The sequence below is a fragment of the Lysobacter sp. GX 14042 genome (assembly GCF_021390425.1).
GTDB lineage: Bacteria > Pseudomonadota > Gammaproteobacteria > Xanthomonadales > Xanthomonadaceae > Novilysobacter.
On sequence record NZ_JAJUWY010000012.1, the window covers coordinates 1 to 49,309 of the forward strand.

Here is a 49,309-nt window from a genome sequence, read left to right on the forward strand (position 1 = left end):
GACCAAGCTGCGCAGCTTGTCCAGGTCGACGACGTAGAAGATCCCGTGCAGGATCCGCAGGGCGACGAAGACCAGCGCCAGCAGGGCTGCCCGACCCGGATCGACCCCGGCCAGCTGTGCCATCAGCACCGATGCGGCGAAGGCCGGGAACGCCTCGAAGGCATTGAGCTGGGCGGCGTTGGCGCGGGCGGTACGCGGGTTGTCCTGGCGTTGCAGCCAGCCCCGCGGGTCCTTGTTGTCGAAACGCTTGCCGCTGCCCTTGGCAATGACCGTCCAGACGTAGGGCAGGACTGCGGCAGCCAGTACACACCAGTACGCGGTGGCGTAGTTCATCGATCAGCTCCTTACTGACGGGAAGGCCGAGCGTAGCCGAGCCCGGGTTCGCGCGACCGCGCGGGGCTTCTTCCCGGCGCGCGACCGGACCCCGGAAATGCCGGAGGCCGGACCCTTTGGGGCCCGGCCTCCGGTATGCCCCGGCGAAAGCCGGGAGTCGGTCTGGAAAGTCCGCGATCAGTCGGCGCGCGACTCCAACATGCGGTCACGGTTCGCGCGGAACGGGTTGCCTTCGCGCCAGTTCGGCCACTGGTCGCCGTCGGCCAGCACTTCGCCGACCTGGTACAGTGCCTGCAGGTCCTCGATGACCCCGGTCATGTCCCAGGACGGATCGAAGGTATCGGCCGGCTGGTGGTAGCGCACGTCGCGGTAGTCGCGCTGCGCCGCGGCACCCGCTTCCAGCCCACCCTCGCGCAGGTTGTCGCCGCCCTTGGCATACAGCGCGGGTACGCCGGCCTTGGCGAAGTTGAAGTGGTCGGAGCGGAAGAAGAAACCGTCCTGCGGGGTCGCCTCGGCACTGACGGTGCGGTCCTGGCCGCGAAGCACTTCTTCCAGTACGTCCTCGAGCTCGGAGTTGCCCAGGCCGACGACGGTCATGTCGCTGGACCGGCCGATGACCGGCATGGCGTCGAGGTTGATCACCGCCACGGTGTCCTCCAGCGCGACCGCCGGCTGGGCGACGTAGTACTTGGAGCCCAGCAGGCCCGATTCCTCCAGGGTGACGGCCAGGAACACCAGCGAGCGTTCGGGGCGCTGCCCGCGGGAGGCGAAGGCCTCGGCGATCTCCATGATCCCGGCGACGCCGGTCGCGTTGTCGATGGCGCCGTTGTAGATGTCGCCGTTGTCGTGGACGCCCAGGTGGTCCCAGTGGCCCATGTAGACGACCGCCTCATCGGCGCGGCTGGTGCCGGGAAGGCGGGCGATGACGTTGCGCGAACTGCCGCTGGTGCTGGTACTCGACAGGTCCAGGGACATGCTCGCGTCCAGCTCGATCGCCTTGAAGCCGGGCTGGTTGGCAGCCTGGTACAGCCCGTCGAGGTCATGGCCCAGCGTGCCCAGCACGTCGCGCGCGGCGTCCGCGCTCAGCCAGCCCTGCGCGGGGAGGCGCGGCTCGGGATCGTGATCGGCGGGCAGGTCGAACTGCGGGCCGGACCAGGAGTTCTTCACCACGTCCCAGCCATAGGACGCACCGGCGGTGTCATGGATGATCAATGCCGCGGCGGCGCCCTGCCTGGCGGCTTCTTCGAACTTGTAGGTCCAGCGGCCGTAGTAGGTCATCCGCTGGCCTTCGAACAGCGCCTCGTCGTCGACGTGGAAACCGGGGTCGTTGACGAACATCACCACCGTCTTGCCCTTCACGTCGACGCCTTCGTAGTCGTTCCAGCCCAGCTCGGGGGCGTTCACGCCGTAGCCGACGAACACCAGCTGGCTGTCGTCGATCTCCACCCGCGCCTCGCCGGTGCGGGTGCCGATGACCATGTCCTGGCCGAAGGCCATCCGGCGTTCCTCGCCATCCACGTCCAGGGTCATCTCCACCGAGGCCTCGTCGGCGGTGGTCTCGACCATCGGCACGTCCTGGAACCAGCTGTCACCGTTGCCTGGCTCCAGGCCCATGCGCTCGAATTCGGCCGCCAGCCATTCGACGGTCTTCTCCTCGCCGACCCCGCCGGGGGCGCGTCCCTGGAAGTCGTCGGAGGCCAGTACCTGCACCCGGTGGGCGAAGTCGGCTTCGGTGATCGCCGGGGCGTAGTCGTGCGCGCCCGGCATGGCGGTACCGGCCGCATCGGCGGTAGCGGCGCCAGGCGCGTCCGAGGCGGCGGGTGGCTCGGCTGCGCGGTCGCAGGCGGACAGGGCGAGGGCGGCGGCAAGCACCGGCACCGCCGACAGCAGGGTGATGCGGGACATCGGAAGTCTCCCCAGAGGACAACCCCCGATGCTACCAGCGTCGTCGGTGCCCGCCCGGGCGGACACCGGCGGCCGCTCAGTCCGTTCCGGGGGCGCGATCGCCGCTGTAGCGCTGCGCGGTGGCGCCGGTGACGGGGCCGATCGCCGCGGTCTCATGCACGTGGAGTTCCACCTCGTGCTCGAACACCAGCGCGCCGTCGACCCGGGCGCCGGGCCCGATGACCACGCGCGGCACGCGCCGCTTGCCGAACGAAAAGCCGGATTTCGGCTTGTGGTAGCGCACCGTCCCGTGGACGTGCGAGCCGACCCCGACGGTCAGGTCGGCGTGGACCATCTCGATGTCGCCGGTGACCTCGGTGGCGACCAGGCCGACCGCGCCGTTGACCGACTCCACGTCGCCGTCGACCCGGCTGCCGCGATCGATGAAGATGCCGCCGTTGACGGTTTCGACATCGCCTCCGATCCGCGCGCGCTCGCCGGTGCGGATCCGGCCGTTGACGGTTTCCAGCGAGCCGGCCTGGACATCGTGCCCCAGCTCGATCCGGCCGTTGACCGTTTCCATCGAGCCGGTGCGCGCGCCGTCGCCGGCCTCGATGCGGCCGTTCACGGTGGCGACATCGCCGGTGGCGGCGCCGGCGCCGATGCTGACGCGGCCGTTCACGGTGTCCAGTTCGCCGGCGGTCTGGTTGGCCTCGACCTCGATCGTGCCCATCACCTTGCTGACGTCCTGGGCGGAAACGGGAGCGGCGAGGAAGAGGGTGGCCGACAGTGCGGCGGTGAGCAGGTGGGGCCGGGTCTTCATGGTCGGTACTCCGGTTGGATGCAGGCGGGGGCTCCCGGGAAAGGCGGGAGCGTGGTGGCCGGCGCGGCGCGGACGGCCGCTCCGATACAATCCCCGGTGCCAGAATCACCGATGAGCGCCGTGTCCGCCAACCCCAACGAAAGCCATAGTCCCGCCCTCCGCCCGGTCGTGCTGATGATCCTCGACGGGTGGGGCCACCGCGAGGATCCGGTCGACAACGCCTTGGCCCAGGCGCATACCCCCCACTGGGATGCCCTGCTGGCCGGTGCCCCGCACACGCTGATCCACACCGAAGGCCGCCATGTCGGCCTGCCGGACGGGCAGATGGGCAATTCCGAGGTCGGCCACATGAACCTGGGGGCCGGGCGCATCGTCCATCAGGACCTGACCCGGATCGACGCGGCGATCGGGGACGGCAGCTTCTTCGCCAACCCGGAGCTGCGTGCGGCCTGCGCCGCGGCGCGCGCGACCGGCGGCACGCTGCACCTGATGGGCCTGCTGTCGCCCGGCGGCGTGCACAGCCATGAGGACCACCTGCTGGCGATGGTGGAGATGGCGCGCCGCGAAGGCGTGCCGCGGGTCGCCGTCCACGCCTTCCTGGATGGCCGCGACATGCCGCCACGTTCGGCCGGCCCGAGCCTGCAGCGCCTGCAGCAGGCCTGCGTGGCCGCCGGCAATGCCCGCATCGCCACGGTCACCGGACGCTACTACGCGATGGACCGCGACCACCGCTGGGAGCGGGTGCGCAAGGCCTGGGACGTGATCGTGGAGGGCAGCGGGGTGCACGTCGCCGACACCGCCGCCGCCGCCCTGGAGGCGGCCTACGCGCGTGGCGAGAACGACGAGTTCGTCGAAGCGACCGTGATCGGCGGTGGTGCGCCGGTGCGCGACGGCGACGCGGTCGTGTTCATGAATTTCCGCGCCGACCGTGCGCGCCAGCTCACCGCCGCCTTCACCGCCCCGGACTTCGACGGCTTCCAGGCACCCCGCCCGGCACTGTCGCACTTCGTCTGCCTGACCGAGTACGACGCGCGCCTTCCCGCGCCGGTGGCCTTCGGCCCGGACGACCTGCGCAACACCCTGGGCCAGGTGCTCGCCGACCGTGGTCTGCGCCAGCTGCGCATCGCCGAGACCGAGAAGTACGCCCACGTCACCTTCTTCTTCAGTGGCGGCCGCGAGGACGCGTATCCGGGCGAGACCCGGATCCTGGTGCCCAGCCCGAATGTCGCGACCTACGACCTGCAGCCGGAAATGAGCTGCCCGGAAGTCACCGCCAAGCTGGTGGCCGCGATCGACTCGGGCGGGTTCGACGTCTGTATCTGCAATATCGCCAACCCCGACATGGTCGGCCACAGCGGCAGCCTGGCGGCGGCGATCCAGGCCGTCGAGGCGGTCGACGTGGCGATCGGCGCGGTGGCCGATGCGGTGCGTCGCGCCGGCGGTGCGCTGCTGGTCACCGCCGACCACGGCAACGTGGAGTTGATGCGCGACCAGGCCACCGGCCAGCCGCACACCTCGCACACCGTGGGCCCGGTGCCGTTCGTCTACGCCGGGGTCCGTCCGGCGCGGCTGCGCGCGGGCGGATCCCTGCGCGACGTGGCCCCGACCATCCTCGACCTGCTCGGCGTGCAGCAGCCGGTGGAAATGACCGGGCACAGCCTGCTGGTGGACGGACCGGCCGCCTGATGCACCGTGCCCGCGCGAGTGCCGCCTGCCTGCTGGCGCTGGTGCTCGCCGGGACCGCGGCTGCGCCGGCAGCCGCACAGGATGCGGCGGGCACGCGCGAACGCTTGCAGCAGGTCCGCAAGGAGCTCAAGTCGGTGGCCGCCGAACGGCGCGAGGTCGAGGGGCGCCGCAGCGCCGAGGCGCGCGAGCTGCGCACGGCCGATGAGCGGGTGGCCCGGGCCGCCCGGCAATTGCGTGAGGTCCAGGCCGGCATCGCCGAAGCCGAGGCCGGGCTGCAGCGCCTGCAATCCGAGCGGACGGCACTGGCGGACTCGCTGGCCGACCGGCGCGGGGAGCTCGCCGGGCTGTTGCGCGCTGCCCAGGCACAGGGCGGGGCAGCCCCTCTGAAGCTGTTGCTGGCCCAGGACCGGGTCGCCGATGCCAACCGCCTGCTGGCCTACCACGGCTACCTGCAGCGTGACCGGGTCGAGCGCATCCGTGTCCTTGCCGGGGAGCTGGCCGAACTGGACCGGCTGGAGGCGGAGATCGCCCGGCGGCGGGACGCGCTGGAAGCCTCGCAAGCGGAACTGGATGCGCGGATCGTGGCGCTCGATGCCGAGCGCAGCGAACGCCAGGCGCTGGTCGCCGGGCTGGAGGCGCAGTTCAAGGACCGCCAGGCACGCGAGAAAGCCCTGGGGCGCGATGCCAAGGCACTGGAGGACCTGCTGGCGCGGTTGCGCGAGGCCGCGGCGAAGGCCGAGGCGGAGCGTCGCGCCGCCGCCGCCGCCGCCGCGCGGGAAGCCGAGCGCGCCGCCCGCGAAGCCGGGACGCCCGCGACCACTGCTCCGCGGCCCGCGCCGGCGGCCGGTCCCGAGGTCGGCGGCGCCGGCTGGCCGGTCGACGGCCGGCTGCTCGCCGGCTACGGCGCGACCATGCCCGACGGGCGCAAGAGCCAGGGCCTGCTGGTCGGCGCACCGGCGGGTTCCACGGTGCGCGCCGCCCGCGCCGGCATGGTGGTCTACGCCGAATGGATGAGCGGTTTCGGGCTGATCCTGATCATCGACCACGGCGACGGCAACATGAGCCTTTACGCGCACAACGAAGCCCTGCTGCGCGAGGCCGGAGAACGCGTCTCGGCCGGCGATGCGGTCGCCACCGTCGGCAGCTCCGGCGGCCACGGCCAGCCCGCGCTGTACTTCGAGCTGCGCCGCGGCGGCCAGCCGGTGGACCCGCGCGGCTGGCTGGGTCGCTGAACCCGGGCGGGCAGGGCGCTGTCCCCGCCGGGCCCCGGTCCGCATAATCAGGCCACCGCCGCCCCGCGGCGAGCCAGATCGAGGATCGCATGCGTCGACCGCTCTTCCCGCTGTACGCCTTGGCGTTCGCCACCGCCGCCGCCATGCCACTGGCCGCGGCCCAGGAGCCGGCGTCGGTGCAGGACCCGGATCCGGCGCACGAACAGGTGCCGGCGGACGACCCCGGGCAGGCCGATGACTCCACCGTGCCGGTGGATGAGATCCGCCGCTTCGTGGCCGTCTACAACGCGGTCAGGCAGGCCTACGTCGAGCCGGTCGACGACCGCGAGCTGATGCAATCGGCGGTGCGCGGGCTGCTGCTGGACCTGGACCCGCACAGTGCCTACCTCGCCGGCGATGCCGCCGACAGCTTCGACGAACAGACCCGGGGCAACTACGGCGGGCTCGGGGTGGAGATCCTGCGCCTGCCCGATGGCACCCTGCGGGTGATCGCGCCGTTCGACGACACCCCCGCGGCGCGTGCCGGGATACTGGCCGGCGACCTGATCGTCGCTGTCGATGGCGTCCCGCTGACTCCGACCAGCACCGAGGAAGCCGCGCCGCTGCGGGGGGCGCCGGGCACCACGGTGGAGCTGACGGTGCTGCGCGAAGGCGAGGACGAGCCGCTCGAGCTCACCCTGGAGCGCGAGGTGATCCGGATCGCCAGCGTGCGCAGCCGGATGCTCGAGCCCGGGTACGGCTATGTCCGCGTCAGCGCGTTCCAGACCGATACCGCGGCGGACTTCGAACGCCAGCTGCGCCGGTTGCAGGACGAGGCCGGCGGCAACCTGCGCGGGCTGGTGGTCGACGTCCGCAGCAATCCGGGTGGCCTGCTCACCTCGGCGGTGCAGATCGCCGATGCGCTGCTCGAGGACGGGGTGATCGTCACCACCCGTGGCCGCAGCCCGATCAGCGACGCCAGCTTCAGCGCGACCCCGGGCGACCAGCTCGACGGCGCCCCGGTGGTGGTCCTGGTGGACGCCGGCTCGGCCAGCGCCTCGGAGGTGCTGGCCGGCGCGCTGGCCGACAACGACCGGGCCACCGTGGTCGGCAGCCGCACCTTCGGCAAGGGGTCGGTACAGACCGTGCTGCCACTGGACAACGGCGATTCGGTCAAGCTCACTACCGCCCGTTACTACACGCCCGCCGGGACCTCGATCCAGGCCACCGGCATCGTGCCCCAGGTGGTCCTGCACCACGGCGATGCCGACGGGGACGCGCAGGAGCCCGGCTACCGGGTGACCAGCGAAGCGACGCTGCCGGGCCACCTGGCAGGACTGGAGGGAGAGGACGGCACGCCGGGCCAGGTGCTGCCCGGCGACGACTACATCGACCAGGCGCTGGCGGAACTCAAGGCGCGGGCCGGGGCTGGCTGACGCTCAGCGCGGCCTGGCCGGCAGCGGGAACGGGGTGACCACCTCGCCGCTGGCGGCGTCGCGGATCGCCGACTTGCCCTTCCGCTCGACCTCCTCGACACGCACGATGCTCTGCATCGGCAGGTGCAGTACCCGGGTGTTGCCGAACTCGTCGCGCAGGCGTTCCTCGGTAGGGTCGACCACCACGCCATCGTGGACGTCGAACACCAGGTCCGAGACCTCGGTGAAGCCCCACAGCGCGCCGGATACCACCTTGCGCGCGTACAGCTCGTAGACCTTGCCGGCGTTGAGGAAAGTAAGCTTGTAGAGCGTCTCGGCCATGGCCGCGATTGTAGCGCGGCCGGCCCTGCGGTCCTCAGAACCCGCGCTGGCGCCGCAACCGCCGGGCGATCCCGGCCCGCGCCGCCAGCGCAAACGCCCCGCCGAAGGCGAAGCCGGCCAGGTGCGCCGACCAGGCCACCGCGCCGAAGGCAGGGCCGATGAAGGTGAACACCACCTGCAGCAGTGCCCAGATGCCGATCAGCAGCGGCGCCGGCACCCGCACGAATTGCAGGAACAGGCCCAGCGGGACCACGACTCCGAGCCGCGCGCCCGGGAACAGCGCCAGGTAGGCCCCCATCAGGGACGACACCGCGCCACTGGCGCCGATGATCAGCCGGTCGGGGGTCGAGATCGCCAGTACCGCCGCGAGGTTGGCCACCGCGCCGCCCAGCCCGAACAGCAGCAGCAGGCGCCACGGGCCCATGCTGCGCTCGGCCGGCAGCCCGAAGATCAGCAGGAACACCAGGTTGCCCAGCAGGTGCGCCCAGTCGGCATGCAGGCCCAGCGCGGAGAGCAACCGCAGCAGCGAGCCATCGGTGAGCGATTGCCGCCAGGCGTCCGGGCTGGTCAGCCCGCCCGACAGCGCACCCCACTCCAGCAGCCACTGGCGCTGCTGCTGCTCGCTGGCCAGCAGCATCCAGGTGAAGCTCCCCCACAGCAGGGCGAACAGCAGCGGGGTCGCCCAGCGCGAGGGAGGCGGGCGGCGAGCAGGGAGGGTGACGAACATGGTCAGGAAGGGGTGCGGAATGTGGCTCACGTGCCGCGGCGGGGCTGTAAAACCTCCGTTAATTGCTATAGTCGCGGACGGCACCGTATGGCGGAGAACTGCCCGGTGCGCGGCTCGCTCGGCCGGATGGCTGGACAACCACAGGACTCCTTGGAGATTACACCCATGCAACATGCAAACCAGATCACCCGGCTGACGGCGCTCGCGGTGGGCATCGCCGGCGTGCTGGCGTTCGGCCAGGCGCACGGTGCCGCCTTCCAGCTCAAGGAAAACAGCGCCAAGGGGCTGGGCAAGGCCTTTGCCGGTTCGATCAGCGCCCCCGGGGATGCCTCGGTGGTCGCCACCAATCCGGCGGCAATGCGCCAGCTGGACGGCCGCCAGTTCCAGTTCGACCTCAGCGCGATCAGCTTCTCGGCCGATTTCGAGGGCAGCGGTCGCCACGTCGGCCCGACCGGCCCCGGCAGCGGGACCCCGATCAGTGGCGGCAACGGCGGCGACGCCGGCATGATCGCCCCGGTGCCCGCCGCCTATCTCCACCTGCCGATGGGCGAGCAGGCTCACGTGGGTGTGTCGCTGACCGCGCCGTTCGGCTTCAAGACCGAGTACGACAATGACTGGGTCGGTCGCTACCACGGCATCAAGACCGACCTGAAGGCGATCGACCTGGGCCTGTCGGCGTCCTACGACGTCAACCCGTACCTGTCGTTCGGCGCCTCGGTATTCGTCGAGCACCTGACCATCGAACTGAGCAACGCGATCGACTTCGGCACCATGCTCTACGGCTCCGGCGTCCCGGGTTTCGCACCGGGTAACGCGGACGGCCTGGTCAACATCAAGGGTGACAACAACGAAGTGGGCTTCACCGTCGGCGGCCTCTTCAGCGTTTCCGAGGACACCCACATCGGCCTGAGCTACCGCTCCAAGGTCAAGCACGACATCACCGGCGGCGAGGCACGGTTCGATGTGCCCCCGAACGCCGCGGCCGTGTTGGCGGTGGCTCGACCGGGCTGGTTCACCGATACCCAGGGTCGCGCCAGCCTGACCCTACCGGCGTCGGCGACCCTGAGCTTCACCCATAACCTCAGCGACCAGTGGACGGTGATGGGGGACGTTTCCCGTACCGCTTGGAAGCCCTCGTTCGACCAGGTGACGATCGAGTTCGACTCGCCGCAGGCGGACAACGCGCTGGAGTTCGGCTATCGCGACACGACCTTCGCCTCGTTGGGCGCGGAGTACCGGATGAGCGAAACCGTTACCCTGCGTGGCGGCCTGGCCTACGACGAAACCCCGACAACCGCTGCGCACCGCGACGTGCGGGTTCCGGACGTAACGCGCAAGTGGCTCTCGCTTGGCGTTGGCTGGACCCCTTCACCGAACATCGAATACAACATCGGCTACACGCACCTGTTCACCAGTGATCCGACCATCGACCTGGTCCAGAAGGACACCATGAGCAGCCTCGCGGGCAGCTACGACGTGGGCGGCGACATCCTGGCGGCTTCGATCAACTACAAGTTCTGACCGGAACAGCCCGCGCAAGAAAAGAACCCCGCCTCCCGGCGGGGTTCTTTTTTGCGGTTCCGCCCTGCAGCGGAGCCAAGCCGTGTTGGCGCGGCGCCCGGTCAGTCCTCCAGCGTCAGCAGCGAGGCGTTGCCGCCAGTGGCGGTGGTGTTGATGGTGATGGTCTTCTCGGTGACGAAGCGCAGCAGGTAGTGGGGTCCGCCGGCCTTCGGTCCGGTGCCTGACAGCCCCTGGCCGCCGAACGGCTGGACGCCGACCACCGCGCCGATCTGGTTGCGGTTGACGTAGCAGTTGCCGACCTTGGCCTTGGCCGCGATCTTCGCGGCGGTGGCATCGATCCGGGTATGCACGCCCAGGGTCAGGCCGTAGCCGGTGGAGTTCACCGCGTCGATCACCTTGTCCAGCTCGCCGGACTTCCAGCGCACGATGTGCAGCACCGGGCCGAACACTTCCTTGCCGAGCACGTCGATCGAGCCGATCTCGTAGGCGCGCGGGGCGAAGAAGGTGCCGTGGCCGGTGAACTCCGGGTCCATGTCCGCCTTCGCCACCAGCGTGGCCTCGCGGTCCATGCGCGCGGCGTGTTCCTCGAGCATCTCCAGCGCGTCCCGGTCGATCACCGGGCCGACGTCGGTCGACACCAGGCCGGGGTCGCCGACCTTCAGCTCGGCCATCGCCCCGGCCAGCATGCGCAGCACGTGGTCGGCCACGTCGTCCTGCAGGAACAGGATGCGCGCGGCCGAGCAGCGCTGGCCGGCCGAGGTGAATGCCGAACCCAGCACGTCGCGCACCAGCTGCTCGGGCAGGGCGGAGGAGTCGGCGATCAGCGCGTTCTGCCCACCGGTCTCGGCGATCAGGGTGCCGATCGCGCCCTCGCGCGCTGCGAGCGCACGGTTGATGGCATTGGCGGTGTCGTTGGAGCCGGTGAAGGCCACCCCGGCCACGCGCCGGTCCGAGGTCAGCGCGGCGCCGACCACCGCGCCATCGCCGGGCACGAACTGCAGCACGTCCTCGGGCACGCCGGCCTCGTGCATCAGGCGGGTGGCGTAGTAGCCGACGATGTTGGTCTGCTCGGCCGGCTTGGCGATGACGCTGTTGCCGGCCGCCAGGGCCGCGGCCACCTGGCCGATGTAGATCGCCAGCGGGAAGTTCCACGGGCTGATGCACACGAACACGCCGCGGCCGGCCAGCTGCAGCACGTTGCTCTCGCCGGTCGGGCCGGGCAGCGGCTCGGGGTTGAACATGCTACGCGCCTGGCAGGCGTAGTAGCGCAGGAAGTCGACCGCCTCGCGGACCTCGCCGACGCCGTCGATGATGGTCTTGCCGGCGTCGCGGGTGCACATGGCGATGAACTCGGCCATGCGCGACTCCAGCAGGTCCGCGGCGTGCTCCAGGATCGCCGCGCGGCTGGCCGCCGGGGTGCTGTCCCAGGCCGGCTGTGCCCGGACCGCGTTGTCCAGCGCCTTCTCGACGGTGGCCTTGTCGGCGGGCAGCCAGTAGCCGACCACCTGTCGCAGGTCGGCCGGATCGGTCACCGGCAGCTTCTCGCCGGCGGGATTGGCGCCGGGAACCAACGGATGCGCATACCAGTCGTTGCGCAGCGCCGCGTTGACCTGTGTGGCCAGGGTCCGCAGCTGCCCGTCGTTGGCGAGGTTGACGCCCATTGAGTTGCTCCTGTCGCAGTTGCCCAGCGAATCGGCGTGGCTGCGGTACAGGTCGACCGGCAGCGGGATCCGCGGGTGGGGGATGGAATCGAAGGATTCGACGACCTGCACCGGATCGCGGACCAGGTCCTCGATCGCGATCGACTCGTCGCTGATGCGGTTGACGAAGCTGGAGTTGGCGCCGTTCTCCAGCAGCCGGCGCACCAGGTAGGGCAGCAGGTCCTCGTGGCTGCCCACCGGGGCATACACGCGGCAGGGCACGCCGAGCCGGTCGGCGGGGATCACCTCGCCGTACAGGTCATCGCCCATGCCGTGCAGCTTCTGGAACTCGAAGTCGACCTTGCGCCCGCCCAGCTTCGACATGTGGTGGACGGCGGCGATGGTGTGCGCGTTGTGGGTGGCGAACTGCGGGTAGAGCGCATCGTCCAGCTCCAGCATGAGGCGGGCGCAGGCCAGGTAGGACACGTCGGTATTGGGCTTGCGGGTGAACACCGGGAAGCCCGCATGGCCGTCGACCTGCGCGCGCTTGATCTCGGTGTCCCAGTACGCGCCCTTGACCAGCCGGACCGGGATCCTTCGCCCGCCTTCGCGGGCCAGGGCGGCGATGTACTCGATCACCTCCGGCGCGCGCTTCTGGTAGGCCTGGATCACCAGGCCGCACCCCTCCCAGCCCTCGAGCGAGGCGTCGCGGTAGACCGCGGCGAAGACGTCCAGCGAGATCTCCAGCCGGTCGGCCTCCTCGGCATCGATGGTGAAGCCGATTCCGTTTGCCTTCGCCAGCCGGGCGAGTTCCAGCACCCGTGGAGCGAGCTCGGCCATCACCCGGGCGCGCTTGGCGTGCTCGTAGCGCGGGTGCAGCGCCGAAAGCTTCACCGAGATCGAGGGTGCGGTGAAGATGTCGGCGGCCTTCTCGCCCTGCGCGCCGATGGCGAGGATCGCGTCGCGGTAGGCCTGCAGGTAACGCGCGGCGTCCGCGGCGGTGAAGGCGGCCTCGCCGAGCATGTCGTAGGAATAGCGGTAGCGGGCGTTGATGCCCTTGCGTCCGCGTGCCAGCGCCTCGCCGATCGTCCGGCCCATCACGAACTGGTGGCCCATGATCTTCATGGCCTGGCGCACCGCCAGGCGGATCACCGGCTCGCCCACCCGGCCGACCAGGCGCTTGAATGCGCCGTGCACGTCACGCTTGGTTCCGTCGGCCAGGTCGACCAGCTCGCCGGTCAGCATCAGGCCCCAGGTCGAGGCATTGACCAGCAGCGAATGCGACTGGCCCATGTGGCGCTTCCAGTCGGCCTCGCCCAGCTTGTCGCGGATGAGCTGGTCGGTGGTTTCGGCGTCGGGGATGCGCAGCAGCGCCTCGGCCACGCACATCAGCAGCACGCCCTCCTCGCTGCCCAGGTCGTACTGGCGCATGAAGGCCTCGATGGCGCCCTGGCTGGCGACATGCCCGCGGACCCGGCTCACCAGGTCGGCGGCCACCGCCTGGATCGCGGCGCGGTCCGCCTCCGGCAGGCGCGCGCGTTCCAGCAGCGTACGTACGTGGGCGGCCTCGTCGCGTACCCAGCCGGCGGTGATCGCGGCGCGGGGCGCGGACGGGGCCGGGGGCAGTTCAGGGCTGATCAGCGCGCGGTCACCCGGCGCGGTGGACGTGGGGGTATGGAGGTTCATTGCGGCCTGCGTACAAGGACGGCCGACGTTGCGTCGACCGAGTCCAGAAAATATAGGCACAAAAGGGTACGCGCGCGCGCGTTAACCGCGGGTACCTACGGCCCTTCCGCCGCCGCCGGGTTTATGCGCAAGAGCGCGGGAGCGCGCCGTGCAGGGCGTGTCGGCGGCCGCGCGGATAGCCGAATGAAGATGAATGGACGCTTGCTGTGCGTTGCGCGCTGGGGCTACCATCCAAACGCTTTGTTGTCGCCATGACGGTTGCAACGACCCCCGCAGGGGACGGCGGTCGACATCGACGCTGCCGACCCCGGCACGCCGTGCGGCGGCCGGGTGGCCAGCCGTTTGCAACGTCGCAGAACAATTTGAATTCGGGGCCCTGACTGATGAAAGCCGGTTGTTTGAAGCAGTGGATCGCGGGACTCGCCGCCTTGGCGATGCCGGTCGCGGCCCTGGCGCAGAGCGCGGATCCGCACCGCTGGCAGCTCAACATGGGGCGCGGCGTGACCCACCTGTCGAACAATGCCTACGAGGCCCACATGCTCGCGCTGTGGATCTGCGTGGCGATCGGCGTGGCGGTGTTCGCCGGCATGGGCGTGGCGATCTTCAGGTTCCGCAAGTCCAGGGGCGCCGTGCCCGACACCGGCTTCGTCCACAACACCCGGCTGGAGATCCTCTGGACCGTGGTGCCGGTGGTCCTGCTGGTGATCATGGCCGTCCCCGCCACCAGCAAGCTGGTCGCGATGTATGACACCCGCGATTCCGGGCTCACCGTCAAGGTCACCGGCTACCAGTGGATGTGGGGCTACGAGTACCTGGGCCAGGACGTGCAGTTCGTCAGCCGCATGGACCGCCGCAGCGACGAGATCCGCCAGTCCGGCACGCGCCCGGACCCGGCGACCGACCCGCACTACCTGCTCGAAGTCGACAACCCGCTGGTGGTGCCGGTCGACACCAAGATCCGCTTCGTGATCACCGCCGACGACGTCATCCATTCCTGGTGGGTGCCGGCGCTGGGCTGGAAGCAGGACGCGGTCCCGGGGATCGTCAACGAGGCCTGGGCGGACATCTCCACCCCGGGCATCTACCGTGGGCAGTGCGCCGAGCTGTGCGGCAAGGACCACGGCTTCATGCCGATCGTCGTGCATGCGGTGTCCAGGGACGAGTTCGACCGCTGGCTGGCCCGCCGCCGGGCCGGCAACAACGATCCGTCACCGCTGGCCGTCACCACCGCCGTTCCGGCACCTCCGGCAGGCTGAGCACGCGCTCGCCGTCCGACCACAGAACACGAAAGCAGAGGTAGGCAATGGCTGCCACGACCCCCGTCGCTGACCACCACGACGTCCACGGCCACAAGCAGGGCTTCATCGAGCGCTGGCTGTTCTCCACCAACCACAAGGACATCGGCACCCTGTACCTGGGGTTCGCGTTCCTGATGGCGATCATCGGGGCGGCGTTCTCGGTCGTGCTGCGCACCGAGCTGGCGGTCCCGGGCCTGCAGGCGGTCACTCCGCACTTCTTCAACCAGATGACCGCGATGCACGCGCTGGTGATGATCTTCGGCGCGATCATGCCGGCCTTCGTCGGCCTGGCCAACTGGATGATCCCGCTGCAGATCGGCGCCCCGGACATGGCGCTGCCGCGGATGAACAACTGGTCGTTCTGGATCCTGCCGTTCGCCTTCGCGATGCTGCTGATGACCCTGTTCCTGCCGGGCGGGGCGCCGGCGGCGGGCTGGACCATGTACCCGCCGCTGTCGCTGCAGGGCGGCGCCAACGTCGCCTTCAGCATCTTCGCCATCCACATGATGGGCATCAGCTCGATCATGGGCGCGATCAACGTCATCGCCACCGTGCTCAACATGCGCGCGCCGGGCATGGACCTGCTGAAGATGCCGATCTTCGCCTGGACCTGGCTGATCACCGCGTTCCTGCTGATCGCGGTGATGCCGGTGCTGGCCGGCGCGGTCACCATGCTGCTGACCGACAAGTTCTTCGCCACCAGCTTCTTCAACGCCGCCGGCGGCGGTGACCCGGTGATGTACCAGCACATCTTCTGGTTCTTCGGGCACCCCGAGGTCTACATCATGATCCTGCCGGCGTTCGGCATCGTCAGCGAGATCATCCCGACCTTCAGCCGCAAGCCGCTGTTCGGCTACCAGGCGATGGTCTACGCCACCGCGGCGATCGCCTTCCTGAGCTTCATCGTCTGGGCGCACCACATGTTCACCGCCGGCATGCCACTGGGCGGCGAGATCTACTTCATGTACGCCACGATGCTGATCTCGATCCCCACGGGGGTGAAGATCTTCAACTGGATCACCACCATGTGGCGCGGCTCGCTGACCTTCGAGACGCCGATGCTGTGGGCGCTCGCGTTCGTGCTGCTGTTCACCATCGGTGGCTTCTCGGGCCTGATGCTGGCCATCGTCCCGGCCGACTTCCAGTACCACGACACCTACTTCGTGGTGGCCCACTTCCACTACGTGCTGGTGACCGGTGCGCTGTTCGCGATCATCGCCGCCATCTACTACTGGTGGCCGAAGTGGACCGGGCGGATGTACAACGAGACGCTGGGCAAGATCCATTTCTGGTGGACGATCGTGTTCGTCAACCTGGTGTTCTTCCCGCAGCACTTCCTGGGCCTGGCCGGAATGCCGCGCCGGATCCCGGACTACAACGTGGTGTTCGCCGACTGGAACCTGGTCAGCTCGATCGGCGCCTTCGGCATGTTCATCACCCCGTTCCTGATGGCCTTCATCCTGCTGCGCTCGAAGAAGACCGGCGCGCTGGCCGGCGACCGGGTGTGGGAGGGCGCGCGCGGCCTGGAGTGGACCGTGCCCAGCCCGGCACCGCACCACACCTTCACCACCCCGCCGGTGATCCGCGACGGCGACCTGGCCCATGGCGACGTGACCCACTGACCCCATGGCCCCCGTCCACGACCCGCGCGACCAGGAACTCTCCGCCCGCCGCAAGGCGGCGCGACGGACCGCGCTGTGGGTCGCCGCGCTGGCGGTGCTGATCTACGTCGGCTTCATCATGAGCGGGGTGGTCGGGCGATGAGCGCGCAGGCTCCGGGTCCCGACAGGCCGGAAGGCGGCCCGCCGCCGCGCCCGGCGCCCGGGCGGACCGCCGGCCTGGCCAAGATGCTGGTCGCCGCCGGGCTGGCGTTCGCCTTCACCTTCTCGCTGGTGCCGCTGTACCGCATCGCCTGCGAGAAGGTCCTGGGCATCCGCGTCGACAATACCGCCGCCTCCGCCGGCACCGCCGCGCCAGCGGAGGACCGCTGGATCACGGTGGAGTTCGATGGCGGGGTGAACTCCAAGCTGCCCTGGCAGTTCCGCCCCAACGAGGCCTCGATGAAGGTGCGTCCCGGCGAGCAGTACGAGACCACCTACTTCGCCCACAACAACAGCGGACGCACCATCGTCGGCAGTGCCGTGCCCTCGGTGGCGCCGGCACGCGCGTCGGGTTACTTCAGCAAGACCGAATGCTTCTGCTTCACCGCCCAGACCCTGCATGCCGGCGAAAGCCGCGACATGCCGGTGCGCTTCATCGTCGATCCGGCGCTGCCGGAGGGCGTGAAGACCCTGACCCTGTCGTATACCTTCTTCAAGAACGACGCGCTCACCGAGCAGCAGCAACTGGCTGCCCACTGAGCCCCAACACGCAACGGAAGTCGCCATGGCCACCACGCATTCGCCAGACGCCAGCCTCTACTACGTGCCGCCGAGCAGCCGCTGGCCGTTCTTCGGTTCCATCGCGCTGTTCACCGCCGCCGTCGGCGCCGGTGGCTGGCTCAACGACACGCCGTGGGGGCGCGTGGTCTGCCTGTTCGGCCTGGCGCTGATGGTCGGCGTGCTGTTCGGCTGGTTCGGCGACGTGATCCGCGAGTCGGTGCGCGGCCGCTACAACCGCCAGGTCGACGTCTCGTTCCGGATGGGGATGATCTGGTTCATCTTCTCCGAGGTGATGTTCTTCGGCGCGTTCTTCGGCGCGCTGTTCTATGCCCGCCAGCTATCGCTGCCGTGGCTGGGGGGCACCGGCGACGGCATGATGACCAACGCCCTGCTGTGGGACGCGTTCACCTCGGCCTGGCCGAGCAACGGCCCGGGCGCGGTCGGCGGCGCGTACCAGACGATTCCGGCCTGGGGCCTGCCGCTGGTCAACACCCTGATCCTGCTGACCTCGGGCGTGACCATCACCCTGGCGCACCACGCGCTGAAGGCCGCCAACCGCCGCGGGTTGCTGGTGTGGCTGGGCGCCACGGTGCTGTTGGGCTGCTTGTTCCTGTTCTTCCAGGCCGAGGAGTACATCCACGCGTACTCCGAGCTCAACCTGACCATGCGCTCGGGCATCTACGGCTCGACCTTCTACATGCTGACCGGCTTCCACGGCCTGCATGTCACGCTGGGCACGATCATGCTGGCGGTGATCTGGCTGCGCTCCTACCGCGGTCACTTCAACAGCGACGACCACTTCGGCTTCGAGGCGGTCGCCTGGTACTGGCACTTCGTGGACGTGGTCTGGCTGATCCTGTTCCTGTTCGTCTACGTGCTCTGAGGGCACGCCGGCCACGGAACCCCGGGCCGGCCCGGGGCCCGGGTGGCAACGGCGGGGCCGGTCAGCCGCCCACGCCGTGGAATTCCAGCCAGCCCATCGAGGCGGCGATGACCACGCCCAGGATGAGGGCGATCGAGATGGCGATGCGCCGGGTGAGGGCATTGACCGTACGCTTGCTGCCGCCCTTGTCGACCAGCATGTAGTACAGGCCGGCGCCAAGGTTCCAGAGAATCACCAGCAGGACGGCGACGATCAACAGGGTCTTCATCAGGTTTCTCCAGCTCTCCGGTGGCCGGGACGGCATGTCCGGCGGGATCGGGCGATTATGGCAAGCCACGGTGCCGTCGTGAGCCGGAAATCGGGACTCGCCGCCGGATGGGTGCTGGCGCTGCTGGTCGCCGCGGGTTTTGCCAGGCTGGGCCTGTGGCAGTCCGAGCGCGCGGTGGAGAAGCAGGCGCTGCTCGAGGCCGCCGATCACGTGCTCACCTCGCGCCAGGCACGGCCGCTCGCGATGGCCGACGCGCCGGACCGCCGGCAGGAGCTGGACTGGGTCGCGGGCCAGGGGCGTTTCGTCGAGGCCCCGGCGGTGCTGTTGGACAACCAGATGCGCGAGGGTCGGCCCGGCGTGCGGGCCTATCGCCTGCTCGACACCGGCCAGGCGTCGTGGCTGCTGGTGGAACTGGGATGGCTCCCGCTGCCACCCGACCGCCGCCTGCCGGCGGTTGCGCGCCCGGGCGGCGAGGTCGACGTCGCCGGCCTGTTGGCGCCACCCCGCTCGGCCGGACTGCGGCTGGGCGAACCACTGGGTTCGCGCGGGGACACGCTGCTGATGGTCCGGATGGACCTGCAGGCAGTGCAGGACGCGGTCGGCCATCCGGTCGCATCGCGGGTACTGCGGCTGGATCCGGCCCTGCCGCTTGGCTTTGAGCGGGACCTGGACCTGCTGCCCAACACGCTGCCCCCCGAAAAGCACCGTGGGTACGCGCTGCAGTGGTTCGGGCTGGCCGCCGCCGTGCTCGTCACGGCCCTGCTGCTGACGGTGCGCGCGCTTCGCCGCACCCGGAGAACCGAGCCATGAACCCGACTCCGCCACCGGTGGACGAGCGTAGCCGCAACCGCAACCGCAACCGCAACCGGATCGCCCTGCTGGCGGTGATCGCGGTGTTCGTCCTGCCGATCCTCATCGCGATGTGGATTGCCCGGGCCGACCGGATTCCCGGTGCGACCGGGGTGCATGGACACATGTACGACCCTGCCCGTGACCTGCGCGGACTCGACATCGAGCTCGCCGATGGCGCCGGCTATCCGTGGCGGCCGCAGGAGCGGACCTGGCGCATCGTCGTGGTCGCGCCCGCCAGCTGTGGCGCGGAGTGCACCGCGCTGGTCGCCGACCTGGACAAGGTCTGGCGCCTGTTCGGCCGCAACGCCGAGCGCGTCGACGTGCTCTGGGCCTGCGAGCAGGAGGGCTGCATGCCGCCCGCTGGCGCGCAGCTGCCGGGCACCTTCACCCGGATCCGCGCCAGCGCTGGACTGCGTGCGGCACTGCCAGGCGTCGACGACCCCGCCGGCACCCCGGTCTACGTCCTCGATCCCAACGGGTTCCTGGTCCTGCGCTACGCTCCCGGCTTCGATCCGGCCGGCCTGCGGGCGGATCTGGGCAAGCTGGTCAGGCTGGTGTGATGAGCGATTTCCGAACCCAACGCGCCCCCGCCGGTCCCCGCACGGCTTCCCGGCCCTGGCGGCACTTCCATCGCCTGGCCTGGCTGGCGGTGGCGCTGGCCCTGGGCGTGATCGTCTTCGGCGCCTTCGTGCGCCTGTCCGATGCCGGCCTGAGCTGCCCGGACTGGCCCACCTGCTACGGCAGGGCCGCCTGGCCGACCGCGGTCGAGCAGGGCGACGGCCACGCCGCGACCTCGATCCGCCCGGTCGAGGTGCACAAGGCCTGGCGGGAACAGGCCCACCGGATGGTCGCCGGGCTGCTGGGCGCGCTGACGCTGGCGCTGGCGCTGCTGGCCGCGCGCCGCCGGCCGCGCGGCATCGCCCAGGTGGTCGCCGCCTCGGCGCTGGTCGCACTGGCAATTCCGCTGTACATGCGCGGGCTGCACGTGGCCGCCTCGGCGCTGGCGATCGCCGGCGAACTCATCCTGCTGGCCGCGGCGGTGCGCTGGGGCAACCGCGACCTGTCGCGGGTGGGTGCGCTGACCCTGGCGATGATCATCCTCCAGGCGCTGCTGGGAATGTGGACGGTCACCTGGCTGCTCAAGCCGGTGGTGGTGATGGGCCATCTGCTGGGCGGCCTGACGACCTTCTCGCTGCTGCTGTGGATGGCCTGGCGGGCGACCAACCTGCCGATCCGCCTCGCACAGGCCGCGCAGCTCCAACGTTGGGTGATCCTGGGCGTGGTGCTGCTGGGCGTGCAGATCGCCCTGGGCGGCTGGACCAGCGCCAACTATGCCGCGCTGTCGTGCGGCACCGACTTCCCGACCTGCGTCGGGCGCTGGTGGCCGCCGACCGATTTCCGCGAGGGCTTCGTGCTGTGGCGCGGGATCGGGGTCGATTACGAGGGCGGGATCCTCGACGGCCAGGCCCGCATCGCGATCCAGATGGCGCACCGCATCGGCGCGGTGCTGGTCGCGTCCTACCTGCTGTGGCTGGCGCTGCGGATGCTGCGCACGCCGGGCATCCGTGGCTGGGCCAGCACCCTGGGCGTGCTGGTGCTGGTGCAGCTCGGACTGGGGATCGCCAACGTGAAGCTGGCGTTGCCGCTGGGCAATGCCGTGGCCCATGTCGCCGGCGCGGTGCTGCTGCTCGCGGTGCTGGTGTCCCTGCTCGCGCGGCTGCGCGCTCCGGAGGCATGATGGCGACCACCGTGGGGGGTACCGTGTTCCGCCAGTACTGGGACCTGACCAAGCCGAGGGTAGTGGCGCTGATCGTGTTCACCGCCGCCATCGGCATGTTCCTGGCGGTGCCCGGCCTGCCGCCGCTGAAGGAATCGGTGATGGGCTTCCTCGGCATCTGGCTGGCGGCGTCGTCGGCAGCGGCGATCAACCAGCTGCTTGACGCCCGGATCGACGCCAGGATGGCGCGTACCGCCTGGCGCCCGATCGTTTCCGGCCGGGTCAGCGCGCGCCAGGCGCTGGTCTTCGCGCTGGGCCTGGCGGCGCTGTCGATGCTGGTGCTGCTGGTGTTCACCAACGTGCTGGCCGCGGCGCTCACCTTCGCCTCGCTGATCGGTTACGCGGTCATCTACACCGTGTTCCTCAAGCGCGCCACGCCGCAGAACATCGTCATCGGTGGCATCGCCGGGGCCGCACCGCCGGCGCTGGGCTGGGCGGCGGTCACCGGGACCCTGGACCCGCATGCGCTGCTGCTGGTGCTGATCATCTTCGTCTGGACCCCGCCGCACTTCTGGGCGCTGGCGATTTTCCGCCGCGAGGACTACGCCCGGGCGATGGTGCCCATGCTGCCGGTGACCCACGGGGTCGAGTACACCCGCTGGCAGATCCTGTTCTATACCGTGTTGCTGCTGGTGGTCAGCGTGCTGCCGTGGGTGACCGGCATGAGCGGGCTGTTCTACCTGGGCGGGGCCCTGGTGCTGGGCCTGGTGTTCCTGTGGCATGCCTGGCGCCTGATGGACCCGCCCGACGAGTTCTACGCGATGAGGGTGTTCAACTACTCCATCGTCTACCTGATGGCGCTGTTCGCCTTCCTGCTGCTCGACCACTGGATGCTGCCGCTGCTGCATCCGGCACCGCTGGCGGTGATGGAGTTCGTGCCGGGCTGATCAGCGCTGCAGGCGCCCCTGCAGTTCGCGCAGTTCCTCCTTCTGCGCCGCGTCCAGCGCGGACATGCCGCCGGCGCGGATCGCCGCCTGCAGCTCGTCCACCCGCTGCTGGCTGGTCATGTGGTCTAGCCGCGCGATCGCATCGAGGAACTCGGTGCGCCAGCTTGCCGGCTCGCCAGGCAGGTCGATGGTCGCCAGCGACTGTAGCGAGGCGTGGATTTCCTGGCCGGCGAAATGCTCGATCAGCGCGCCGGTGCGGATGTCCGGGCGCTCGTAGACCAGGCCCAGCAGGTCCACCAGCAGGTCGATTCCCGGCTGGTGCAGGCTTGCGAAGCGGAACGGCGGCTCCAGTTCCAGGGCGAGCGAGGGTTGCTGGAGCAGCAGCACGATCACGCTGCGGACCAGGCTGCGCCGGGGGGCCGGCGTGCCGCGGGCGGGTGCCTGCCGGGGCGTCGGCCGCGGCTGGGCCGGCCCGGCCGAGTCCAGCCCGGTCAGGCCATCCAGCCGCTGCCGCATCAGGTCGGCGAAAGCGCCGTCGGGGATCTGCGCCAGCAGCGGGCGGGCGCGCCCGGCCAGCCGTCCGCGGCCTTCCAGCGTCCCCAGGTCGACCTCGGCCGACAGGGTGTCGAACAGGAAGTCCGACAGCGGCGTGGCGCTGCGCAGGCGCTCGTTGAAGCCGGCCGCGCCCTCGCTGCGCACGATGCTGTCGGGGTCCTCGCCCTCGGGCAGGAACAGGAACAGCGCCTGGCGGCCGTCGCGCATGCGCGGCAGTACCGATTCCAGTGCCTTCCAGGCCGCCGAGCGCCCCGCGCGGTCGCCGTCGAAGCAGAAGTACACATCGGGCGCGTTGCGGAACAGCAACTCGGCGTGTTCGCCGGTGGTCGCCGTGCCCAGGGTCGCCACCGCGGTGTCGACGCCGTGCTGGAACAGCATCACCACGTCCATGTAGCCCTCGACCACCACCAGCCGCGGGATCGTGGAGTGTGCCTGGCGTACCTGCCACAGGCCGTAGAGCTCACGGCCCTTGTGGAACAGTTCGGTCTCCGGCGAGTTCAGGTACTTGGGTGCGGCGTCCTTCTCCAGCACCCGGCCGCCGAAGGCGATCGGTCGGCCGCGGCGGTCGTGGATCGGGAACAGCAGCCGGTCGCGGAACTTGTCGTACACCCGCCCGGATTCGCTGCGCGAGAGCAGGCCGGCGCGCTCGAGCAGCTTCATCCGCCGCTCGTCGCTGCCCAGGGTGGTGCGCAGTGCATCGAAGCTGTCGGGGGCATAGCCGACCCCGAAACGTTCGCAGGTCGCCGGCTCGAGGCCGCGCTGGCGCAGGTAGTCGCGGGCCTTGCCGCTGCCGGGCAGCTGGCGCTGGAAGAACTCCGCCGCGGCGGCAAGGGTGTCGTACAGCGCCTGGCCATCGGGATTGGAATGCCGCTGCCCGGCCTCGCGCGGGATCTCCATGCCGGCCCGCCGGGCGAGTTCCTCGATGGCGTCGAGGAACTCAAGCCGGTCGTAGTTCATCAGGAAGCTGATGGCGGTGCCGTGCGCCCCGCAGCCGAAGCAGTGGTAGAACTGCTTGGTCGGCGAGACCGTGAAGCTGGGCGAGCGCTCGTCATGGAACGGACAGCGCGCCGAGTACTCCCGGCCCTGCTTCTTCAATTGCACCCGGCTGCCGATCAGCTCGACGATGTCGGTGCGCGCGAGCAGGTCGTCGATGAAGGCGTCGGGAATGCGGGCCATGTAGTGCGGGGCGCCGGAGCGGGCCGGCTAGCATGCCATGCGCGCGGCGCCCGGGTTCAGCTGCCCGGTGGTGGCGGGCCGGCGGGCGCGGCCCCGGCAGGCTCCGGGGCCCCGGAATGCCGTTCCGCCCGGGCGTCGGCGTGCTCCTCGAGCAGTGCGGTGATCAGCGCCCCGACCAGGAAGATCACCGCGCAGTAGTACAGCCACACCAGCATCACCATCAGCCCGCCGGCCGGGCCGTACGCGCTGCCCAGGCTGGCCTGACCCAGGTACAGGCCGATCAGCCAGCGGCCGAGCATGAACATGGCGGCGGTGAGCGCCCCGCCCAGGAACGCACGCTTCCGGCTGACCGGGCAGTCCGGCAGCAACCGGTACATCGCTGCGAACACCAGCGTGTAGAGCAGGAAGGAGAATCCGGCCACCACCACCGGCAACAGGTCGGGCAGCCAGTGCGTCAGCAGCGACAGCGCCGCCTGCACCGCCATCGAGACCACCAGCAGGAAGCCGATCCCCAGCACGATCCCCAGCGACAGCAGGCGCTTGCGCAGCCATGCCCACAGGCCGCCGAGCTGCTGGGCGCTGGAGTGGAACACCCGGTTGAGCGCGGTCTGCAACTGGGCGAACACGATCGAGGCGCTGAACAGCAGCGCGCCGGTACCGATGATCGCGGCAAAGGACCCCACGCCCGGCTGGCTCTGGGCGTTGTCGACGATCAGCCGGGTGGTGGCTTCCACCTCCGGGCCGACCAGCAGTCCGACCTGGCGGAAGAACTCCTCCTGCGCGGCCGGGTACAGCGCGGTGGTGACCCACAGCACCAGCACCACCAGCGGCGCCAGCGACAGGGTGGTGTAGAAGGACAGCGCGGCGGCCAGGGCCAGCACGTCGTGCTCGATGAAGCGGCCCACCAGCTGCCCGGCCCAGCTGTGCTGGAACCGGCCGGCGAGTGCCTTCAGCCCGGCGGGCGGGGGTGGGGACTGGGTGTCGGGGCCTGGCTCGCGGGTCATGCGTCTCTCGTGTCCGTCGGGCGCACGATCCACCATGGCGGGTTAGCGCGGTGTATCCGTCAGGACGCCAGCCGCAGCTTCACCAGCTTCGACACCAGGCCCATGTCGGCCTTTCCGGCCAGCTTCGGCTTGAGCACGCCCATCAGCTTGCCCATGTCCGCCGGACCGGCGGCGCCGGTGGCGGCGATGGCCGCGTCGATCTCGGCGCCGATGGCCGCCTCGTCCAGCTTGGCCGGCAGGTAGCGCTCGATCACGGTGATCTCGTCACGCTCGACCTGCGCCAGGTCCTCGCGCTTGGCGGCCTCGTACTGGGTGACCGAGTCGCGGCGCTGCTTGACCATCTTGTCGAGCACCGCCAGCACCTGGGTGTCGTCCAGTTCGATGCGCTCGTCCACCTCGCGCTGCTTGATCGCCGCGTTGACCAGGCGGATCACGCCCAGGCCCTGCTTGTCGCCGGCCTTCATCGCGGCCTTCATGTCGGCGGTCAGTTGTTCCTTGAGGGACATGGCAGTGCTCCTGGGCGGGAAAGGTGGCCGGACAACACAAAAAGCCGGCAGCGCTGGTGCGCGGCCGGCTTGATGCAAAAGCCTGCGCGACCGGCCGGGCCGGTCAGCGCGAAGACGTGCTCAGTACAGGCGCTGGCGCTTGGTCACGTCGCGCGAGGTGCGACGGGCCTGGCGCTTCACCGCGGCAGCGGCCTTGCGCTTGCGCTCCTGGGTCGGCTTCTCGTAGTACTCGCGCTTGCGGGTCTCGGCGAGGACGCCGGCCTTCTCGCAGGTGCGCTTGAAGCGACGGAGGGCAAACTCGAAAGGCTCGTTTTCGCGGACTTTGACGCTGGGCATACGGAATCTCGGTTCGGGTTGGTGGCCCGGTCCACGGGCGAGCCGCGCATTATAGCCACCGGCATCCGTAGGGCGCAATAGCCGCCTGGGCGGCGCATTGCGCCGTATCTCCCGCGATGCGCCTGCCTCGATCCCCGCGTGGGTGCAACCGCCACCTGCGGCGGCGTGCGACCATTCGTGTTCGTCCACGCAGCCGTGGAAGATCGGTGTGTCGTGGTTTGCCATCCGGCGCAATACGCCGCCGGGGCGGCTATTGCGCCCTGCGGGGCCGGACCCAATGTTGTTCCCATGAAAGTCCTTGGCATCGAGACCTCCTGCGACGAGACCGGCGTGGCGGTGTATGACACCGGCGCGGGCCTGCTGGCGCATGCGCTGTACAGCCAGGTCGCGATGCACGCCGAGTACGGGGGGGTGGTGCCGGAGCTGGCGAGCCGGGACCACGTGCGCAAGCTGTTGCCGCTGGTGCGCGGGGTGCTGGCGGAGGCGGGCCTGGAGGTGTCGGACCTGGACGGGGTGGCGTACACCGCCGGGCCGGGGCTGGTGGGGGCATTGCTGGTCGGGGCGGGGACGGCGCGAGCGCTGGCCTGGGCGCTGGACGTGCCGGCAGTGGCGGTGCACCACATGGAAGGGCACCTGCTGGCCCCGCTGCTGGAGGACGATCCGGCCGGGCGGCCGGAGCCGCCGTTCGTCGCGCTGCTGGTCTCCGGCGGGCACACCCAGCTGGTGCACGTGGAGGGCATCGGGCGTTACCGGCTGCTGGGCGAGACCCTGGACGACGCCGCCGGCGAGGCCTTCGACAAGACCGCGAAACTCATGGGCCTGCCGTACCCGGGCGGGCCGCGACTGGCGGCGCTGGCGCCACAGGGGCGCGAGGGGGCCTATCTTTTCCCGCGGCCGATGACCAACCGTCCGGGGCTGGATTTCAGCTTCAGCGGCCTGAAGACCCAGGTGCTGACCGCCTGGCAGGACAGCGACCGCGGCGACCAGGCGCGCGCCGACATCGCCCGCGGGTTCGAGGAGGCGGTGGTCGACACCCTGGCGATCAAGTGCGCACGCGCACTGGACGAGGCCGGCTGCGACACCCTGGTGGTCGCCGGCGGCGTCGGTGCCAACGCGCGCCTGCGCGCACGGCTGGCGGAGATGGCGGCGCAACGCGGAGGGCGCGTGGCGTTCCCGCGCCCGGCGTTCTGCACCGACAACGGGGCGATGATCGCCTTCGCCGGGGCCCTGCGGCTGCAGGCCGGGCAGCACGAGGACGCGGCGGTGCGGGTGACTCCGCGCTGGGACATGGAAGCCCTCCCGGCCGTATAGCAGCGGCTTCAGCCGCGACCGGCGGTGCAGCAGGTAGCCTTGTCGGGTCGCGGCGGAAGCCGCTCCTACGTGGTCGGGCAACAGGCATGGACAAGGTTTTCATCGAGGGCCTCGAGGTCGAGGCGCTGATCGGCATCTACGACTGGGAGCGGCGGATCCGCCAGCCGCTGGTGTTCGACATCGAGATGGCGTTCGACAACACGGTGCCGGCGGCCAGCGACGACATCGCCGACACCCTGGACTACAAGGCGGTCAGCAAGCGCATCGCCGGCTTCGTCGGGGAGTCCGGCTTCGGGCTGGTGGAGACGCTGGCCGAGCGGGTCGCGGCGATCCTGCTGGAGGAGTTCGCGGTCCGCCACGTGCGGCTGAAGCTGAGCAAGCCCGGCGCGGTGCGCGGGGCGCGCAACGTCGGGGTGATCATCGAGCGCGGCCCCGCTACCCTGTCGTGATGGATTACATCAACGGTTTCTGGGCGCCGCTGTCGGGCTACCCGTTCGCCGCCACGCTGCTCCCGCTTGCCGCCCTGCTGCTGGTGGCGTGGCTGGCCAACTTCATCATCCGCCGCGTGCTGCTGCGCATCGCCGAGCGCATGGTCACCGCCACCGCCTTCGAGTGGGACGACGCGCTGCTGTCGCGCGGGGTGCTGTCGCGGCTGGTGCACGCGGTCCCGGCGCTGATCATCGCCGCCGGCATCGTCACCATCCCCGGGCTGCACCCGGCGGTCGCCGCGGTGGTGCACAACGTGGCGATGGCCTATGTCGCGCTGACCATCGCGCTGTCGATCAGCAACCTGCTCGATGCGGTCAACGACCTGTACGTGGCGCGCAGCCCGAAGGCCAACGAGCGGCCGATCAAGGGCTACCTGCAGGTGGTGAAGATCATCATCTTCGTGCTTGCCGCGGTGCTGATGATCTCCGCGCTGATCTCGCGCTCGCCGGCGCTGCTGCTGTCGGGCTTCGGTGCGATGAGCGCGGTGCTGATGCTGGTGTTCAAGGACTCGATCCTGTCGCTGGTGGCCAGCGTGCAGCTGGGCAGCAACGACATGCTGCGGGTCGGCGACTGGATCGAGATGCCCTCGCAGAACGCCGACGGCGACGTCATCGACATGGCGCTGAACACGGTCAAGGTCCAGAACTGGGACAAGACCATCACCACCGTGCCGACCTACAAGCTGATCAGCGAGAGCTTCAAGAACTGGCGCGGGATGCAGGAGTCCGGTGGCCGCCGGATCAAGCGCGCGCTGCTGGTCGACCAGTCCTCGGTGCGCTTCCTGGCCCCCCACGAGCGCGACCGGCTGCGCCGCATCGCCCTGATCGATCCGTACCTCGACGCCAAGCGCCGGGAACTAGAGGAGTGGAACCACGACCTGATCGAGGCCGGCAAGGACCCGGTCAACACCCGCCGGGTGACCAACATCGGTACCTTCCGCGCCTACGTCGAGCAGTACCTGCGCGCCCACCCGGGCATCAACCAGGGCATGACGCTGATGGTCCGCCAGCTGGCCCCGGGGCCCACCGGGCTGCCGCTGGAGCTGTACTGCTTCACCGCCAGCGTGGCCTGGGCCGACTACGAGAACACCCAGTCGGACATCTTCGACCACCTGATCGCGATGCTGCCCGAGTTCGGCCTGCGCCTGTACCAGGCGCCCGGTGGCGCCGACCTAGCGGGTGCCTTCGCGGCCGGCGGCGGCCCCGGCCCGGGCATCGACCTGGATCCCGACGCCGGCACGGCCACGCTCCCGGCGCCGCGGCAGGGGGCTGGCCGCCGGTGAGCCGCGCCTGGCTCAGCCTGGGCAGCAACATCGAGCCGGAGCGCCACCTGCGCGCCGCTGCGCGGGCGCTGCGCGGGCGCTTCGCCGACGTGGTCCTGTCGCCCGCCTACCGCACCGCGGCGGTGGGCTTCGACGGCCCGGCATTCCTCAACGCCGCGGCCGGCATCGACAGCGACCTGGGACCGGTGGAGCTCAACGACTGGCTGCATGCGCTGGAGGCACGCCTCGGACGCGACCGCAGCGGCCCGCGCTGGTCCAGCCGCACCGCCGACATCGACATCATCCTGTACGACCGGCGGGTGCTCGACGGGCCGGGGAACCTCAGGCTGCCGCGCCCGGAACTGGACCAGGCCTTCGTGCTCGCGCCGCTGGCGGACATCGCGCCCGACGTGCCGGTCCCGGGCACCGGCGCCACCGTTGGCGGGCTGTGGCGGCGACACCCGGGGCACGGACAGCTGAAGCCCGTGCCGGGATTTGACTGGACGCAAGAATAGCCGCGCGCCCACGGGCACATTGGAGCCATCCGATGACCCATGAGGTGACGCGATGCATCCGGTCCTGACCGAACTGTTGACCCGCCCCGTCGGCTGGCTTTCGCTCGGCGGCGTGCTGTTCATGGTGGGCATGTCGATCTGGCTCACCCTGTATGCCCGGCGCCGGATGGCGCAGGACGAGAAGGCCGAGCGGGAGAGGGGCGGGCCGGAGCCGTATTGACCGGGGCGCGGGATCGCGGCTGAAGCCCGCCCGCGGGCGGGGTCAGCCGGGCAGGCGCCGCCCGCCGTCCAGGTACAGGACCTGGCCGGTGCTGTAGGTGGCTTCGCGCAGCAGCCAGTGGACCGCCGAGGCGATCTCCTCCGGGGTGCCGGTGCGGTCCATCGGGGTGCGCTCGAGCATGTCCCTGCGGGCCTCGTCCTCGCCGCCCTCCTCGGGCCACAGGATCGCTCCCGGCGACACGGCATTGACCCGCACCTGCGGGGCCAGCTCCAGCGCCAGCGAGCGGGTCATCGCCAGCAGCGCCGCCTTGGCCATGCAGTAGACCGTGTGGCCGGCCAGCGGGCGCTCGGCATACAGGTCGACCATGTTCACGATCGCACCCCGGCTTTGCCGCAGATGGGGGGCCGCCGCCTGGGCCAGGAAGAACGGCGCGCGGGCATTGCTGGCCAGCAGGGTGTCCCATTGCGCCGGCGTGGTGTCGCCCACCGGGGTGGGGAAGAACGCGGAGGCGTTGTTCACCAGCGCATCCAGCCGGCCGAAGCGGTCCACGGTCCCGGCGACCAGCCCGGGCAGCCGGTCGGACTGCGCCAGGTCCGCCTGCAGCACCAGGATGCTGCCGGGCCGCGCCTGCTCCAGCTCACGGGCCAGTGCATCGGCCTGCGCGCGTGAGTTGCGGCAATGGATCGCGACCTGGAAACCCTCGGCATGCAGGCGGCGGACGGTCGCCGCGCCGAGGCGGCGCGCGCTGCCGGTGACCAGGGCGACCGGGGCGCCGGTGGGGGAGGTGGGCATGGGTGTTGATGCAGGGGTCAAGGGCGAATGGCTATCCTGCGTGACCGTTCACCAGGATGCCAACGTGACCGCCAGTCCACTCCCGGATCCCGCGCCCGAAGCGCTCGCCCACAGCGCCCGGCTGCAGGAGCTGCTCCGCGCGCAGATCGACGAGGCCGGTGGCGCCATTTCCTTCGCGCGCTTCATGGAACTGGCGCTGTACGCGCCGGGGCTGGGCTACTACAGCGCCGGGGCGAGCAAGTTCGGAGCGGAGGGCGACTTCATCACCGCGCCCGAGCTCGGCCCGGTGTTCGCCGCCTGCGTGGCCGAGGCGATCGCACCGGTGCTGCAGCAGATCGGCCCGCACGCCCGCCTGCTGGAACTCGGCGGCGGCACCGGCGCGTTCGCCGAGGTCGCGCTCAAGCGCCTGCTGGAACTGGACGCGCTGCCGGACCGCTACTGCATCCTCGAACCCAGTGCGCAGCTGCGCGAGCGCCAGCGCGAGCGGCTGCAGCAGCGGCTGGTGCCGCCGGTGTTCGATCTGGTCGAATGGCTGGACCGCCCGTTCGATGACGACTGGGACGGGGTGGTGTTCGCCAACGAGGTGATCGATGCGCTGCCGATCTCGCGCTTCGCGATCGAGGGCGGCGATGCCGCCAGCGACGGCCAGCAGCCGGGCGAGGTGCTGGAAGAGCACGTCGCGGTCGAGGACGGCCGGCTGGTACGGGTGCTGCGTCCGGCCGATACCTTCCTCGCCAACGCGGTGCGCTTCATCGAGAAGCGCCTGGAGCGTCCGCTTCCCGATGGCTACCGCAGCGAGGTGCTGCCGCAGCTGCCGTACTGGATCCAGGCGGTCGCCGGCGGGCTGCAGCGCGGCGCGATGCTGTTCGTCGACTACGGCTACCCACGCCAGGAGTTCTATCTGCCCGGGCGCGACGACGGCACCCTGCGCGCCTACTACCGCCACCACGTCCATGACGATCCGCTGGTGTGGCCCGGCCTGCAGGACATCACCGCTTCGGTGGACTTCACCGCCCTGGCCGAAGCCGGCGTGGCCGCCGGCTTCGACTTCGCCGGCTACTGCAGCCAGGCCAGCTTCCTGATGGGCAACGGCATGGCCCACGTGCTCTCGCGCATCGAGAAGATCAAGGACGAAGCCGAGCGCCAGCGTCGCAGCAACGAGGTCAAGCGCCTGACCCTGCCCAGCGAGATGGGCGAGCGTTTCCAGGTCATGGGTTTCCAGAAGGACGTCGAGTTCGGGATCGCCTTCCTGGCCGGCGACCTGAGCCACCGGTTGTAGGCCGTGATGCTGAGGAATTTCCACCGGCCCTGGCTGTGGGTCGCAGGCTGGCTGGCGTTGCTGGCGCTGGTTGCCGCCGGCTCGCTGATGCCGGCCAGCGACCTGCCGCAGGTGCAGCTGCCCGGGGTCGACAAGATCCAGCACGCCGCGGCCCATGCCGTGCTCGCCTCCTACGCGATGATGCTGTTCGCCACGCGCCGGGCGCAGGGCTGGGCGGTGGTCGGCCTGCTCGCCTACGGCGTGGGCATCGAGGCCGCCCAGGCCACGCTCACCGCCGACCGCATGGCCGAGTGGACCGACGTGCTGGCCAATGCGGCCGGCACCGCTGTGGGCGTGGCGCTCACCCGCCGCCGCCCCGCGCTGCTGATGCAGCGGATCGATCGCTGGCTGGCCGGCGCCGCAGGGCGCGGGGAACGGCCGCCGTCCTGTCCGGAGTGAACCGACCGCTCAGGGCTTCTTGCCGGTCGCCCCGGCGACGGCACGGATCCTCGCCTGGCGCAGCGCCTGGCCGATCGCCGGGCCTTCCAGTCCCGGTGGCAGGTTGGAGGCCCTGACCGAGCGCGCCGCCGCCAGCGCCGCCAGCAGCGCCTCACGGGACGGATAGGGCGTGTCCTCCAGGCCGGCCCGGCCGCGCTTGTCGGCCTCGCAGGCGATGGCCAGCAGTTCGATCCGTTCGGGCCGGCGGAAGCCGTCGCAGCGCTCCAGCAGCTTCACCACGGTACTGGCCCGCAACTCGTCGAAGCGATGCACGTTGAGGTGCTCGCGGCAGACCATCTCGGCCAGCCGGCAGTGCTCGACAGGCAGCCGCAGGCGCGCGCACAGGGCGCGCAGCGGGGCCACGCCAGCCTGCTCGTGGCCCAGGTGTTTCGGCAGCACGTGCGCCGGGGTCAGCGCCTTGCCCAGGTCGTGCACCAGCGCGGCGAAACCGACCAGGTCGTTGCCGGGCGCCAGCCGCGCGGCCATGTCGCAGACCAGCTCGACGTGCACGCCGGTGTCGACCTCGGGGTGGTACTCCGCGCGCTGCGGCACGCCGTACAGCGCGTCGACCTCCGGCAGCACCGCCGCCAGTGCGCCACAGGCCCGCAGGGTCTGCAGGAACGCCGAAGGCCGCGGCGCGGCGACCGCCTTGCGCAGCTCCTGCCAGACCCGCTCGGGCACCAGCTCCGCCAACTCGCCCGAGTCGACCATCCCGCGCATCAGCGCCAGGGTCTCGTCGGCAACGGTGAAGCCCAGAGGTGCCAGCCGGGCCATGAAGCGCGCCGCGCGCAGTACCCGCAGCGGGTCCTCGGTGAAGGCCGGGCCGACGTGCCGCAGCACCCGGGCTTCGAGGTCGGCCACGCCGCGGTAGGGGTCGACCAGCGTGCCGTCCGGATGCTGCGCAATGGCGTTGACGGTGAAATCGCGCCGGCCCAGGTCCTCCTCCAGGGTCACCGAGGGCGCGGCATCGACCACGAAGCCGCGGTGGCCGCGTCCGGACTTGCGCTCGGTACGGGCCAGCGCGTGCTCCTCGCCGGTGTCCGGATGCAGGAAGACCGGGAAGTCGCGCCCCACCGGCCTGAAGCCGGCCGCCTGCATGGAGGCCTGGGTTTCGCCCACCACCACCCAGTCGCGGTCGCCGGCCGGCAGTCCGAGCAGGCGGTCGCGGACCGCGCCGCCGACGAGATAGGTCTTCATGCCCGGGATGATGGCATCGCCGGTAGCGCCAGGCTCAGTTGGCCGGGCACGCGAAGGCCTTGCGCGGTCCGCCGGTACGTCCCTCCATCCGGTCCGTCAGCCGCAGTGCATCGCCGTCCAGCCGCCAGTCGTAGATCACGCTGAAGGCCAGCACCCGGGCGACGTAGTCGCGGGTTTCCTTGTAGCTGATGGTCTCGATCCAGAAGTCGGCGTCCATGCCCGGGCGCTGCGAGCGCCAGCGCGCCAGCGGAGTCGGCCCGGCGTTGTAGCCGGCAATGGCGAAATAAGGCTTGCCGGCGTTTTCGTCGAGCATCTGCCGCAGGTAGGCCGAGCCGAGGGCGATGTTGGTCTCCGGGTCGTACAGGCTCTCGCCGCCGGCCCAGGTACGGCCGATCCGGCGGGCAACGCCGGCGCCGGTGACGGGCAGCACCTGCATCAGCCCGCGGGCATCGGCCGGCGAGCGGGCCGCGGGATTGAAGATGCTTTCGGCGCGGATCTCCGCCGCCACCCAGGCCGGGTCGATGCGGTTGCGCGCGGCCTCGCGGCGGATCGCCTCGTCATGGTGCAGCGGGAAGCGCAGGGTGTAGAGGCGGTTCTCGCCCTCTCCGCGCAGCGAGAACACCGCGCGGTCGAACCAGCCGTTGGCCTGGGCGATGGCGACCGCGTAGCGGCGGCCGGCATCGCTGAAACGCGACAGCGCATCGTTCCACTCCAGCACCGCCCAGCGGTGGCGGCCGATGCGGTACAGGCCGATCGCGCGCTGCAGCACCGGGTCGGCGGCAACCGTGCGCTGCGTGGCTTCGTCGGCCTCGATACCGCGCGGGCACAGGGCATAAGGCTGGTCGAGCCGGTCGGCGGCGAGGAAGCCATGGAACTCGGGCTGGCGCGCGGCGGCACGGTATTTTTCCTGCGCGGTGGCGGGGTCGCCGGTGAGTTCGGCCAGCCGCGCCTCGAAATACTGGTAGCGCGAATCGTTGCGCTGCTCCGGCCCCATCGCCCGGATCGCCGCCAGCGCGGCCGGCCAGTCCGAGCGCGACAGCGCCTCGCGAACCCGCCACTCGTGCAGTTGCGCGTTGTAGCTGGCGGCGGGAACGCGGGCCAGGCGATCGGCACCGCCAGGCAGGTAGGAAGCGACCGTCCACAGCGCGACCTGGAACAGCACCCGGCCCCGGTCGGCCTCGTCGAACTCCAGCGCCTGGGCGTATTGCGGCAGCATCGCCTCGGCACGGCCGGGGTCCTCTTTGCCCAGCCGCGCCAGCCCATGGGAGGCGATGAGCCGGCTGCGCCCGGTCTTCGGCCACTGCAGGGCACGTGCATGCGGGGCGGCGATGAAGTCGGCGTAGTCCCCGGCCAGGCTGCGCTCGGCTGCGCCGAAGCCACGGGCGATCGAGCGCATCACGCCCGGCTCCCACTTCTCGGCGGCCATCTCCAGGCGCTGCCAGCGCAGCGCGTCCGGGAGCCCGCCACGCGCCGACAGGGCGTCGAACACCGCATCGCAGGCATCGGGCAACGAGCGCCCGCTGCTGATCCAGATCGATTGCGCCTCCTGCGTCCAGTCCGTGTCCACCTGTTCGAGCCGCTGGCGTGCATCCAGCCAGGCGCAGCGCAGCGACATGTCGGTGACGGCGGGGTCCCAGGCGCGCAGCAGCGCGGCGTGGTCGTTGCGGCGGGCCACCGAGGCCAGCCAGGCGCGGCGCATCTCGGCGCCGACCGCTTCGTCCGCGTGCTGGCCGATGAAATCCAGCACGCGCCGCTCGTCGGCGCGGTCCAGGTTGCGGGCCAGGCCGGCGTGGACCACCCAGCGGTAAAGCGGGTGGTGGGCCAGGCTGGCCGGGACCGCATCCAGGCGGCCGCTGCCGGCCTCGGCGATCGCGCGCTCGATCCGCGGCAGGACCGGATCCTGCGTCGCTTCGATCCGCGGCTCCGGGGGGGCGGTGGCAGGCGCGGGGGCCAGCTGCGGGGCTGGCGCGGGCGCGGTTTCCGCCGCCACCGGGCCGGGCGCGGGCTGGGCACAGGCGGTGCCGGTGGCGGCCACGGCAAGCGCGGCCAGTACGATGTGCAGGGGTCGGGGCAGCATGGCCCGGACTATATCGGCGCGGCGATGAATATCGCAGCCCGGATCCTTCACTCGACGATGGCGTGGCAATGGTCCTGTCCTGGTTGCTGTTTCCCCTGCTCGGCGTGGTTGCCGGGGTGCTTGCCGGCCTGCTCGGGGTCGGCGGTGGACTGGTGCTGGTCGCGGCGCTGGCCTGGCTGCTGCCCGTGCTGGGCATCCCGCAGGAGGCGGCAATGCATGCGGCCCTGGCCAGCTCGCTGGCCAGCATCGTGCTGACCGCGGCGGCATCCGCGCGCGCGCATTCCGCGCGCGGCAGCGTGCTGTGGCCAACCGTGGCGTGGATGGTGCCGGGCCTGCTGCTGGGCGGCTGGCTGGGCAGCGGCCTGGCGGTGCGGATCGACGAGGCGCTGCTGCGCTGGCTGGTGGCCGGCTACTGCCTGCTGGCGGCGGCGCAGATGCAGTTCGGCAGGTCGCGCCCGGCTGCCGCGGGCGCGCAGCTCATGGCGCCGCGTGGGGGGACGATGCTGGCCGCCGGCGGCGTGATCGGCGCGCTGTCGTCAGTGGTCGGCATCGGCGGCGGCAGCATGACCGTGCCCCTGCTGGTGTCGCGCGGGGTGGCGCCGGTAAAAGCGGTCGGCACCTCGTCGGCCTGTGGCGTCGCGATCGGCCTGGCCAGTGCGGCCGGCTACGCGCTGCACGCCCCGGCGGGCGCGCTGCCGGAGCACGCGGTGGGCTACGTGTACCTGCCGGCAGCGATCGGCATCGCCCTGGCCTCGGTGCTGGCCGCGCCTTGGGGCACCCGGCTGGCGCACCGGCTGGCCGGGCCGCAGCTGCGGCAGGTGTTCGCGCTGTTCCTGGTGCTGGTTGGGCTGAGCCTGCTGTTGGCGGCATAGCCCGGCCACCGGCCGGTGTTGTGGTGGTCCGCCGGATGGATTACAAACGAGCCAGCCGCAAACAGGGGTGCGGCGTTCCAGACCTTGCTCATGGAGAGAGAAGTCGATGAACGCGCCCCGCCGCCGGCCCCTCGTGGCCGCGCTCTGCCTTGCCCTCGCCACCCCCGTCCTGCTGGCTCCCGTCGCGGCCTTCGCCGCACCGGCTGGGCAGGACGCCGGTGCCACCCCCACCACCCTGGACAGCGTCCAGGTCACCGGCACCCGCATCCGCAAGGCGGAGGTCGAGAGCCAGGTCCCGGTGCACTCGCTCAGCCGCGAGGACATCGACCGCAGTGGCCTGACCTCGGTCGGCGACGTGCTGCAGGAGCTCACCGGCGCGGGCTCCGCGCTCAACACCAAGTTCAACTCCTCGGGCAACTTCGGCTTCTCGCCCAACGGTGACGGGGTGGGCGCCGGCTCGGCCCAGGTCGACCTGCGCCATCTCGGGGCCAAGCGGGTGCTGGTGCTGGTCGACGGCATGCGCTGGGTCAACGAGTCCTCGGCCTCGGGCGTGGGCGCGACCACCGACCTCAACACCATTCCGCTGGCGATCGTCGAGCGCATCGACGTGCTCGAGGACGGCGCTTCCTCGCTGTACGGCTCGGACGCGATCGCCGGCGTGGTCAACATCATCACCCGCCGCGACTTCGATGGCGCCCAGCTCTCGCTCAGCCTCGGCGAATACGGCGGGGGCGACGGCCGCCAGACCGGCCTCGACTTCGCCTGGGGCTACAACACCGACCGCAGCAACCTGTTCATCGGCCTGAGCCACGTCGACCAGGACGGGATCCTGGCCAGCACCCGCGAGCAGTCACGCTGGCCGGTGCCCGGCACCGGGCTGGCCCTGGGCAGTTCGGGTACCCCGCACGGGCGCTTCATCTTCACCGACCCGGCGACCGGGGTGACCCACGACATCACCCCCAATGACGGCGCCGGCAGCCCGGTGTTCGACCGCAACCAGGCCGGCTGCGAGCGCAGCGACGACTACCACTGCTTCGGTGGCGCCGACCGCTTCAACTTCGCCACCTACAACATGCTGCTGACCCCGTCGGAGCGCACCGGCGCCTTCGGCCAGTACCGCTTCCACTTCAACGACCGGCTGCAGGGCTACGCCAAGGTGCTGTTCAACCGCCGCGAGTCGGTCAACCAGGCCGCGCCCGAGCCGATCTTCCTCGGCCCGGACGCGGGAACCGGCAATCCGCTCGCCGACGCAATCACCATTTCGGCCGCCAATCCCTACAACCCGTTCGGCTTCGACCTGGTCTCGGTGGACGACCCGGCCACGCCGGAGAACGAGGCCAACCTGGTCATGGTCGGCCGTCGGCCGGTCGAGGGCGGCGCGCGGGTGTTCGAGCAGCAGGTCGACACCACCTACTTCGGCGCCGGGCTGGAAGGCACCTTCGACGCCGGGATGCGCACCTGGTTCTGGGACCTGAACCTGGCCAGCAGCCGCAACGAGGCCGAGCAGGCCAACTACGGCAGCTACAACATCCTCAACATCGCCACCGCGCTGGGCGATCCCGCGGCCTGCGCGGCCACGCCCGGCTGCGTACCGCTGGACGTGTTCGGCGGCCCGGGCAGCATCACCCCGGAGATGCTGGCGTGGATCCAGCCGGTGGTGCGCGACCGCAGCGAGCAACGCCTGGACCAGTTCACCGCCAACGTCTCCGGCGACATCGCCGAGCTGTGGGCCGGCCCGCTGTCCTTCGCCGGCGGCGTGGAGCACCGCCGCTACGAAGGCTGGTACCGGCCCGATCCGCTGACCGTCGCCGGCCACTACAACGGCGTGCCCTCGCTGCCGACCTCGGGCGAGTACGACGTCAACGAGGCCTATATCGAGTTCAACGTCCCGCTGCTCGGGGAAGGCTTCTTCGGCAAGTCGCTGGACCTGAGCCTGGCCGGGCGCTACTCGGACTACTCGACCTTCGGCAGCCAGTTCACCCCCAAGTACGGGCTGCGCTGGCAGGTCGCCGACGAGCTGCTGCTGCGCGCGACCTATGCCGAGGGCTTCCGCGCGTCCTCCATCGGCGAACTGTACGGCTCGGCCAGCCGCGCCGACCTGCAACTCATCGATCCGTGCCTGGTCGGCGTCGACGGCAGCGCGCCCGACGGCGACCCCGGCAACTGCGCGGCGCTGGGCGTGCCTGCCGGGGCGGTGCAGACCAACCCGCAGATCTCGGTGACCACCGGCGGCAACGAGGAACTGCAGCCTGAGACCGTCCGCAGCTTCACCGCCGGACTGGTGTTCAGCCCGGCATTCGCCAGCAACGTGCGCTGGTCGGAGCGCCTGGACCTGGAGCTGACCTTCTACCGCCACAGCCTGCAGGGCGCGGTGCAGGCGATCGACGCCCAGACCCAGCTCAACCTGTGCGTGGACACCCTCGACCCGCTGTACTGCGACGGCATTACCCGCTCGTCGGTGGGCAGCATCAACGGCTTCAACAACCGGCTGACCAACCTGGGCTCCATCCGCACCGACGGCTGGGACGCCGACGTGTCCTGGAGCCTTCCGGAGACCGGCCTGGGGCGTTTCCGCCTGGCTTGGCAGAACACCTTCGTCACCCGCTACGAAGCGGTCGGCGCCGCCGGCCAGGTGCAGCCGCGGCGGATCGGCATCGAGGTCAACGACAGCGCGATACCCGACTGGACCTCCAACGCGATGCTGGACTGGCGGCGTGGCGCCTGGAACGCCTCGTGGACCGTGCGCCACGTCAGCGAACTGGAGGAGCTGTGTGGCGACGCGGTGGGCTTCCCGGTCTGCAGCAACCCGGACGAAGGCACCCACACCCTGGACGCGATCACCTACCACGACCTCCAGCTGGGCTACCGTTTCGAGGTGCTGCGCGGCCTGCAACTGACCGCCGGCGCCAACAACCTGTTCGACGAGGATCCGCCCCTGTGCCTGTCCTGCTCACTCAACGGTTACGACGCCTCCACCTACGACATCCCCGGCGGGCGCTATTTCTACCTGCGCGCCGACCTGAGGTTCTGATGCAGGATCGATGCAGGGGAATATGCGCCGGCGTCCTTGCCGGCGTACTGTTGGCGACAACCGCCGCCTGCGCCCATGACGGCGCGGCGGCCTCCGGTCCGTCCGCAAGCTCCAACAAGGGGAACGACGCAATGCCGACCATCACCACGCAGTTCGCAACGACCGTGATCGAGGGCAGGGGTGCCCGACTGGAAGTCGACTTCGACCAGGGCAGCGAGGACGTGGTGCAGGTGCGCTACCGCTTGCACAACACCGGCGGGGAGGACCTGGCGGTGTTCGACCGGGGCGACCGCCACGCGGTGCTCGCCGGCCGGCTCGAGCCGGGCGCGGTGCCCGCGCCGCTGTTCCGTGACGAGGGCGACGGCGACTACACCTTCGGCCACGTCGCCCTGCCGTTGCCGCAGCCGGCACCGACCAGCCCGCCCACTCCGTTGGCCGCGCGGCTCGCGGCCGGGCAGATGCTCGAGGGCAGCTTCCAGCTCGCCGTGCCCGGCGAGGTTCCGCGCCGGGCGCGCTGGTGCCTGGGCATGGCCCCGTTCGACCAGGCGCTGTTCGACCAGCCACAGCAGGGCGGCGGTATCGAGGTATGGCGTGGCTCGTTCGCCGTGGTGCAGGCCCAGCAGAAGCTGTGCACGCCCTGGTACGACATGGCCGCCGGGGTGTTCAAGGAAGACTGAGCCGACGCCGGCGGGCGCTGGCGCGTCAGGCCAGCGCCGACTCCGGCACGTCCAGCTCCAGCGACAACGCGAGGTGGTCGGAGTTGGCCGCCGGCATCGCGCAGGCGCCCGAGCAGGCCAGCCCGTCGCCGACCAGGATGTGGTCGATCGCGCGCTGTGGCCGCCAGCTGGGGAAAGTCGGCACGATGCACGACGGCGGCTGCAGCCGGGTCTGGCGGAACAGCGCCTGCACTTCCGGCCGGTCCAGCGAGGCGTTGAAATCGCCCATCAGCACCGCGTTGGGGTGGTCATGCAGCAGCTCGGCGATGAAGGCCAGCTGCGAGGCCCGCGAGTTCGCCCCCAGAGACAGGTGCGCCACGGCCACCAGCAGTCCGTGGCGGCCGTCGCCGAAGCGGCCCAGCAGTACGCCACGGCCGGAAATCCGCCCTGGCAGCGGGTGGTGGATGATCTCGCGCGGCTCCAGCTTGCTCAGCAGTGCGTTGGCGCTGGACGCCACCCCGCCCACCCGGCGGTTGGGCTGGTGGGTCCAGTAATCGAAACCGGCACGCTGGGCGACGTAGTGGGTCTGGTTGGTGAAGCCCGAGCGCAGGCTGCCGGGGTCGGCCTCGTTGAGGCCGACGATGTCGTAGGCACCGGCGAGCTCGGCGATGCGGTCCAGGCTCAGGCGCTTGTTGCCGGCCGGCAGCACGTGCGACCAGCTTCGCGAGACATAGTCGGTGTACCCGCGGGTGCTCGAGCCGGCCTGGATGTTGGCACTGAGCAGGCGCAGCCGGCGCGGCTCCTCCGCCGGATCCGGCGGAGGAGCGGTGGTGCCCGTTGCGGGTGCCTGCCGTGCCATCGGATTCCTATGCGCCGTCCGGCCCGACGTCGGTTTCGGCGGGTGCTTCGCCTTCGCCTGCCGGAGCGGCGCCGGCCCCACCGGCCTGGGCCGGTGCCTCCGCGGTACTGCCGCGGGCCTCGCGGCGCATGGCGATCAGGTGGTCGGCGATGCGCAGCTTGTCCTCCCAGCTGGTGCCGCCGATCACCCGGTAGCGACCATCGATGACCAGGGTCGGGGTGCTGTCCACGCCGGTGCGCTGCAGGAACTGGCGTGCGCGGTTGAGCTTGGCGTTGACCGCGAAGCTCGACATGGTGCGGGCGAACTCCTGCGGGTCGACGCCGAACTGGCCGTAGAACTGGGCGATCTCCGGCTCGGTGGATTCGTGGTCGAGCTGGCGCCGCACGTGGAAGGCGTCGAACATCGCGTCGTGGCTCTGCTCCAGGACCCCCGCCGCCTCGGCCGCGTAGTAGGCCTTGGCGTAGGGCATCCAGAAGCCGCCGAACGGCGCCGGGACCGGGATGAACTCGACGTCGGCCGGCAGGCGCGCGGCCCAGGCGGTGACCAGCGGCTCGAACTGCGCGCAGGCCGGGCAGGTGTAGCCGAAGCCCTCGACCACCTCGATGTGCGGATTGCCCGGCTTGTACGGCTGGCCGCTGGCGATCTCGACGTAGTCGGTCCCGGCGACCGGCGCCGGGCCCTGCGGCGGCACGACCGGGCCGGGGGTGCGCTCCGGCGCGGGCGCGGCCTGCTGCTGTCCGGCGGCCGGTGCGGCGGCCGGTGCGGCGGTGGTGCCGGCGGGCGCGGCGGCCTGGGTCGGCGTGGTGGCCGGTGCGGCCGGTGCCGGGGCATCCTGGCCACAGGCGGCGAGCGCCAGCGCGGCGGTGAGGACCAGGCCGAGTCGCGGCAGGTGTGGGAAGCGCAGTTTCATCGGGGTTCTCCGGTGGATCGGGTCGGGTGCGGAGGCCATGCCACCCGACCGGAGCAGCATAGCCAGCGTTCGGGAAGCGGCAGGTGTAGGGGGCGGCGTGCGTTCAGCGGCCGGCGGCACGCTCGCGCTCGATCAGCGCGTCGGTGATCCGCAGGATGTCGGCGATGGTGCGTCCGGTCACCTTGTAGCGGCCGTTGACCACCAGCGACGGGGTGCCGTCGACTTCGCTGTGCACCAGGAACTCGCGCGCCTGGCGCAGCTTCGCGGCGGTGTCGGGGCTGCGAAGGTCCGCCAGCAGGCGGTCGCGGTCGCCGCCGCGTGCGGCATAGAAGTCCGCGAGCTGCGCGTCGCTCACGCCGCTGGCCGGCAGCGTGCCGGCCTGGTGGATGGCGTCGAACATCGCGCCGTGGGTGCGCTCCGCGAGGCCCTGCGCCTGGGCGGCGTAGTACGCCCGCGCGTAGGGCATCCAGTGGCCACCGAACGGGGCCGGGATGCGGACCAGTTCGACGTCATCGGGCAGGGTGCGCGCCCAGGCCACCAGGTGCGGCTCGAAGCTGGCGCAGTGCGGGCAGGTGTAGCCGAACACCTCGGCGACCTCGATCCGGCCGGCCTGCGCGGCGAACGGGGCACCGTCCGCGATCTCGATGTAGTCCACGCCGGCAACCGGCGCCTGGGCGCCGGCGGCCAATGGCAGGGCGAGCACGGCAAGGCCGGCGGCAAGCAGCAGCCGGCGGGCATGGCGGCGAAGGCCTGAAAGCATGGAGGACTCCTGGTTCCTGTGACGGAAACGAAAACGCCGGCCGTGGGAACGGCCGGCGCTACTGGCAATGCATGGAGGGCGGCGCGGCGCGGCCGCGTTCAACCCAGCTCCGCGGCGCCGCTGTCGGCGTCCGCGGCGGTGTCGCCGTCTTCCGCCGGCACGTCCGTGTCGGCGTCGGCGCCGTCATCGACCGGCGCCGCGTCCGTTGCCGCCGGGTCGGCGGCCGGCGCCTGCGCACCATCGGCCGGCAGCCCTTCGCCATCGGCCTGGAGCGTGTCCTGCGCGGTGGGCACCTCGTCCGCGGCCTGCGCCGGGGCGGGAGCTGCCGCGGGGACCGGTGCGGCGCTGGCGACCAGGTCGTCGGCGGCCGGGTGCAGGCCTTCCATGTAGCTGGCCAGGGCGCCGACTTCCTCGTCGGTCAGGCGGTCGGCGATGTGGGCCATGATCCGGAACAGCGGCTCGCCGGTCTCGGCGCCGGTGCCATTGCGGAAGGTCTCCAGCCGCTGCTGGGTGTAGCTGGCGAACTGCCCGCCCACGTGCGGGTAGGCCGGGCCCGGGTTGCCACTGCCGTCGGGGCCGTGGCAGGCCATGCAGGCCGGGATGCCCCGGTCGGCAGCGCCGGAGCGGTACAGCTGCTGGCCGACCTCGTAGAAGCGCATGCCCTCGTACGGACCGGAGGTGACCACGCTGTCGTCGGCGACGCCGGCACCGGACTTCTGGGTCGCGAACCAGGCACCGACGTCGCGCGCATCCTGGCCGCTGAGCATGTCGGCGAACGGCTTCATGATCAGCGCCATGCCGTCGCTGCGCTCGCCGGACTTGAAGCGGGCGATCTGTTCGGCGATGTAGTGTTCGCTCTGGCCGGCAAGCCGCGGGTACATCGGGTCGAGCGAGTTGCCGTCAAGGCCGTGGCAGGCGGCGCAGGTCCCGGCCAGCGTCTGCCCGTTCTGCGGGTCGCCCCAGGTGGTCGGAGCCTCCGGGGCCGCCGGTTCCAGCGGGGCGGACTCCACCGGGGCGGTGTCCGGGATCGGGGTGACCTCGGTCTGGGCATAGGCGACAGCGGCTGCCGCCAGGGCGGCGAGGCCGATACCGAGGACGCGGGCGTGGCTCATTGGATGGCTCCGTGAAACGCTGGGGCGACGGCCGCCGTGCACCGTCGGAACCTTGGAATTATCGTTGCCGGCCGGGTACGGGTCAACGCAGGTCCCGCGGGGCCTGCCGGCGTGCGATCCTTGCGCCATGGACAACCCGCTCGAACGCGCCCGCTACCTGCTGGCCGCCCACACCCCCGGCCAGCTGCCGCCCGACGGCGGCTTCGAGGTCGCCTTCGCCGGCCGCTCCAACGCCGGCAAGTCCAGCGCGCTCAACGCGATCTGCCGGCAGAACGCGCTGGCGCGGGTCTCCAAGACCCCCGGGCGGACCCAGCAGTTGGTGTATTTCGAAGTCCCGCCGCGCGAGCAGCGCTACCTGGTCGACCTGCCCGGCTACGGCTACGCCAAGGTCCCCAAGGACCTGCAGGCGCACTGGCAGGGCTTCATCGACGCCTACTTCGCCAACCGCAATGCCCTGCGCGGGCTGGTGGTGGTCATGGACGTGCGCCACCCGCTCAGGGAATACGACCGGCAGATGCTCGGCTACGCCGCCAACCGCGGCCTGCCGGCGCACGCCATCCTGACCAAGGCCGACAAGCTGGGCCGCGGCGCCGGCGGCAACGCGATGCAAGCGGTGCGCAACGACCTGCGCCGCGAGTTCGGCCAAGCGGTCACCGTCCAGCTGTTCTCGGCCCTGGCCAAGCAGGGCCTGGACGAGGCGCGCGCGGTGATCTCCGGCTGGCTGGAACTGCGCGACGAAGCCGGTCCGGCCCTTCCCCAGACAGACATCAGCGCGAGGTAGCCGTGTCCGGTCCCAGCCACGTCGAGCAGGAAACCCTGCATTCGCGCGAGCAGCTGCTCGGCTATCTCACCTCCGGCATGCGCCGCCGCGACGACTGGCGCATCGGCACCGAGCACGAGAAATTCGGCTTCCGCCACGACACCCTGCGCCCGCCCGCCTTCGACGGCGAGGGCGGCATCGAGGCGCTGCTCGAGGGCCTGGTGCAGTACGGCTGGCAGCCGGTGCGCGAGCACGGCCGCACCATCGCGCTGACCCGTGGCGATGCCTCGGTGTCGCTGGAGCCGGCGGGCCAGCTGGAGCTGTCCGGCGCGCCGCTGGCCACCCTGCACGAGACCTGCCGCGAGGCCGCCAGCCACCTGCGCGAACTGCGCTCGGTCGCCGAGCCGCTGGGCGTGGGTTTCCTCGGGATGGGCTTCCAGCCGCTGTGGAAGCGCGAGGACATGCCGTGGATGCCCAAGGGCCGCTACGCGATCATGCGCCGCTACATGCCCACCGTCGGCAACCTCGGCCTGGACATGATGACCCGCACCGCGACCGTGCAGGTCAACCTGGACGTGGAGTCCGAAGCCGACATGGTGCGCAAGTTCCGCGTCGGCCTGGCGCTGCAGCCGGTGGCCACCGCGCTGTTCGCCGATTCGCCGTTCACCCAGGGCCGGCCCAACGGCTTCCTGTCCTACCGCTCGCACATTTGGACCGACACGGACCCGGACCGCACCGGGATGCTCGACTTCGTGTTCGAGGACGGCTTCGGCTACGAGCGCTGGGTCGACTACCTGCTCGACGTGCCGATGTACTTCGTTTACCGCGAGGGGCGCTACATCGACGTTGCCGGCCAGTCCTTCCGCGACTTCATGGACGGCCGCCTGCCGGCGCTGCCGGGGCAGAAGCCGACCCTGCAGGACTGGGCCGACCACTGCACCACCGCCTTCCCCGAGGTGCGGCTGAAGAAATACCTGGAGATGCGTGGCGCCGATTCCGGCCCCTGGAACCGCATTTGCGCGCTGCCGGCGTTCTGGGTCGGGCTGCTGTACGACGACGACGCGCTGGACGAAGCCTGGGCGCTGGTGCGCGACTTCAGCATGGAAGAGCGCAACGCGCTGCGTGACGGCGCGCCGCGCCATGCGCTCAAGCTGCCGTTCCGCGACGGCACCCTGCTCGACCTGGCCCGGCGCGCGCTGGAGATCTCCGCCCGCGGCCTGGGGCGGCGCGCCCGGTTCAACGACAACGGCGTGGACGAGCGCATCTTCCTCGGTCCGCTGATGGAGATGGCCGAGGCCGGCGCCACCGCCGCCGACCGCAAGCTGGAGCTGTTCCACGGCGCATGGCAGGGCAGCGTGGAGCCGGTGTTCCGCGAATTCGCTTACTAGCCGGTCCGGCGCGCCGCCTGCGTTAGGCTGCGCCCATGAGTGCAGACCACAGTGCAGCCTCCGGGCCGGACACCGGCCCGGCCCTGCGCAGCGTCGAGTTCGGCCCGGCCGACGAGCTGCTGCGCGAGGACGTCAACCAGCTCGGCGCCCTGGTGGGGGCGATCCTGGCCGACCAGCGCGGCCAGCCGTTCCTCGACGAGGTCGAGGCGCTGCGCCGGCTGGCCGTGCGCCGCCGCGAGGACCGGGCCCCGGTGGACGTGCTGGTGGACGCCCTGGCCGACCGGCCGGTCGACGGGGCGGCCGACCTGGTACGGGCCTTCTCCACCTATTTCCAGGCAGTGAACCTGGCTGAGCGGGTGCACCGGATCCGCCGCCGCCGCGACCACGAACGCGCCGAACACGGGGTACAGCCCGAAGGCCTGCACGACGTGGTCGGCCGGCTGCAGGAGGACGGCGTCGATGCCGCGGGCCTCGGGGCACTGCTGGAGCGCATGCGCATCGAGCCGGTGTTCACCGCCCACCCCACCGAGGCGGTCCGCCGGGTGCTGCTGCACAAGGAGCGGCAGGTGGTGCAGGCGCTGCTGGCCGATCTCGACCGCACCCTGACACCGCCGGAACGCCAGCAGGCCCGCGAGCGCATCCGCGTGGCGCTCACCGCCAGCTGGCAGACCGCCGAGGCGCCGTCCGCGAAGCCCAGCGTCGCCGACGAGTTCGAGCACGTCGGCTTCTACCTGTCCGAGGTGTTGTACCGGGTGTTGCCGGACTTCCTCGAGGTGTTCGCCGACGCGGTGCGCGCGCGCTACCCCGGGGTGGCGGTGCCCGACGCGGTGCTTGGCTTCGGCAGCTGGGTCGGCGGCGACATGGACGGCAACCCCAACGTGGGCGCCGACACCATCGCCGACACCCTGGCCACCCAGCGGGGCCTGGTGCTGGAAGCCTACCGCCGTGACCTGGCGCCCCTGGCCGACCTGCTCAGCCAGTCGCTGGGGCGGGTGGAGGTGGACGCGGCGCTGCTGGCCCGGCTGGCCGAGTACCGCACGCTGCTGCCAGGCGCGGCCGCCGGCCTGCACCCGCGGCACGTCGACATGCCCTACCGCAACCTGCTGTTGCTGATGGACGAGCGCCTGCGCCTGACCGCGGACGACGCCGCTGGCGGCTACCCGGAGGCGGCCGCCTTCGTCGCCGACCTCGAGCTGCTGCTGGCCAGCCTGCGCGACAACCGCGGCGCCAATGCCGGCTGCCATGCGGTGCAGCGGGTGCTGCGGCGCGCGCGCTGCTTCGGCTTCCACCTGGCCAGCCTCGACCTGCGCCAGGAGTCCTCCGCGCACGACGCCGCGCTGGCGGCGCTGCTGGGCGAGGACGACTGGGCCGGCCGCGACGTTGATACGCGTGCAACGACACTGCGCGCGCTGATCGACGGCACGCAGGCGCCGGCCGACCCGGCGGCGCCCGGCGCCGCCCCCACCCTGGAAGTGTTCCGCACCGTCGCCGCCCTGCGCCCGCGCTACGGCGAGCGGGTGTTCGGGCCGTACATCGTCAGCATGAGCCGCTCGGCGGCCGACGCGCTGGCGGTGCTGGCACTGGCCCGCATCGCCGGCTGCGTCGAAGGCGGCCAGGTGCCGCTGGACGTGGCACCGCTGTTCGAGACCGTGGACGACCTCGATGCCGCCGCCGACACCCTGCGTGCGCTGTTCGGCGATCCCGAATACCGCGCCCACCTGGAGGCGCGCGGCAACCGCCAGGTGGTGATGCTCGGCTACTCCGACAGCGCCAAGGACGGCGGCATCGTGGCCTCGCGCTGGGCGCTGCAGCGTACCCAGCGGGCGCTGCTGGAGCTGGCGCGCGAGAGCGGCGTGCGCATCGCCTTCTTCCACGGCCGTGGCGGCTCGATCAGCCGCGGCGGCGGCAAGACCGGACGGGCGGTGATCGCCGGCCCGCGCGGCTCGGTCGACGGCTACCTGCGGCTGACCGAACAGGGCGAGGTGATCCACCGCAAGTACGGCATCCGCGCCATCGCCCTGCGCAACCTGGAGCAGACCACCAGCGCGGTGCTGCGCGCCAGCCTGCGCCCGCGCCCGGCCGACGGCCGCGAGCAGGCGTGGTCACGGATCGCCGACCGGCTGGCCGGCGACGCCCGCCGGCACTACCGCACCCTGGTGCATGAACATCCGGATTTCCCCGCGTACTTCCGCGCGGCCACCCCGATCGAGGTGATCGAGCGCCTGCGCATCGGCTCGCGGCCAAGCAAGCGCGGAGGCAGCGGCGATGTCGACGCACTGCGGGCGATTCCCTGGGTGTTCTCCTGGGCGCAGAACCGCTCCGGCCTGACCGCCTGGTACGGGGTGGGCACCGCCCTTGAGCGGGCCATCGACGCACACGGCCTGGACGCCCTGGCCACCATGGCGCGCGACTGGCCGTTCTTCGGCACGCTCATCGACGATGTCGAGATGGTGCTGGCCAAGTCCGACCCGGGGATCTTCGAGCGCTATTCGCTGCTGGCCGCGGCGCTGCCGCAGGGCGACCTGCACGCCCGGCTGCACCCGGGCATCGCCGCCGAATTCCGGCGGACCGTCGAGGCGGTGCTCGCGATCAAGGGCGCCGGCGAGCTGCTGGAGGGCGACCCCAAGCTTGCCCGCTCGATCCGACTGCGCAACCCCTACGTCGACCCGATCAGCCTGCTGCAGGTGGACCTGCTGGCGCGCTGGCGTGCCGAAGGCCGCCCCGACGACGAGCGGCTGCATGCCTTGATGGCGACGGTGAACGGCATCGCGGCCGGGATCCAGAACACGGGCTAGCCGCGGTCCTCGGTACCGGCTTCAGGATTCCTGGGCCTGGTACTGCTTTTCCTCGACGAACTCCGACCCGGCGAGCTGGTTGATGCGGTTCTTCGCCGCGACCCGCTCGCCGTTGCGGGCGGCGACCGCACGCGCCAGTTCGACGAATTCCGCATCGAAGGCCTGTGCCGCTTCCTTGGCACGCAGCGCATCCTGCACGTCCCACATGCGCTCGTTGGCCGCCTTCAGCTCGGCGTAGACCGGCCCGAGCCCGGGCTTGCCGGCCAGCTGCCCGCGCCACAGCGGCAACAGGCCACCGAGCTCCAGCTCCACGTGGGCGCGCTTGGCCGTATCGCCGATGCGCTCGGCCTTGATCTGCAGGATCGAGACCTTGTCGGCCAGCTCGCCGACCGATACGGGAACGAGGATGGTCTGCATGGGGCTTACCTCAGGGGGGCGGCAACGGGACGGACGCCACGATAGCGTACGCTCGCTCCAACATGATGCTCATGACGCCGCCGGCCGTTCTTCGGAACCGTCAGGCGGCTGGGCAGCAAGGCGCGCTTGCCTCAGGAGCCTGCCGGACACCAGGAGGTTCTTCGCCGGGACGATCAGACCGGACTCGAAGGGAGTAAACAGCACCGTCATGACAAGCATGGGAACCAAGCCGATGGTCCTGGCGCGCGGATCGAGGATCCGGCAGGTCCTGTGAACGGCAGTTGCGTACGCGATCACGGGCGGGACGGTGATGAGCGCGAGCAGGACCGCCACGGCCACCGTCGTCCTGGAGGAGCCGTTGAGTGCCGTGATGACCATCGCGGAAAACCAGGCAACGTGGATCGCGTAGCTTTGAAGCAGGCGTTTCCGTTGCCGCTGTAGCGTTTTGAGTACGGATGATTCCACGGCTCGTGCCTGAATCAAGCTGCGCCGCGCCGCGCTGCGAGAAAACGCCCGCAGGCGATGCGATACAGCGCCCACCCGACGAAGCTCCAGGGCACGGCCGCCATCAGATGCCCAGCGCGACGAGCACAGCGGCGATGGCTGCACTTCCGCGAAGAACGGCGCGGGCGGTTCTTGCCCCGGCATGACGGAATCCGTGGAGTGGGGCCTGCATCACTGGGGCAGCCAGCCCGAGGCGTATGGAGGTGCGCAGCGTTCAGCCACTTCAGGATAGCCACGCTCGGCCCAATCCGACGGCATTTCACCACCCCCGAATGAGATCTGATTCCCGAAGTGATAGATCGTCCTAGTCCCGGCGTTGCGCAGGTAGTAGCCGGTGGAGTCTTTGCCAAGCTCGGTGCCCCGGTGCCATAACACGGTCCTGGCCCGAATCCCATCCGGCGAAGCAACCCTTACGCAGCCGCGCTCCACGACGAGG

The 49,309-nt window shown here is 70.9% G+C and carries 45 protein-coding genes and 2 pseudogenes; 26 read left to right on the forward strand and 21 right to left on the reverse strand.

The window, feature by feature from the left end:
* The 3 genes from LY625_RS12455 to LY625_RS12465 all read right to left on the reverse strand — a co-directional run.
* Positions 1-333: MAPEG family protein (locus LY625_RS12455; protein WP_233740635.1), on the reverse strand; the 333-nt coding region annotated here is incomplete at its 3' end.
* Positions 334-510: 177 nt separating this feature from the next.
* Positions 511-2,238, reverse strand: a complete 1,728-nt coding sequence (locus LY625_RS12460) for a M28 family metallopeptidase (protein ID WP_233740636.1) — start codon at positions 2,236-2,238, stop codon at positions 511-513.
* A 76-nt stretch (positions 2,239-2,314) separates the two neighbouring features.
* Positions 2,315-2,950 (reverse strand): polymer-forming cytoskeletal protein, encoded by a 636-nt coding sequence (locus LY625_RS12465; RefSeq protein WP_233740674.1) that lies wholly within the window; start codon positions 2,948-2,950, stop codon positions 2,315-2,317.
* Between the two features lie 201 nt (positions 2,951-3,151).
* Here LY625_RS12465 and gpmI point away from each other — a divergent pair, with 201 nt between their 5' ends.
* From gpmI to LY625_RS12480, 3 genes and pseudogenes are all read left to right on the forward strand, one after another.
* Positions 3,152-4,726 (forward strand): 2,3-bisphosphoglycerate-independent phosphoglycerate mutase, encoded by a 1,575-nt coding sequence (gene gpmI, locus LY625_RS12470; protein WP_233740637.1) that lies wholly within the window; start codon positions 3,152-3,154, stop codon positions 4,724-4,726.
* The gene (locus LY625_RS12475) at positions 4,726-5,958 is read left to right on the forward strand and encodes a peptidoglycan DD-metalloendopeptidase family protein (RefSeq protein ID WP_233740638.1); all 1,233 of its coding nucleotides are present in this window, start codon (positions 4,726-4,728) and stop codon (positions 5,956-5,958) included. Before gpmI ends, LY625_RS12475 begins: the two co-directional genes overlap by 1 nt.
* Before the next feature lie 89 nt (positions 5,959-6,047).
* Positions 6,048-7,352, forward strand: a pseudogene (locus LY625_RS12480) (S41 family peptidase); the annotation flags it as partial.
* A 24-nt stretch (positions 7,353-7,376) separates the two neighbouring features.
* On the opposite strand, the gene LY625_RS12485 reads toward LY625_RS12480, so the two are convergent.
* A complete protein-coding gene (locus LY625_RS12485) occupies positions 7,377-7,694 on the reverse strand; it encodes a DUF1820 family protein (RefSeq protein ID WP_233740639.1) in 318 nt (105 codons plus the stop codon).
* 34 nt (positions 7,695-7,728) lie between these two features.
* Positions 7,729-8,421: a rhomboid family intramembrane serine protease gene (locus LY625_RS12490; RefSeq protein ID WP_233740675.1), complete on the reverse strand. Its 693-nt coding sequence runs from the start codon at positions 8,419-8,421 to the stop codon at positions 7,729-7,731.
* A 165-nt stretch (positions 8,422-8,586) separates the two neighbouring features.
* Here LY625_RS12490 and LY625_RS12495 point away from each other — a divergent pair, with 165 nt between their 5' ends.
* On the forward strand, positions 8,587-9,942 hold the full coding sequence (locus tag LY625_RS12495; RefSeq protein ID WP_233740640.1) for an outer membrane protein transport protein: 1,356 nt from the start codon (positions 8,587-8,589) through the stop codon (positions 9,940-9,942).
* Between the two features lie 101 nt (positions 9,943-10,043).
* Here LY625_RS12495 and putA read toward each other — a convergent pair whose 3' ends face one another.
* The gene (putA, locus tag LY625_RS12500) at positions 10,044-13,268 is read right to left on the reverse strand and encodes a bifunctional proline dehydrogenase/L-glutamate gamma-semialdehyde dehydrogenase PutA (protein ID WP_233740641.1); all 3,225 of its coding nucleotides are present in this window, start codon (positions 13,266-13,268) and stop codon (positions 10,044-10,046) included.
* A 383-nt stretch (positions 13,269-13,651) separates the two neighbouring features.
* On the opposite strand from putA, the gene coxB reads away from it, so the two are divergent.
* The 5 genes from coxB (at position 13,652) to LY625_RS12525 (ending at position 17,830) form a co-directional block, all read left to right on the forward strand.
* The gene (gene coxB, locus LY625_RS12505) at positions 13,652-14,524 is read left to right on the forward strand and encodes a cytochrome c oxidase subunit II (protein ID WP_233740642.1); all 873 of its coding nucleotides are present in this window, start codon (positions 13,652-13,654) and stop codon (positions 14,522-14,524) included.
* Positions 14,525-14,571: 47 nt separating this feature from the next.
* Positions 14,572-16,188 carry a cytochrome c oxidase subunit I gene (ctaD, locus tag LY625_RS12510; protein WP_233740643.1) on the forward strand — a complete coding sequence of 539 codons (1,617 nt, stop codon included), beginning with the start codon at positions 14,572-14,574 and terminating at the stop codon, positions 16,186-16,188.
* A 4-nt stretch (positions 16,189-16,192) separates the two neighbouring features.
* Positions 16,193-16,330 carry a hypothetical protein gene (locus LY625_RS12515; RefSeq protein ID WP_233740644.1) on the forward strand — a complete coding sequence of 46 codons (138 nt, stop codon included), beginning with the start codon at positions 16,193-16,195 and terminating at the stop codon, positions 16,328-16,330.
* Positions 16,331-16,413: 83 nt separating this feature from the next.
* Positions 16,414-16,926 carry a cytochrome c oxidase assembly protein gene (locus LY625_RS12520; protein WP_233740676.1) on the forward strand — a complete coding sequence of 171 codons (513 nt, stop codon included), beginning with the start codon at positions 16,414-16,416 and terminating at the stop codon, positions 16,924-16,926.
* Positions 16,927-16,951: 25 nt separating this feature from the next.
* Positions 16,952-17,830 (forward strand): cytochrome c oxidase subunit 3, encoded by an 879-nt coding sequence (locus LY625_RS12525; RefSeq protein ID WP_233740645.1) that lies wholly within the window; start codon positions 16,952-16,954, stop codon positions 17,828-17,830.
* A gap of 61 nt (positions 17,831-17,891) precedes the next feature.
* On the opposite strand, the gene LY625_RS12530 is transcribed toward LY625_RS12525, so the two are convergent.
* Positions 17,892-18,098, reverse strand: coding sequence for a twin transmembrane helix small protein (locus LY625_RS12530; protein ID WP_233740646.1), 207 nt, complete (start codon positions 18,096-18,098; stop codon positions 17,892-17,894).
* Positions 18,099-18,155: 57 nt separating this feature from the next.
* Between LY625_RS12530 and LY625_RS12535 the strand changes: the two genes are divergently transcribed.
* The 4 genes from LY625_RS12535 to LY625_RS12550 are packed head-to-tail and all read left to right on the forward strand — an operon-like array spanning position 18,156 to position 21,614.
* Positions 18,156-18,908 carry an SURF1 family protein gene (locus LY625_RS12535; protein ID WP_233740647.1) on the forward strand — a complete coding sequence of 251 codons (753 nt, stop codon included), beginning with the start codon at positions 18,156-18,158 and terminating at the stop codon, positions 18,906-18,908.
* Complete coding sequence (locus tag LY625_RS12540) at positions 18,905-19,510, forward strand: hypothetical protein (protein WP_233740648.1); 606 nt, start codon at positions 18,905-18,907, stop codon at positions 19,508-19,510. Before LY625_RS12535 ends, LY625_RS12540 begins: the two co-directional genes overlap by 4 nt.
* On the forward strand, positions 19,510-20,688 hold the full coding sequence (locus tag LY625_RS12545) for a COX15/CtaA family protein (RefSeq protein WP_233740649.1): 1,179 nt from the start codon (positions 19,510-19,512) through the stop codon (positions 20,686-20,688). Before LY625_RS12540 ends, LY625_RS12545 begins: the two co-directional genes overlap by 1 nt.
* On the forward strand, positions 20,685-21,614 hold the full coding sequence (locus LY625_RS12550) for a heme o synthase (protein ID WP_233740650.1): 930 nt from the start codon (positions 20,685-20,687) through the stop codon (positions 21,612-21,614). The genes LY625_RS12545 and LY625_RS12550 overlap by 4 nt, the downstream gene beginning before the upstream one ends.
* Here the strand turns inward: LY625_RS12550 and dnaG are convergent, their stop codons facing one another.
* The 4 genes from dnaG to rpsU form a co-directional block, all read right to left on the reverse strand.
* Positions 21,615-23,345 carry a DNA primase gene (dnaG, locus tag LY625_RS12555; RefSeq protein WP_233740651.1) on the reverse strand — a complete coding sequence of 577 codons (1,731 nt, stop codon included), beginning with the start codon at positions 23,343-23,345 and terminating at the stop codon, positions 21,615-21,617.
* A 56-nt stretch (positions 23,346-23,401) separates the two neighbouring features.
* Positions 23,402-24,349: a YihY/virulence factor BrkB family protein gene (locus LY625_RS12560; RefSeq protein ID WP_233740652.1), complete on the reverse strand. Its 948-nt coding sequence runs from the start codon at positions 24,347-24,349 to the stop codon at positions 23,402-23,404.
* Positions 24,350-24,408: 59 nt separating this feature from the next.
* Complete coding sequence (locus tag LY625_RS12565; RefSeq protein WP_233740653.1) at positions 24,409-24,855, reverse strand: GatB/YqeY domain-containing protein; 447 nt, start codon at positions 24,853-24,855, stop codon at positions 24,409-24,411.
* Positions 24,856-24,975: 120 nt separating this feature from the next.
* Positions 24,976-25,191, reverse strand: coding sequence for a 30S ribosomal protein S21 (gene rpsU, locus LY625_RS12570; RefSeq protein ID WP_027069919.1), 216 nt, complete (start codon positions 25,189-25,191; stop codon positions 24,976-24,978).
* Positions 25,192-25,479: 288 nt separating this feature from the next.
* On the opposite strand from rpsU, the gene tsaD reads away from it, so the two are divergent.
* The 5 genes from tsaD (at position 25,480) to LY625_RS12595 (ending at position 28,987) form a co-directional block, all read left to right on the forward strand.
* Positions 25,480-26,502, forward strand: coding sequence for a tRNA (adenosine(37)-N6)-threonylcarbamoyltransferase complex transferase subunit TsaD (gene tsaD / locus LY625_RS12575; protein WP_233740654.1), 1,023 nt, complete (start codon positions 25,480-25,482; stop codon positions 26,500-26,502).
* An 86-nt stretch (positions 26,503-26,588) separates the two neighbouring features.
* Positions 26,589-26,951, forward strand: coding sequence for a dihydroneopterin aldolase (folB, locus tag LY625_RS12580; RefSeq protein ID WP_233740655.1), 363 nt, complete (start codon positions 26,589-26,591; stop codon positions 26,949-26,951).
* Entirely contained in the window at positions 26,951-28,273 is a 1,323-nt protein-coding gene (locus tag LY625_RS12585; protein WP_233740656.1) for a mechanosensitive ion channel domain-containing protein, read from the forward strand. Before folB ends, LY625_RS12585 begins: the two co-directional genes overlap by 1 nt.
* Positions 28,270-28,767: a 2-amino-4-hydroxy-6-hydroxymethyldihydropteridine diphosphokinase gene (gene folK, locus LY625_RS12590; RefSeq protein WP_233740657.1), complete on the forward strand. Its 498-nt coding sequence runs from the start codon at positions 28,270-28,272 to the stop codon at positions 28,765-28,767. The genes LY625_RS12585 and folK overlap by 4 nt, the downstream gene beginning before the upstream one ends.
* Before the next feature lie 52 nt (positions 28,768-28,819).
* Positions 28,820-28,987 carry a DUF3149 domain-containing protein gene (locus tag LY625_RS12595; RefSeq protein ID WP_233740658.1) on the forward strand — a complete coding sequence of 56 codons (168 nt, stop codon included), beginning with the start codon at positions 28,820-28,822 and terminating at the stop codon, positions 28,985-28,987.
* A gap of 42 nt (positions 28,988-29,029) precedes the next feature.
* Here LY625_RS12595 and LY625_RS12600 read toward each other — a convergent pair whose 3' ends face one another.
* Positions 29,030-29,779, reverse strand: a complete 750-nt coding sequence (locus tag LY625_RS12600) for a pteridine reductase (protein WP_233740659.1) — start codon at positions 29,777-29,779, stop codon at positions 29,030-29,032.
* Positions 29,780-29,843: 64 nt separating this feature from the next.
* On the opposite strand from LY625_RS12600, the gene LY625_RS12605 reads away from it, so the two are divergent.
* Positions 29,844-31,058, forward strand: coding sequence for an SAM-dependent methyltransferase (locus LY625_RS12605; protein ID WP_233740660.1), 1,215 nt, complete (start codon positions 29,844-29,846; stop codon positions 31,056-31,058).
* 6 nt (positions 31,059-31,064) lie between these two features.
* Positions 31,065-31,496 carry a VanZ family protein gene (locus LY625_RS12610; RefSeq protein ID WP_233740677.1) on the forward strand — a complete coding sequence of 144 codons (432 nt, stop codon included), beginning with the start codon at positions 31,065-31,067 and terminating at the stop codon, positions 31,494-31,496.
* 9 nt (positions 31,497-31,505) lie between these two features.
* On the opposite strand, the gene LY625_RS12615 is transcribed toward LY625_RS12610, so the two are convergent.
* Both LY625_RS12615 and LY625_RS12620 read right to left on the reverse strand, forming a co-directional pair.
* Complete coding sequence (locus LY625_RS12615) at positions 31,506-32,732, reverse strand: multifunctional CCA addition/repair protein (protein WP_233740661.1); 1,227 nt, start codon at positions 32,730-32,732, stop codon at positions 31,506-31,508.
* A 34-nt stretch (positions 32,733-32,766) separates the two neighbouring features.
* A complete protein-coding gene (locus LY625_RS12620; RefSeq protein WP_233740662.1) occupies positions 32,767-34,809 on the reverse strand; it encodes a lytic transglycosylase domain-containing protein in 2,043 nt (680 codons plus the stop codon).
* A 68-nt stretch (positions 34,810-34,877) separates the two neighbouring features.
* Here LY625_RS12620 and LY625_RS12625 point away from each other — a divergent pair, with 68 nt between their 5' ends.
* From LY625_RS12625 to LY625_RS12635, 3 genes are all read left to right on the forward strand, one after another.
* Positions 34,878-35,681 carry a sulfite exporter TauE/SafE family protein gene (locus LY625_RS12625; RefSeq protein WP_233740663.1) on the forward strand — a complete coding sequence of 268 codons (804 nt, stop codon included), beginning with the start codon at positions 34,878-34,880 and terminating at the stop codon, positions 35,679-35,681.
* Between the two features lie 106 nt (positions 35,682-35,787).
* Positions 35,788-38,712, forward strand: coding sequence for a TonB-dependent receptor (locus LY625_RS12630; RefSeq protein WP_233740664.1), 2,925 nt, complete (start codon positions 35,788-35,790; stop codon positions 38,710-38,712).
* A gap of 131 nt (positions 38,713-38,843) precedes the next feature.
* The gene (locus LY625_RS12635; protein ID WP_233740665.1) at positions 38,844-39,389 is read left to right on the forward strand and encodes a hypothetical protein; all 546 of its coding nucleotides are present in this window, start codon (positions 38,844-38,846) and stop codon (positions 39,387-39,389) included.
* Positions 39,390-39,414: 25 nt separating this feature from the next.
* On the opposite strand, the gene LY625_RS12640 is transcribed toward LY625_RS12635, so the two are convergent.
* From LY625_RS12640 to LY625_RS12655, 4 genes and pseudogenes are all read right to left on the reverse strand, one after another.
* Entirely contained in the window at positions 39,415-40,152 is a 738-nt protein-coding gene (locus tag LY625_RS12640; protein WP_233740678.1) for an endonuclease/exonuclease/phosphatase family protein, read from the reverse strand.
* Positions 40,153-40,234: 82 nt separating this feature from the next.
* The gene (locus tag LY625_RS12645; RefSeq protein WP_233740666.1) at positions 40,235-41,137 is read right to left on the reverse strand and encodes a thiol:disulfide interchange protein DsbA/DsbL; all 903 of its coding nucleotides are present in this window, start codon (positions 41,135-41,137) and stop codon (positions 40,235-40,237) included.
* 103 nt (positions 41,138-41,240) lie between these two features.
* Positions 41,241-41,897, reverse strand: a complete 657-nt coding sequence (locus tag LY625_RS12650) for a thiol:disulfide interchange protein DsbA/DsbL (RefSeq protein WP_233740667.1) — start codon at positions 41,895-41,897, stop codon at positions 41,241-41,243.
* Positions 41,898-42,205: 308 nt separating this feature from the next.
* Positions 42,206-43,009: pseudogene (locus LY625_RS12655) on the reverse strand (c-type cytochrome); the annotation flags it as partial.
* Between the two features lie 127 nt (positions 43,010-43,136).
* On the opposite strand from LY625_RS12655, the gene yihA reads away from it, so the two are divergent.
* Genes yihA through ppc form a run of 3 tightly spaced genes read left to right on the forward strand, consistent with a single transcriptional unit; the run spans position 43,137 to position 47,952 of the window.
* Positions 43,137-43,790: a ribosome biogenesis GTP-binding protein YihA/YsxC gene (gene yihA / locus LY625_RS12660; protein ID WP_233740668.1), complete on the forward strand. Its 654-nt coding sequence runs from the start codon at positions 43,137-43,139 to the stop codon at positions 43,788-43,790.
* Between the two features lie 2 nt (positions 43,791-43,792).
* Positions 43,793-45,157 (forward strand): glutamate--cysteine ligase, encoded by a 1,365-nt coding sequence (locus tag LY625_RS12665; protein ID WP_233740669.1) that lies wholly within the window; start codon positions 43,793-43,795, stop codon positions 45,155-45,157.
* Between the two features lie 35 nt (positions 45,158-45,192).
* Positions 45,193-47,952, forward strand: a complete 2,760-nt coding sequence (gene ppc / locus LY625_RS12670; protein WP_233740670.1) for a phosphoenolpyruvate carboxylase — start codon at positions 45,193-45,195, stop codon at positions 47,950-47,952.
* Between the two features lie 21 nt (positions 47,953-47,973).
* On the opposite strand, the gene LY625_RS12675 is transcribed toward ppc, so the two are convergent.
* The 3 genes from LY625_RS12675 to LY625_RS12685 form a co-directional block, all read right to left on the reverse strand.
* On the reverse strand, positions 47,974-48,369 hold the full coding sequence (locus LY625_RS12675; RefSeq protein ID WP_233740671.1) for a hypothetical protein: 396 nt from the start codon (positions 48,367-48,369) through the stop codon (positions 47,974-47,976).
* 69 nt (positions 48,370-48,438) lie between these two features.
* Positions 48,439-49,017, reverse strand: a complete 579-nt coding sequence (locus LY625_RS12680) for a hypothetical protein (RefSeq protein WP_233740672.1) — start codon at positions 49,015-49,017, stop codon at positions 48,439-48,441.
* Between the two features lie 27 nt (positions 49,018-49,044).
* Positions 49,045-49,309: hypothetical protein (locus LY625_RS12685; RefSeq protein WP_233740673.1), on the reverse strand; the 265-nt coding region annotated here is incomplete at its 5' end.

What these genes read in the sequence shown, in the direction of transcription:
- LY625_RS12460 (WP_233740636.1), bottom strand. Translation starts at nt 2,238, where the DNA reads ATGTCCCGCATCACCCTGCTGTCGGCGGTGCCGGTGCTTGCCGCCGCC.
- LY625_RS12465 (WP_233740674.1), bottom strand. Translation starts at nt 2,950, where the DNA reads ATGGGCACGATCGAGGTCGAGGCCAACCAGACCGCCGGCGAACTGGAC.
- gpmI (WP_233740637.1), top strand. Translation starts at nt 3,152, where the DNA reads ATGAGCGCCGTGTCCGCCAACCCCAACGAAAGCCATAGTCCCGCCCTC.
- LY625_RS12475 (WP_233740638.1), top strand. Translation starts at nt 4,726, where the DNA reads ATGCACCGTGCCCGCGCGAGTGCCGCCTGCCTGCTGGCGCTGGTGCTC.
- LY625_RS12485 (WP_233740639.1), bottom strand. Translation starts at nt 7,694, where the DNA reads ATGGCCGAGACGCTCTACAAGCTTACTTTCCTCAACGCCGGCAAGGTC.
- LY625_RS12490 (WP_233740675.1), bottom strand. Translation starts at nt 8,421, where the DNA reads ATGTTCGTCACCCTCCCTGCTCGCCGCCCGCCTCCCTCGCGCTGGGCG.
- LY625_RS12495 (WP_233740640.1), top strand. Translation starts at nt 8,587, where the DNA reads ATGCAACATGCAAACCAGATCACCCGGCTGACGGCGCTCGCGGTGGGC.
- putA (WP_233740641.1), bottom strand. Translation starts at nt 13,268, where the DNA reads ATGAACCTCCATACCCCCACGTCCACCGCGCCGGGTGACCGCGCGCTG.
- coxB (WP_233740642.1), top strand. Translation starts at nt 13,652, where the DNA reads ATGAAAGCCGGTTGTTTGAAGCAGTGGATCGCGGGACTCGCCGCCTTG.
- ctaD (WP_233740643.1), top strand. Translation starts at nt 14,572, where the DNA reads ATGGCTGCCACGACCCCCGTCGCTGACCACCACGACGTCCACGGCCAC.
- LY625_RS12515 (WP_233740644.1), top strand. Translation starts at nt 16,193, where the DNA reads ATGGCCCCCGTCCACGACCCGCGCGACCAGGAACTCTCCGCCCGCCGC.
- LY625_RS12520 (WP_233740676.1), top strand. Translation starts at nt 16,414, where the DNA reads ATGCTGGTCGCCGCCGGGCTGGCGTTCGCCTTCACCTTCTCGCTGGTG.
- LY625_RS12525 (WP_233740645.1), top strand. Translation starts at nt 16,952, where the DNA reads ATGGCCACCACGCATTCGCCAGACGCCAGCCTCTACTACGTGCCGCCG.
- LY625_RS12530 (WP_233740646.1), bottom strand. Translation starts at nt 18,098, where the DNA reads ATGAAGACCCTGTTGATCGTCGCCGTCCTGCTGGTGATTCTCTGGAAC.
- LY625_RS12535 (WP_233740647.1), top strand. Translation starts at nt 18,156, where the DNA reads ATGGCAAGCCACGGTGCCGTCGTGAGCCGGAAATCGGGACTCGCCGCC.
- LY625_RS12540 (WP_233740648.1), top strand. Translation starts at nt 18,905, where the DNA reads ATGAACCCGACTCCGCCACCGGTGGACGAGCGTAGCCGCAACCGCAAC.
- LY625_RS12545 (WP_233740649.1), top strand. Translation starts at nt 19,510, where the DNA reads ATGAGCGATTTCCGAACCCAACGCGCCCCCGCCGGTCCCCGCACGGCT.
- LY625_RS12550 (WP_233740650.1), top strand. Translation starts at nt 20,685, where the DNA reads ATGATGGCGACCACCGTGGGGGGTACCGTGTTCCGCCAGTACTGGGAC.
- dnaG (WP_233740651.1), bottom strand. Translation starts at nt 23,345, where the DNA reads ATGGCCCGCATTCCCGACGCCTTCATCGACGACCTGCTCGCGCGCACC.
- LY625_RS12560 (WP_233740652.1), bottom strand. Translation starts at nt 24,349, where the DNA reads ATGACCCGCGAGCCAGGCCCCGACACCCAGTCCCCACCCCCGCCCGCC.
- LY625_RS12565 (WP_233740653.1), bottom strand. Translation starts at nt 24,855, where the DNA reads ATGTCCCTCAAGGAACAACTGACCGCCGACATGAAGGCCGCGATGAAG.
- rpsU (WP_027069919.1), bottom strand. Translation starts at nt 25,191, where the DNA reads ATGCCCAGCGTCAAAGTCCGCGAAAACGAGCCTTTCGAGTTTGCCCTC.
- tsaD (WP_233740654.1), top strand. Translation starts at nt 25,480, where the DNA reads ATGAAAGTCCTTGGCATCGAGACCTCCTGCGACGAGACCGGCGTGGCG.
- folB (WP_233740655.1), top strand. Translation starts at nt 26,589, where the DNA reads ATGGACAAGGTTTTCATCGAGGGCCTCGAGGTCGAGGCGCTGATCGGC.
- LY625_RS12585 (WP_233740656.1), top strand. Translation starts at nt 26,951, where the DNA reads ATGGATTACATCAACGGTTTCTGGGCGCCGCTGTCGGGCTACCCGTTC.
- LY625_RS12595 (WP_233740658.1), top strand. Translation starts at nt 28,820, where the DNA reads ATGCATCCGGTCCTGACCGAACTGTTGACCCGCCCCGTCGGCTGGCTT.
- LY625_RS12600 (WP_233740659.1), bottom strand. Translation starts at nt 29,779, where the DNA reads ATGCCCACCTCCCCCACCGGCGCCCCGGTCGCCCTGGTCACCGGCAGC.
- LY625_RS12610 (WP_233740677.1), top strand. Translation starts at nt 31,065, where the DNA reads ATGCTGAGGAATTTCCACCGGCCCTGGCTGTGGGTCGCAGGCTGGCTG.
- LY625_RS12615 (WP_233740661.1), bottom strand. Translation starts at nt 32,732, where the DNA reads ATGAAGACCTATCTCGTCGGCGGCGCGGTCCGCGACCGCCTGCTCGGA.
- LY625_RS12620 (WP_233740662.1), bottom strand. Translation starts at nt 34,809, where the DNA reads ATGCTGCCCCGACCCCTGCACATCGTACTGGCCGCGCTTGCCGTGGCC.
- LY625_RS12625 (WP_233740663.1), top strand. Translation starts at nt 34,878, where the DNA reads ATGGTCCTGTCCTGGTTGCTGTTTCCCCTGCTCGGCGTGGTTGCCGGG.
- LY625_RS12630 (WP_233740664.1), top strand. Translation starts at nt 35,788, where the DNA reads ATGAACGCGCCCCGCCGCCGGCCCCTCGTGGCCGCGCTCTGCCTTGCC.
- LY625_RS12635 (WP_233740665.1), top strand. Translation starts at nt 38,844, where the DNA reads ATGCCGACCATCACCACGCAGTTCGCAACGACCGTGATCGAGGGCAGG.
- LY625_RS12645 (WP_233740666.1), bottom strand. Translation starts at nt 41,137, where the DNA reads ATGAAACTGCGCTTCCCACACCTGCCGCGACTCGGCCTGGTCCTCACC.
- LY625_RS12650 (WP_233740667.1), bottom strand. Translation starts at nt 41,897, where the DNA reads ATGCTTTCAGGCCTTCGCCGCCATGCCCGCCGGCTGCTGCTTGCCGCC.
- yihA (WP_233740668.1), top strand. Translation starts at nt 43,137, where the DNA reads ATGGACAACCCGCTCGAACGCGCCCGCTACCTGCTGGCCGCCCACACC.
- ppc (WP_233740670.1), top strand. Translation starts at nt 45,193, where the DNA reads ATGAGTGCAGACCACAGTGCAGCCTCCGGGCCGGACACCGGCCCGGCC.
- LY625_RS12675 (WP_233740671.1), bottom strand. Translation starts at nt 48,369, where the DNA reads ATGCAGACCATCCTCGTTCCCGTATCGGTCGGCGAGCTGGCCGACAAG.
- LY625_RS12680 (WP_233740672.1), bottom strand. Translation starts at nt 49,017, where the DNA reads ATGCCGGGGCAAGAACCGCCCGCGCCGTTCTTCGCGGAAGTGCAGCCA.